Annotated in this window: 54 protein-coding genes, 1 tRNA gene, 3 pseudogenes and 1 other annotated feature (2 of these 59 cut by a window edge); of the genes and pseudogenes, 42 read left to right on the top strand and 16 right to left on the bottom strand. The window is 45.0% G+C overall.

Annotated features, from left to right (window positions below):
* Nucleotides 1-966, bottom strand: the 5' portion of a protein-coding gene (locus C400_RS0102045) for a GGDEF domain-containing protein (RefSeq protein ID WP_016819750.1). Its footprint begins 216 nt before the window's first position; only the first 966 of its 1,182 coding nucleotides appear in the window; its start codon is at nt 964-966; the stop codon falls past the left edge of the window.
* Between the two features lie 205 nt (nt 967-1,171).
* Between C400_RS0102045 and C400_RS0102040 the strand changes: the two genes are divergently transcribed.
* Nucleotides 1,172-2,296 carry a glycosyltransferase family 4 protein gene (locus C400_RS0102040; protein WP_016819751.1) on the top strand — a complete coding sequence of 375 codons (1,125 nt, stop codon included), beginning with the start codon at nt 1,172-1,174 and terminating at the stop codon, nt 2,294-2,296.
* Here C400_RS0102040 and C400_RS0102035 read toward each other — a convergent pair.
* Nucleotides 2,293-3,399, bottom strand: a complete 1,107-nt coding sequence (locus C400_RS0102035; protein ID WP_016819752.1) for a YkvI family membrane protein — start codon at nt 3,397-3,399, stop codon at nt 2,293-2,295. The two genes, C400_RS0102040 and C400_RS0102035, sit on opposite strands and share 4 nt — an antisense overlap.
* A 141-nt stretch (nt 3,400-3,540) precedes the next feature.
* Between C400_RS0102035 and C400_RS0102030 the strand changes: the two genes are divergently transcribed.
* From C400_RS0102030 to C400_RS0102010, 5 genes are all read left to right on the top strand, one after another.
* Entirely contained in the window at nt 3,541-4,245 is a 705-nt protein-coding gene (locus tag C400_RS0102030; protein WP_017425828.1) for a DedA family protein, read from the top strand.
* Complete coding sequence (locus tag C400_RS0102025; protein WP_016819754.1) at nt 4,233-4,805, top strand: xanthine phosphoribosyltransferase; 573 nt, start codon at nt 4,233-4,235, stop codon at nt 4,803-4,805. The genes C400_RS0102030 and C400_RS0102025 overlap by 13 nt, the downstream gene beginning before the upstream one ends.
* A gap of 101 nt (nt 4,806-4,906) precedes the next feature.
* The gene (locus C400_RS0102020; RefSeq protein ID WP_013370520.1) at nt 4,907-5,251 is read left to right on the top strand and encodes a hypothetical protein; all 345 of its coding nucleotides are present in this window, start codon (nt 4,907-4,909) and stop codon (nt 5,249-5,251) included.
* Between the two features lie 140 nt (nt 5,252-5,391).
* Nucleotides 5,392-5,613, top strand: a complete 222-nt coding sequence (locus C400_RS0102015) for a hypothetical protein (RefSeq protein ID WP_016819755.1) — start codon at nt 5,392-5,394, stop codon at nt 5,611-5,613.
* 116 nt (nt 5,614-5,729) lie between these two features.
* Complete coding sequence (locus tag C400_RS0102010; RefSeq protein WP_016819756.1) at nt 5,730-6,059, top strand: carboxymuconolactone decarboxylase family protein; 330 nt, start codon at nt 5,730-5,732, stop codon at nt 6,057-6,059.
* A 135-nt stretch (nt 6,060-6,194) separates the two neighbouring features.
* Here C400_RS0102010 and C400_RS0102005 read toward each other — a convergent pair whose 3' ends face one another.
* The gene (locus C400_RS0102005; protein ID WP_017425827.1) at nt 6,195-6,731 is read right to left on the bottom strand and encodes a hypothetical protein; all 537 of its coding nucleotides are present in this window, start codon (nt 6,729-6,731) and stop codon (nt 6,195-6,197) included.
* 222 nt (nt 6,732-6,953) lie between these two features.
* On the opposite strand from C400_RS0102005, the gene C400_RS0102000 reads away from it, so the two are divergent.
* The 3 genes from C400_RS0102000 to C400_RS0101990 all read left to right on the top strand — a co-directional run bounded on the left by C400_RS0102000 (nt 6,954) and on the right by C400_RS0101990 (nt 8,831).
* A tRNA-Leu gene (locus C400_RS0102000) sits at nt 6,954-7,038 on the top strand.
* 216 nt (nt 7,039-7,254) lie between these two features.
* Nucleotides 7,255-7,767: a peptide-methionine (S)-S-oxide reductase MsrA gene (gene msrA, locus C400_RS0101995; protein ID WP_016819146.1), complete on the top strand. Its 513-nt coding sequence runs from the start codon at nt 7,255-7,257 to the stop codon at nt 7,765-7,767.
* Between the two features lie 128 nt (nt 7,768-7,895).
* Nucleotides 7,896-8,831, top strand: coding sequence for a divergent polysaccharide deacetylase family protein (locus C400_RS0101990; protein WP_017425825.1), 936 nt, complete (start codon nt 7,896-7,898; stop codon nt 8,829-8,831).
* Here the strand turns inward: C400_RS0101990 and C400_RS0101985 are convergent.
* On the bottom strand, nt 8,806-9,561 hold the full coding sequence (locus C400_RS0101985; protein WP_017425824.1) for an N-acetylmuramoyl-L-alanine amidase: 756 nt from the start codon (nt 9,559-9,561) through the stop codon (nt 8,806-8,808). The genes C400_RS0101990 and C400_RS0101985 overlap by 26 nt on opposite strands.
* A 285-nt stretch (nt 9,562-9,846) precedes the next feature.
* Between C400_RS0101985 and C400_RS0101980 the strand changes: the two genes are divergently transcribed.
* A complete protein-coding gene (locus tag C400_RS0101980; RefSeq protein WP_016819149.1) occupies nt 9,847-10,038 on the top strand; it encodes a YqzE family protein in 192 nt (63 codons plus the stop codon).
* A 102-nt stretch (nt 10,039-10,140) separates the two neighbouring features.
* Here the strand turns inward: C400_RS0101980 and C400_RS0101975 are convergent, their stop codons facing one another.
* The 4 genes from C400_RS0101975 to C400_RS0101960 all read right to left on the bottom strand — a co-directional run bounded on the left by C400_RS0101975 (nt 10,141) and on the right by C400_RS0101960 (nt 15,281).
* Nucleotides 10,141-11,202 (bottom strand): hypothetical protein, encoded by a 1,062-nt coding sequence (locus C400_RS0101975; RefSeq protein WP_017425823.1) that lies wholly within the window; start codon nt 11,200-11,202, stop codon nt 10,141-10,143.
* A gap of 258 nt (nt 11,203-11,460) precedes the next feature.
* Nucleotides 11,461-12,411 (bottom strand): YqhG family protein, encoded by a 951-nt coding sequence (locus tag C400_RS0101970; RefSeq protein WP_017425822.1) that lies wholly within the window; start codon nt 12,409-12,411, stop codon nt 11,461-11,463.
* 2 nt (nt 12,412-12,413) lie between these two features.
* Entirely contained in the window at nt 12,414-14,306 is a 1,893-nt protein-coding gene (locus tag C400_RS0101965) for a DEAD/DEAH box helicase (RefSeq protein WP_017425821.1), read from the bottom strand.
* 135 nt (nt 14,307-14,441) lie between these two features.
* The gene (locus C400_RS0101960) at nt 14,442-15,281 is read right to left on the bottom strand and encodes a helix-turn-helix transcriptional regulator (RefSeq protein WP_016819153.1); all 840 of its coding nucleotides are present in this window, start codon (nt 15,279-15,281) and stop codon (nt 14,442-14,444) included.
* Between the two features lie 164 nt (nt 15,282-15,445).
* On the opposite strand from C400_RS0101960, the gene fabF reads away from it, so the two are divergent.
* From fabF to C400_RS0101940, 5 genes are all read left to right on the top strand, one after another.
* On the top strand, nt 15,446-16,684 hold the full coding sequence (fabF, locus tag C400_RS0101955; protein ID WP_017425820.1) for a beta-ketoacyl-ACP synthase II: 1,239 nt from the start codon (nt 15,446-15,448) through the stop codon (nt 16,682-16,684).
* Between the two features lie 138 nt (nt 16,685-16,822).
* Nucleotides 16,823-17,158 carry a GNAT family N-acetyltransferase gene (locus C400_RS0101950; protein WP_226888674.1) on the top strand — a complete coding sequence of 112 codons (336 nt, stop codon included), beginning with the start codon at nt 16,823-16,825 and terminating at the stop codon, nt 17,156-17,158.
* A gap of 9 nt (nt 17,159-17,167) precedes the next feature.
* Nucleotides 17,168-17,329, top strand: coding sequence for a GNAT family N-acetyltransferase (locus C400_RS27280; protein ID WP_017425818.1), 162 nt, complete (start codon nt 17,168-17,170; stop codon nt 17,327-17,329).
* A gap of 21 nt (nt 17,330-17,350) precedes the next feature.
* Entirely contained in the window at nt 17,351-18,304 is a 954-nt protein-coding gene (locus C400_RS0101945; protein ID WP_193190392.1) for a helix-turn-helix transcriptional regulator, read from the top strand.
* Nucleotides 18,305-18,411: 107 nt separating this feature from the next.
* On the top strand, nt 18,412-19,152 hold the full coding sequence (locus C400_RS0101940; protein ID WP_017425816.1) for a zinc ribbon domain-containing protein: 741 nt from the start codon (nt 18,412-18,414) through the stop codon (nt 19,150-19,152).
* An 85-nt stretch (nt 19,153-19,237) separates the two neighbouring features.
* On the opposite strand, the gene C400_RS0101935 is transcribed toward C400_RS0101940, so the two are convergent.
* On the bottom strand, nt 19,238-20,473 hold the full coding sequence (locus C400_RS0101935) for an MFS transporter (RefSeq protein ID WP_026065343.1): 1,236 nt from the start codon (nt 20,471-20,473) through the stop codon (nt 19,238-19,240).
* Nucleotides 20,474-20,668: 195 nt separating this feature from the next.
* Here C400_RS0101935 and C400_RS0101930 point away from each other — a divergent pair, with 195 nt between their 5' ends.
* The 4 genes from C400_RS0101930 (at nt 20,669) to C400_RS0101915 (ending at nt 22,818) form a co-directional block, all read left to right on the top strand.
* Entirely contained in the window at nt 20,669-21,256 is a 588-nt protein-coding gene (locus C400_RS0101930) for a TetR/AcrR family transcriptional regulator (RefSeq protein ID WP_017425814.1), read from the top strand.
* Between the two features lie 22 nt (nt 21,257-21,278).
* Complete coding sequence (locus C400_RS0101925; protein ID WP_017425813.1) at nt 21,279-21,671, top strand: hypothetical protein; 393 nt, start codon at nt 21,279-21,281, stop codon at nt 21,669-21,671.
* 37 nt (nt 21,672-21,708) lie between these two features.
* Complete coding sequence (locus C400_RS0101920; protein ID WP_017425812.1) at nt 21,709-22,260, top strand: O-acetyl-ADP-ribose deacetylase; 552 nt, start codon at nt 21,709-21,711, stop codon at nt 22,258-22,260.
* Between the two features lie 84 nt (nt 22,261-22,344).
* Nucleotides 22,345-22,818, top strand: coding sequence for an NUDIX hydrolase (locus C400_RS0101915; protein WP_016819162.1), 474 nt, complete (start codon nt 22,345-22,347; stop codon nt 22,816-22,818).
* Nucleotides 22,819-22,864: 46 nt separating this feature from the next.
* On the opposite strand, the gene C400_RS0101910 is transcribed toward C400_RS0101915, so the two are convergent.
* Nucleotides 22,865-24,049 carry an aminotransferase class I/II-fold pyridoxal phosphate-dependent enzyme gene (locus tag C400_RS0101910; protein WP_017425811.1) on the bottom strand — a complete coding sequence of 395 codons (1,185 nt, stop codon included), beginning with the start codon at nt 24,047-24,049 and terminating at the stop codon, nt 22,865-22,867.
* Between the two features lie 42 nt (nt 24,050-24,091).
* Nucleotides 24,092-24,330: a binding site (T-box leader), on the bottom strand.
* A gap of 191 nt (nt 24,331-24,521) precedes the next feature.
* On the opposite strand from C400_RS0101910, the gene C400_RS0101905 reads away from it, so the two are divergent.
* Complete coding sequence (locus C400_RS0101905; RefSeq protein WP_017425810.1) at nt 24,522-25,130, top strand: DUF1349 domain-containing protein; 609 nt, start codon at nt 24,522-24,524, stop codon at nt 25,128-25,130.
* A gap of 90 nt (nt 25,131-25,220) precedes the next feature.
* On the top strand, nt 25,221-25,922 hold the full coding sequence (locus C400_RS0101900; protein WP_017425809.1) for a DUF1361 domain-containing protein: 702 nt from the start codon (nt 25,221-25,223) through the stop codon (nt 25,920-25,922).
* Nucleotides 25,923-25,982: 60 nt separating this feature from the next.
* On the opposite strand, the gene C400_RS0101895 is transcribed toward C400_RS0101900, so the two are convergent.
* A complete protein-coding gene (locus C400_RS0101895; RefSeq protein WP_017425808.1) occupies nt 25,983-26,912 on the bottom strand; it encodes an ArsR/SmtB family transcription factor in 930 nt (309 codons plus the stop codon).
* Between the two features lie 510 nt (nt 26,913-27,422).
* Here C400_RS0101895 and C400_RS0101890 point away from each other — a divergent pair.
* The 11 genes and pseudogenes from C400_RS0101890 to C400_RS0101840 all read left to right on the top strand — a co-directional run bounded on the left by C400_RS0101890 (nt 27,423) and on the right by C400_RS0101840 (nt 39,457).
* Nucleotides 27,423-28,766, top strand: a complete 1,344-nt coding sequence (locus tag C400_RS0101890) for an ABC transporter substrate-binding protein (RefSeq protein WP_017425807.1) — start codon at nt 27,423-27,425, stop codon at nt 28,764-28,766.
* A gap of 92 nt (nt 28,767-28,858) precedes the next feature.
* Nucleotides 28,859-29,749, top strand: coding sequence for a carbohydrate ABC transporter permease (locus C400_RS0101885; RefSeq protein ID WP_016819168.1), 891 nt, complete (start codon nt 28,859-28,861; stop codon nt 29,747-29,749).
* A gap of 27 nt (nt 29,750-29,776) precedes the next feature.
* Nucleotides 29,777-30,618, top strand: a pseudogene (locus tag C400_RS0101880) (carbohydrate ABC transporter permease).
* 85 nt (nt 30,619-30,703) lie between these two features.
* Nucleotides 30,704-32,089: an arabinan endo-1,5-alpha-L-arabinosidase gene (locus C400_RS0101875; protein ID WP_017425806.1), complete on the top strand. Its 1,386-nt coding sequence runs from the start codon at nt 30,704-30,706 to the stop codon at nt 32,087-32,089.
* A gap of 40 nt (nt 32,090-32,129) precedes the next feature.
* The gene (locus C400_RS0101870) at nt 32,130-33,098 is read left to right on the top strand and encodes a glycoside hydrolase family 43 protein (RefSeq protein WP_017425805.1); all 969 of its coding nucleotides are present in this window, start codon (nt 32,130-32,132) and stop codon (nt 33,096-33,098) included.
* 341 nt (nt 33,099-33,439) lie between these two features.
* Nucleotides 33,440-35,548, top strand: coding sequence for a class I SAM-dependent methyltransferase (locus C400_RS0101865; RefSeq protein WP_017425804.1), 2,109 nt, complete (start codon nt 33,440-33,442; stop codon nt 35,546-35,548).
* 87 nt (nt 35,549-35,635) lie between these two features.
* A pseudogene (locus tag C400_RS0101860) lies at nt 35,636-36,167 on the top strand (GrpB family protein).
* 33 nt (nt 36,168-36,200) lie between these two features.
* Nucleotides 36,201-36,851: a hypothetical protein gene (locus C400_RS0101855; protein WP_017425802.1), complete on the top strand. Its 651-nt coding sequence runs from the start codon at nt 36,201-36,203 to the stop codon at nt 36,849-36,851.
* A gap of 92 nt (nt 36,852-36,943) precedes the next feature.
* Nucleotides 36,944-37,369, top strand: a complete 426-nt coding sequence (locus tag C400_RS0101850; protein WP_016819177.1) for a VOC family protein — start codon at nt 36,944-36,946, stop codon at nt 37,367-37,369.
* Between the two features lie 224 nt (nt 37,370-37,593).
* Nucleotides 37,594-38,067, top strand: coding sequence for a MarR family transcriptional regulator (locus C400_RS0101845; RefSeq protein ID WP_017425801.1), 474 nt, complete (start codon nt 37,594-37,596; stop codon nt 38,065-38,067).
* A 154-nt stretch (nt 38,068-38,221) separates the two neighbouring features.
* Entirely contained in the window at nt 38,222-39,457 is a 1,236-nt protein-coding gene (locus tag C400_RS0101840; RefSeq protein WP_017425800.1) for an MFS transporter, read from the top strand.
* A gap of 141 nt (nt 39,458-39,598) precedes the next feature.
* On the opposite strand, the gene nrdF is transcribed toward C400_RS0101840, so the two are convergent.
* From nrdF to nrdI, 3 genes are all read right to left on the bottom strand, one after another.
* Complete coding sequence (nrdF, locus tag C400_RS0101835) at nt 39,599-40,564, bottom strand: class 1b ribonucleoside-diphosphate reductase subunit beta (RefSeq protein ID WP_013370558.1); 966 nt, start codon at nt 40,562-40,564, stop codon at nt 39,599-39,601.
* A gap of 217 nt (nt 40,565-40,781) precedes the next feature.
* Nucleotides 40,782-42,866: a class 1b ribonucleoside-diphosphate reductase subunit alpha gene (gene nrdE / locus C400_RS0101830; protein WP_017425799.1), complete on the bottom strand. Its 2,085-nt coding sequence runs from the start codon at nt 42,864-42,866 to the stop codon at nt 40,782-40,784.
* Nucleotides 42,853-43,212, bottom strand: a complete 360-nt coding sequence (gene nrdI / locus C400_RS0101825) for a class Ib ribonucleoside-diphosphate reductase assembly flavoprotein NrdI (protein WP_016819181.1) — start codon at nt 43,210-43,212, stop codon at nt 42,853-42,855. The genes nrdE and nrdI overlap by 14 nt, the downstream gene beginning before the upstream one ends.
* 116 nt (nt 43,213-43,328) lie before the next feature.
* Here nrdI and C400_RS28620 point away from each other — a divergent pair.
* The 3 genes and pseudogenes from C400_RS28620 (at nt 43,329) to C400_RS0101810 (ending at nt 45,831) form a co-directional block, all read left to right on the top strand.
* A pseudogene (locus C400_RS28620) lies at nt 43,329-43,984 on the top strand (DUF2500 domain-containing protein).
* A 60-nt stretch (nt 43,985-44,044) separates the two neighbouring features.
* Nucleotides 44,045-44,605, top strand: a complete 561-nt coding sequence (locus C400_RS0101815) for a GNAT family N-acetyltransferase (RefSeq protein WP_017425798.1) — start codon at nt 44,045-44,047, stop codon at nt 44,603-44,605.
* Nucleotides 44,606-44,607: 2 nt separating this feature from the next.
* Complete coding sequence (locus tag C400_RS0101810) at nt 44,608-45,831, top strand: MFS transporter (protein WP_017425797.1); 1,224 nt, start codon at nt 44,608-44,610, stop codon at nt 45,829-45,831.
* A gap of 62 nt (nt 45,832-45,893) precedes the next feature.
* Here the strand turns inward: C400_RS0101810 and C400_RS0101805 are convergent, their stop codons facing one another.
* Nucleotides 45,894-47,585, bottom strand: a complete 1,692-nt coding sequence (locus C400_RS0101805; RefSeq protein WP_017425796.1) for an ABC transporter substrate-binding protein — start codon at nt 47,583-47,585, stop codon at nt 45,894-45,896.
* A 278-nt stretch (nt 47,586-47,863) separates the two neighbouring features.
* Between C400_RS0101805 and C400_RS0101800 the strand changes: the two genes are divergently transcribed.
* The 5 genes from C400_RS0101800 to C400_RS0101780 all read left to right on the top strand — a co-directional run bounded on the left by C400_RS0101800 (nt 47,864) and on the right by C400_RS0101780 (nt 53,579).
* Nucleotides 47,864-48,931: a LacI family DNA-binding transcriptional regulator gene (locus C400_RS0101800; protein WP_017425795.1), complete on the top strand. Its 1,068-nt coding sequence runs from the start codon at nt 47,864-47,866 to the stop codon at nt 48,929-48,931.
* A gap of 208 nt (nt 48,932-49,139) precedes the next feature.
* Nucleotides 49,140-51,692, top strand: coding sequence for a beta-mannosidase (locus C400_RS0101795; RefSeq protein ID WP_017425794.1), 2,553 nt, complete (start codon nt 49,140-49,142; stop codon nt 51,690-51,692).
* 214 nt (nt 51,693-51,906) lie between these two features.
* Complete coding sequence (locus C400_RS0101790) at nt 51,907-52,647, top strand: DUF1361 domain-containing protein (RefSeq protein WP_017425793.1); 741 nt, start codon at nt 51,907-51,909, stop codon at nt 52,645-52,647.
* A gap of 69 nt (nt 52,648-52,716) precedes the next feature.
* Complete coding sequence (locus tag C400_RS0101785) at nt 52,717-52,920, top strand: YwbE family protein (protein WP_016819189.1); 204 nt, start codon at nt 52,717-52,719, stop codon at nt 52,918-52,920.
* A 26-nt stretch (nt 52,921-52,946) separates the two neighbouring features.
* Complete coding sequence (locus C400_RS0101780; RefSeq protein ID WP_017425792.1) at nt 52,947-53,579, top strand: DUF2238 domain-containing protein; 633 nt, start codon at nt 52,947-52,949, stop codon at nt 53,577-53,579.
* Between the two features lie 33 nt (nt 53,580-53,612).
* On the opposite strand, the gene C400_RS0101775 is transcribed toward C400_RS0101780, so the two are convergent.
* The gene (locus C400_RS0101775; protein WP_017425791.1) at nt 53,613-54,782 is read right to left on the bottom strand and encodes a glycosyltransferase family 4 protein; all 1,170 of its coding nucleotides are present in this window, start codon (nt 54,780-54,782) and stop codon (nt 53,613-53,615) included.
* 355 nt (nt 54,783-55,137) lie between these two features.
* Between C400_RS0101775 and C400_RS0101770 the strand changes: the two genes are divergently transcribed.
* The gene (locus C400_RS0101770) at nt 55,138-56,169 is read left to right on the top strand and encodes an FUSC family protein (RefSeq protein ID WP_031463284.1); all 1,032 of its coding nucleotides are present in this window, start codon (nt 55,138-55,140) and stop codon (nt 56,167-56,169) included.
* A gap of 360 nt (nt 56,170-56,529) precedes the next feature.
* On the top strand, nt 56,530-57,671 hold the 5' end (the start) of the coding sequence (helD, locus tag C400_RS0101765; protein ID WP_017425790.1) for an RNA polymerase recycling motor HelD. It continues 1,219 nt past the right edge of the window; 1,142 of the gene's 2,361 nt are visible here — the first part of the coding sequence; the start codon lies at nt 56,530-56,532; the stop codon falls past the right edge of the window.

The following is a 57,671-nucleotide window of genomic DNA, read 5'->3' as shown; positions in this document are numbered from 1 at the left end:
CACCTTGGCCCGACGATCCACAACCATTGCGACCAGTTCCTCGCCACCGTATCGTCCGGTCAGCCCGATTTCATCCAGTTCGTCCTCCATAATCTGTGCCACCTGCTTGAGAACTTCATCCGCACGAGCATGGCCCTGCGTATCATTCAGCTTTTTGAAATTGTCAATATCGCAAAAAATGACCGACACGCGGATTCCCTGGTCCATATATCGTCGTAGTCGCCCCGAAAAATATTTACGGTTATACAGTCCTGTCAGGCCATCGGTAATGGAAGAACGATAAATCCTTTGGAGTAGCTCCACAATCCGTTCAAACAGGATGACAAATAACGTAGTGTAGTACAGCAATGGTAAAAATGACATCCACAGGATTGTGTTTGATCCGTCTGCTTCTTCAGGGATGTCATTTCGCAGCCAGAGAAAACCAAGCCAGAGCAGATAAGTGAATAGGCCTGCCATAAATTTCTTTGGCTGTCCGATTCGCGGGGTGATGAACAGAAGGCTTAATATAAGCACTAACACTCGATAAAACAAAGTGAATCCAACCAACTTCACTGGGCTAATCCAAGTGGGCAGCAAACCTAAAGTCCAAGCCATTACCGGCAGTATTAATAACGCAGCCAGCAACAGCAAGACCCATTTTTCCATAAGCTTTAGCTTTCGGTAAAGCTGAAATACAGCGGCATTGATGAGCACGAAGGCAAACGCCTCCAAAGCATTTTTCCACACGATTCCCTGCAGTTGCATTTGGCCGCCGCCTGCCGAATAGAGATTCATCGCTTCATATGTCATAATAAAAATAGCGGCAGCCGAAAAAAGGATATAGGCTTTTTTTCGTTGTCTGCTATATATGATCACGCACATTAGCGCCATCATGAGTATAATATACAAACCGCAGGCTGCACTTATGGCCCCGGCCAGAGATGGGGAGCCCAAGGTTCCCAATAAGGACAACAATGTCAACATCACCGACTCCATTTGTAAAATTAATCTATCTATTGAACGGACGATATCGTTCCGATACAATAGACAGGATTTATTCCAGTTAAAATGTTATAATTTTCTTTTGTGCCTAACATTTATTCTCAATATATCATCTTTCAGAAAATCCGGAAACCTATACATATATCCTGTGTTCCGGGCAGTTTAATGCTTGAAAGGGGAAGCACTCATGAAATTGCTACAAGCTCTCTTTTTCCCACCCGAGCAACCGGGAGGCGTTTCATCCATGATTCCATATTTGCAAGAGCGATTTACGTCCCCCCGTTGGGAAATGGAGTTATTTTCAATCCCTAAACGGATTCGTAACAAGGGTAGGGACGAAGTAATCTTTGATACCTTCGACTGGACGAGATATGAGCAATATCCTATCGTTCAAAAATATATTCAGACGTACCGTGATTATTTGTGGTGGACTCGGCTTCGTATTCAGAAGCCCTTTGACCTTATTCATGCTCATCATCCGATTGCCGGGCTAGCTATGAAAAACGTATTTCCTGATACCCCGCTCGTACAGACGATTCACTCTTCCTATGAGAAGGAGTTAATTCTGAACGGGAAAATAGAGGAGAACGGGCCTGAACACCAATTCTTAGTGTCACTGTACCGAGAAATGGAACAGAAGGCGGATCGCCTGATAGCAGTATCGCAATCTTTTCAGCATTACTTAACACCTTATGTACAGTATCCGCAAGATGTTGTGGTTATTCCAAATGGATATGATGAGAAGCGATTTAAGCCCATTCCTCACGAAAATGAAGTGACACAGCTTATAACCGTTTGCCGACTTGTTCCCGCCAAAGGACTTGATATTCTATTACAGGCTTGCGCTGAGCTGAAAAAAAGAAATCAGGAATTTGTACTTCATATCATTGGTGATGGTCCGATTCGGCCTGAGATGGAAGAGATGGCGCGACAGCTAGATATATACCATGAGACGATTTTTTATGGATATACTCTTCACCCGGAAGAGTTTATGCCTTTCTTTGATGTATTTGTATTGCCTTCGCGGGCGGAGGCCTTTGGCTCCGTATTTGCAGAAGCGGCATTGAGCTGTCTGGCATTGGTAGGTACAGAAGTAGGGGGAATACCGGAGCAGATTGAAAATGGGGTAAATGGTCTGCTAGTGCCACCCGATAATCCGAAGGCACTGGCAGACGCATTAGAAAAGGTCATCGCTGACCCTGCCTATCGTTATGAACTGGCTAGATCCGCCTGCGACAAGGCTAAATCAAGCTATTCATTAAGTCGTGCTGTTAACGAACTGAAGAAAATGTATTTGAAATTTCCGCACTAACCATGACGGGTATCACCTGGTTTGGAATCAGAATGCCGAAAGCTGGAGCGAGGACGTGAGGAGCGGAAAGGTCTTCCGCGTCCTGCTAAGATCAGTTTACTGACCCACATCAGACTGAGCATTCCAAAAATAGGATAAAGCACAGATAACAGTGAGCTGAAGCCGAACTGACTGATTAAAAAACAGGTGAGCATAATGAATAATGTAATGAGCTTGGGCGAAATTTGGACATGCTGACGAATTTGTAGACTGACTCCATAAATGTCGGCCACAAAGGTACTGAAGATCTCCATGAAAATGAGTAGAATGTATATGATTTCAACAAGGGCGCCTAGACGGTAAGCAATGCTTCCCATAGGGATTTCAAATTGCTGAATGCCTGGCATTTGCGCTGACATGACAAAATGTGCAGCCATCAGCATAAAGCCAACACCAATTCCGCCCAAAACACCGCCCCAGCGGATCGTTTTACGGGAGAAAGTTTGGCTGCCTAGAGGGACAAGCACGGCCTGAGCCATAGCCAGATTGAAGGACGTGTACAGGAGCGGAGATATCCATGTGCGTAGCACACTGTGGTCTGTCGTATTCGTAATAAAGCTTTGCGGATTGGGCATGGAAAGGGTACTGTGAACGAGCAAAAGAGATATAGTGATCATCAGCGGGACAACAATGGTGTTCATATGCAAAATCGCTTTAATACCTTTATTCAGCAGCAAGTAAGTTCCGATTAGTGTAATGAGCAGTCCAGTCTGGTAGTGCAGGTGAAGGTGCTCCACAAAAACAGAGCCGGCTCCTGCCAGCATGACGCTGTTCACGCCAATCAGCACAATAAGTGTGAATATGCTGATCCATTTTCCGGCATTGGCACCAAAAAGGTGCTTGTTCAAATCCTCGTAGGAGCGGGCTGAAATATCATGAGCGATCAGCATCATTTTCGTACCCAACCATACAAATATGAGTGTGGACAGCATAATCGTGATTGTAGCCCAACGTCCATATTGCGTAAAGAATTGCAATATTTCTTGTCCGGTAGCGAAGCCGGCACCGACGATTGTACCAATGTATGTAAAAGCAATCTGAAAAACATGAATATTACGTTTCATTCCCAGTCCCCCCTTGCCTGCTTGAATAACGCTGCAGCGAGCATATAATACAAACTATGTTCAACTGAAATAGGACATGACTGGATGAGACTGAAAATAATTATACTGCATTTAATGAATAGCTTGACGGGAGCGTAATTTATGGGTCAAATCCTTGCATGGATACTGGAATACGGATATTTGGCAATGTTCGGCTTGCTTGCCCTTGGAGTAGCTGGTATGCCGATACCCGACGAAGTGCTAATGATCGCCTTTGGCGGGCTCGTGTCTCAAGGACACTACAACTTTATTGCTGCGCTGGCAGTCACATTTTTCGGTAGTATGACAGGCATGATGCTTAGCTACACATTGGGTCGTCTGCTGGGCAAACCACTATTGCACCGATACGGTAAATGGGTGAGGCTTACGCCCTCCAGGATTGCTTCTTCCGAAAATTGGTTCGGGCGCTATGGTACCTGGGGAATTTTGTTCGGATATTTTGTCCCCGGCTTGAGACATGTGTCATCCTATCTGGCAGGTACAACCCGTCTAGGTGTTTTTCGCTATATCGGCTATGCGTCAGCAGGAGCGTTGCTGTGGTGTGGTACATTTTTGGGGATCGGGCATGCGGTGGGCATGCACTGGGAACAGGTGGCTAAGCTGATGGAGAAGGTGACTCATCGGGTGGGCCTTATCGTTATTCTTTTAATCGTTTTGGGAGGAATCACCGCATGGTTCTGGAACAAACGTAAAAAAAAATATCACATGAATGCATGGAAAACAGGCTATAGCTTGAAAGCGACGGGTGAAGTATGGTACTTTTACCGCATAGGAATGCCGTGGGAGGTCATGGAATGGAAGTACTAAAGAAACGAATTTTAAATGAAGGTGTGATTGCGTCAGATCAGGTACTAAAGCTGGATGGATTGCTTAATCACCAGGTTGATCCAGAGCTGACAATGGAAATGGGACGAGAGTTCGCAGCCCGTTTCCGGGAAGAGAAGATCACCAGAGTAGTGACCGTGGAATCCTCAGGCATTGCCATCGGGTTTGCGACAGCGTTGGAGTTGGGTGTACCGTTGGTATTTGCTCGTCGTAAAAAGACTTTATTAGCTGATCCAGATGCGCTGTGTGAGCGTGTACCTTCGTTTACAAAAGGGATTGTCACAGATATTATGTTGTCTCGTCAATTTATTCATGAGCATGATCGTGTCTTGTTCATTGATGATATTATCGCTAATGGCGATGCGGCACGAGGCATGGTTAAAATTATTCAACGCTCCGGAGCGGAGTTGGTTGGATTCGGAGTTGCGGTTGAAAAAATGTTTCAGGCCGGAGCGAGAACCATTCGTGAGCAGGGCATTCGTGTAGAATCATTGGTTAAAATTTCGTCATTGGCTGACGGTAAGATAGAGTTTGCTGAATAGTAACAATTCGAAGCTTCGGGTCCTTATTTCTAATAATAACCTTTGCATGAGCATCAATTTCGCTTATAATATATATAAGGTTTGGGAGAGGAGGCAGCAACATGGGGAATGAACAATTGACCGAACAGTTTTTTCTGGAAAAACTGGCAGCGGCTAAAGTGCATTTTGAACGCGCCTTGGATTGTAAGCATACGGAATTCGACGATTTGTATCCCTATATGATTGAACATCCTCAGTTTTTTTGGTATAAACGCTATGTGGCCTGGTCTGAGTTGCTGACATTGGTTAACCTATGCGAAGAATTGTCTTTCTCTTGGAAAGAAGAATTTACTGCTCACCAAGTGGAGTATGTAGAACAGCGAGTGTTGTCTGCACAAGTGCTGGACTTCTGGTACGAGAAGAACGATACAAAAGAACATGATCACAGTGTAAATCAGTCGGGATAATTTGTTGCTCTGTTGGCAATCCATATAAGTAGTAAGCGGAAAGAGACCTAAATGATTCGTTTAGGTCTCTTTTTAAACTTTTTCATGCATATAAAATTATGGCCGTTGTGTTGAAAAAAATGGATAAGGAGGGGACATGAATGATAATGGACGAAGAATTGGATGCTTATCGACTTTCTGGTGAAAAGGTACGCGTCGTACGCGATGGATTGGAGTCCAACGATGTGGTTGGCATTGTACTGGCATGGGATGATGAACAGGTGCTTATTCGCCGCCAGAATCGACGTGTAGTCAAGTTGGATCGCAGCTATACATATCAGCCGTTCAGCGAGCCGCGTCACAATCCGATAGATCTGGATTAAGAAACGAGTTCCCAATGGGGATTGGCTAAAAAACGGTGTGTTTCATTAGGCATACAGAAACTCTAAATCGGACACAGTAATGAAGGAAAACTCAACAGAGAGGGCGTGCTGTGTCAATGACGGTTATGGACGAAAAAGTACATGCATACAAGGATCAAATCAGCCATTTGGAAGATAAGTTGCCCGAGGTAGTTCATGCCTATCATCGCTTTACCGGAGAATGCTTTCAAGCCGGCAGTTTAGATGAAAAAACCAAGCAACTGATTGCGCTAGGTATTGGCTTATTTGCCAACAATGAGGTGTGTACGTTTTATCATGTGAATGAGGCGCGCTCCAAAGGAGCCAGTGATCAGGAGATTATGGAGACCGTTGCTGTAGCTGCTGCAGTTGGTGGAGGACATGCTCTAAGTCAAGGGGTTACCCGTGTACAGAAGGCGTTACATTAAAGCGAATCATTCATACAGATAACTTATAATCGTAATAGCGGACATAGATTGATCTCAACAAATGATGGTTATGAAAAGAAGCTTCCGAGCACAGTTAGTGCCTGCGGAAGCTTCTTTTTGCGTGTAGTGCGGGGATTATGCTCTTTTACTTGCAGCAAAAGCAGCAGGGCGAGGGGATTTATGCTTGTAGGCAGAAGAGGATGCAACCCAACTTCGCCCAACAACGCGTAGGGGTTTGGGGGTTGAGTTATTGGGTAATTCGGGGTGATATTTCTCTGGTAAAGGTAGAGCTGCCGTATGAGGCAAAGAGGTAGGGAGCCCCAAATAAGCTCGCATTCGTTCATACATTTCTTTGCGGAATGCGGACATAGGCATACGGAACTGTTCTTTGACGCCTTTATATATATAGGTGGCGTGAGCGCCGGAGTGGTTTTGTTGGATGTCTAGAACACGAATGTGATACTTCTTAAATTCATGTTTGATTTCAGATAGCAGGATTCCGGTACGATCTATTCCTGCGTTAACCATTTCGACATAAAGATCAGGGGTTTTCAGCACGCCGCTTTCCTCAAGAATTAGGCTGTCACGCTCAAATACTTTTTGTATAAAGGTAAGGAGTAGATAACTTTTCACAAGAGAGCATGGATGCTGAGTAGTATCTGAAGAGATCATTACCATTCACCGCCTTAGGGAAATGTGATGATAATTCATAGTCATCGAAGTGAAAGAACATAAGTTCGTAGGAACTCATATTCTTATATTATCGTATTATTCCTTTTTTATCAAGAATAAATAAAGAAAAATAAAAGGTTTGACAACTTTATTTGAGCATGGTATGATCTATCTTGTCGCTAAGAAAGATTGATTCTTTTGAAATAGACGACAAATATATATGCGGTCGTGGCGGAATTGGCAGACGCGCACGGTTCAGGTCCGTGTGGGCTAACCCCCCGTGGAGGTTCGAGTCCTCTCGACCGCATCCATTTAGAAAAGGTTTATAGAATTGCTCTCGTAGCAGTTTTATAAACCTTTTCTATGTTTCGGAGTTATTGCAGATTTCCTAGGAACAGGAAGGACAATATAAGGACTTGAATTTTATTCAAGTCCTTGAGCAATTCTTTTATAAGTTCAATTTTTAAGATATGATAGAAAGTAACACGTTTTATGATGAAGCTATTGAAAGGTTGGATGGAAGATGGAGAAAGCAACTTTTGCAGGTGGGTGCTTCTGGTGTATGGTGACTCCGTTTGAGGAGCAGCCGGGGATTCATAGTATTGTCTCAGGCTATACTGGAGGGGCGATTTCCGATCCGACCTACGAACAGGTTAAAACAGGAACAACAGGGCACTATGAGGTGGTGCAGATTACGTTTGATCCTGAGCTGTTTCCTTATGAAAAGCTACTTGAATTGTATTGGCCGCAAACAGATCCTACCGACGGAGAAGGTCAATTTCAGGACCGAGGCACACAATATAAACCTGCCATTTTTTATCATACGGAGCAGCAACGTGAGCTTGCACAGCAATCCAAGGAACAGTTGGTACAAAGCGGACGCTTTGATAAGCCAATTGTAACGGAGATTCTTCCGGCTTCGATTTTTTATCCGGCAGAGGATTATCATCAGGATTATCACAAGAAGAATGTGAAACATTATAAGGAAGATCGAGCCCAATCCGGTCGTGATGAATTTATCGACAAAAACTGGTAAGCAGCTTTAATATACGTCATTATGCGCACTTCAAGGCAGATCAGAGATTATATCTCAGATCTGCCTTGTACATATTTAAACGGTTTTACTCACACAATGAAGGGACAGAGAAGGAGGCTGACCCGCAAATGAGTACACGACGGAAACTGCACATGAGAAATATAATAAAAAAGGCTTTAAAAGCATCACGCAGCCGGAAGGATTCGTCTTATGCGCTTGCACACCATGCAAGATCTAGAATGCAAATAATTGTAGTGCTTTGTATTTCAGTCTGTATGTTATTTATGATCTGTAAAACTGCTGTTGCCGAAGCAATAGACCAGCAGAACCAGCAGCAAAAAAGGGTTGCTGTCATTATTGATGATTTAGGGAACAATATGAAAGGTACCGAGGAGATTCTAAATTTACCCGTAAAAATCACCGTTGCTGTCATGCCCTTCCTGCCAACAACCAAACAGGACGCTATGGAAGCGCATAAGCGTGGTCATGATGTTATCGTCCATCTTCCAATGGAGCCCAAGCAGGGCAAGCCTGAGTGGCTTGGACCGGGAGCAATCAAGGCTAATATGACGGATGAAGAAGTACGCGCCAAGGTGACAGCAGCAATTAAGGATGTTCCTTATGCCATAGGAATGAACAACCATATGGGCTCCAAGGTCACCTCAGACAAGCGCATTATGTCCGTCGTTCTTGATGTTTGTAAGGAATATGGACTATTTTTTGTTGATAGCCGTACTAATTATTGGTCAGTGGTGCCTGAACTTGCCGCTAAAAAGGGAATGCCACCGGTGCGAAATGATGTTTTTTTGGATGATGTTCATACACTCGCTCATGTGAATCGGCAACTTAGTAAAGTGGTCGAATGGTTGGCAGAGCACGATACCTGTGTAACGATTGGACATGTCGGCGTGTCCGGCATGTATACCTCCTCAGGGCTTCATTCATCGGTCCCTAAATTAAAGGAGCATGCACAATTTGTCGGTATTAGCGATCTGGTGCGTGATGTATGGGGATGGACAGGAGACCCAGCCACGAATACTACCATGCCGTCAGATGCGCAATAATGCCTTCGGCAATAGCTTCAGCAATCCTTTTTTGACCGTGATCCCCGGAAAGCATGGCTCTGTCCTGCTCGTTGCTGATAAATCCGGTTTCCACTATTACAGCGGGATGTTGGATTTTATTCAGAAGATAAAAGGGTTTTCCATATATGGTTTGTCTATTCATGCAAAATAAGCGGTTTAATGAATGCTGAATCCGTTCAGCTAACAGATAGCTGCTGCCTTCATCCTGATACAGCACAATGGGTCCGCGTTTTTCGGCACGTTTGGTCCAATTGACATGCAGACTGACAACCAAAGAAGTAGGCAGTTGCTCTGTCAGGCTTTTACGTTGGGCGAGATCTTTAAGATGCCGCGATTTGGACTGCAACCAACGGTTATCATCACTCAGTGCGTAGTCCTTGTCCCGATTCAGGACAGCAGGGTAACCCTGGGAACGTAAGATCAAGTATAGTTTTTGAGCAATAGCAAGATTGATATCTTTTTCCAGAAGTCCTTTGTGACTTGTTCCACCATCCACACCACCATGACCTACATCTATCAGGACCACGGGTTTGGCAAAAGCGTGATAGGACCGGTTGAACGGGGGTTCTGCATGCTTGTTTATTTCGGTGCTTTTCTCGTCAGGCTGAGTAGTTGCATAAGCAAACGGGGTAAATACAGCACTACAAAGGAGGTAAAAACTTAACCCCAGCCCGGCCAGGCACATCTTCTTTAACTTTTTATTCAACACGTTCTATTCCTCCAATGGACGAATTGATTGTTTACTGAAAACCATGCATAACAGACGTCAAACCTAAAGTAGCGTAGCTGTCTTCAAATATAACAATAAGCCTTGAGGGAACTGTTATATTGAAGATAGTATGTTCCATTTAAGGGAAACCATGCATAGTTATCCCGCAAGGGTTAGAGCTGCTGAAAACTGTGCAAGCTAGTGGTATCTGAACCTAACGTGTAATTTGGTATACCAAGATACGGTGATCGGAAATGTTAGGTCAGATGAAGGAGGTCATGGAGGATGGCGAAGAGTGACGAACTGGTGACGTACATTACAGAGCGGATTGTGCGTTATATGGAAACGCCGCGCGATGTTCGACGCAGCCAAAAACAAGCCAAGGAGCCGTGGGTAAGCAAATGGTTTGGAATGTTGCCTCTCGCTCTGAAAATGTGGATAAAATCCACACGCAGAGAGCGAAGAGAGCAACGTTAAACACGCCAAAGAGACCACAAGAGGCATGGGGTATGCCATTTGAGGTCTCTTTTTATGTTGTTTAGGGATAATTTCGAATTATTTTTAATGGTCCTAAAACTACTAAGATTCCAAACGGTAAAATTGACCATGAGGCAACAGTTGTTTTAGGGGCACAAATCGGGAAAGACCATCGTGGTAGGTTAATGCATATAAAATGGGTTCGGACGGATGATCTGTAGATACCCAAGTTTGAAACCCGCTAATGGATAAGGGTCCCCCAAAGGCAAAATTGATGCTTGTGGCTGAAAAAATCATACGTGGTGAATTACTTAGCACGTCCATAAATTGGTCTGTGTCATGAATGGAAAGTTTTTGCTTAGGTTGAAGCCAGCCCAGATCCTCATAGGGATCGAAAGGATCAGACGAGACAGTAACTGCTTGGGCCTGAGTTTTCAAAAAGGGTATAGATGAAGAAATCGCGTTGTTCTGAAGCTTATGTTTCCAGCTCCCATCTGTTACTTCTGCAGGTAGCGGATCGCCAGTAACAGCATCAATACATATTTGGCTACCCATAGAGGAACGTACCTGCCAGTAGGCTAATAGAGGTTCCTCATACATAGGTGTAATTTGTAGCTTGTCGATAGAAGAAAATTCGGTTTCTGTGAGCGACTTCAGGGATTGGCGAAGTATATCCATACTATAAGGTCCGCCTGGCCCATTCCCGTATTCGTTGAGTTGATAAGCGCCGTTTGAGTCTGATCCGATAATCAGGTAGCCAATGTATTCTCCTGCATGGTTCACTTGAACAAGCCAGCTATGGGTTCCAGGTCCGAGCGGATGGTAGCTGAGCTCGGCGTCTTTCCACGAAGCAAAAGGGGCTTGCGACGATAGAGATTGTACGGTATCACTCGCTGTCCGTTTCACGTCCTCAGGCACCCCTTGCTGCTGAGTAGGAGGCTTTGATGAAACGTCACCCGGGGATGTGGAAGAAGTAGAAGGGCTCCTGGATTCCATTGGAGGAACATGGGAGCTTTCGTTGTAGTTGGGTGCTGAGCTTACATTGCTTTCTTGAACGGCTGAGGGAGCCGCATGAATGGAAGCGAACGGACAGACTGCGGACAGGCCGATCAGCACAGCTGCGATCATACCTACGCTATAATGCCCGGAATGATTTTTTTTCAATGGAATCCACCTTTCTGTCGGATGGCTTGCCGACGGAGGCATTCTTTTTTAATTAGCATACAGCCTGTCCGATGAAAAGACTGCTGTACCCTGTCGGCGCAAATGTCGTATCCAGGTTCGCTTTTTGCTGTCGATACATAGGGGACAAGCTTGACCACGCTTGTGGTTCCAGCAGCGGAAACTGATGTAGGCTGAAGCAAGATGTTACAACTTGACGACATGTCTGCAACTAACCTGCGAAGGAGCGTGAGATATCAGTTACCGCAGATGAAATATGCCGCAGTTAATGGCGGATACGAGTACCTTTGGCTCATATTGCCATACCATTTCTTTACGACGGGCTTGATGCTGCTCTAATACGGATTCTTTTTTATCCTCTTCTTCTTTCTGTTCCTTGATTAGATCTTCGTAGTAGTGGTCAATAACCTCTAGTTCCTCGCGCAGTCGTTCCTTCGCCTGCTCAGCCCAATCATAATCTTGCTGTCGGAGCTGTTCGGTGAGATAGCTTTCAAGCGAGGTGGAAGCCTCAGGGACAGATAGCTGCGCTGGCTGTACATGCATATTGCCTGCCAGCAGCGGGCTGAGCTGCCGGGTTTCGAGCATAGCGCCAAAATTGGCTACAATAGTGCCACTTTTGAGTGAAATACCTAGCCACTGAAGTTCCTCACGCTTCAAATCGCAGGCAAACTCAATCTTGTAGCAGACGCTGAGCCAAGCTTCATAGACTACAGGAGAACGGGCAGACAACTGACGGGCATCCGGCTGCTCGAACAAATAAACATATTTTCCTCCATCCCGAGCAGCTTCAAAAATTTGATGCAGCCGACGGCTTCCGTATCGGAGCTCCTCCTGCATAATGCGACCAGGCCCTAATTGCGGTAACGTCGGTACATGACCGAAGTAACGCCCCATGACCTGATCTTGTGCTGCGTTGCCAGCTACAGGAGCTGGTGGCGTCTGATCCGCTAAACGTTCCTGTTCTGTCCGATAGGCTTCCCCATCAAAGATGAATGTGAAGGACATGGTTTGCGCTGGAACGCCAGTACGCTCTACGTATCCCCAATAGTAGGGGCGATTTGTCAAGGCTTTATCTGCCTCTGGAGACAGCTTGACAGTTACATGGTGGGGAGACCTCTCAATGATGCTGCACCCAGTAGATTCCAGATAAGTGTGGACAAAACGCTGGACTTGCTGTGCATTCATAGTCAAGGCTAGCGACCCCCTTTCACACTGCGTCGAGCTTTGGTTGGAGGAACTGCATCACCTGCTAAGCCTAACAAATCCTCGGTAACACTTGAGCTTACTCCTGTTAGCCGTCCTTTAAGCTGTTTTGTTCCAGGTGACTTATCGGTTACTACATTTGGAGAGACTGACGGGTCTGTGCGTATTTGTGCTATTTCTTTTTTGATGGAATCCAGCGAGTGGCCCAACTTTTGCATTTTTCTACGAATTTCATCATCACTACTGGACTCAAGCATGATTTTATATAAACTCTTTTCAATGGATTCTTTTTTCTCAAACTTTTCCAGAATAACGTCCAATCCGCCAATGACCATCTCAAACATATTAATCTTTTCATGCAGAAGGTGCAGGATATGCTCTTCAATCGTTCCGGTAGTGGATAGGTTGAAGATATTTACGTCATGCTTCTGTCCAAGTCGATGCACCCGTCCAATCCGCTGTTCCACGCGCATGGGATTCCACGGCAAATCGAAGTTAATCATGTGGTGACAAAATTGCAGATTAATGCCTTCACCGCCTGCTTCTGTAGCAATCATGACCTGAATGCGACCACGGAACAGATCCATCATCCAATCTTTGCGGCCCCGGTTCATACCGCCTCGGTAAGGAACGGCAGACAGTCCGCGATCCCGGAAATAGTTTAGTAAATACTCCTGTGTGGCCCGATATTCTGTAAAAATAATCACTTTTTCGTTCATCTTCCGGATGAGCTCCAGTGCTTTTTCTGCTTTGGAATTGGCCTTGATCGCTTTAATGTGTGCGACCAAGTCCCAAACACGATCACGTAGGGGAGAGTCAGGAGCCATCTTTTTGGACAAATTGACCAGCGTGACAAACACAGCGTCCCGGCTACTGCACACCTCCCGTTGAAGGGTAACGAGAGACAGCATGCTGCTTAAATTTCCGCCATTCGCCTGATATTGTTCTTTGACAAAAGAGGTCACCCCATCGTACAGCGCTTGCTCTTCTGGCGAGAGTTCCAAGTGAATGTTGGAAACATTTCGTTTAGTGAATTGAACCGGACCTTCTCCACGACGATTGCGGATCATGACTTTAGACAGCTCATCCTTGAGCTGGTCTTCATTTTTGGGCAGACGTTTATCTACAACAAAGTTGGCTGAAAAATCGCCTTGTCTTCCCAATTGACCGGGCTTGAGTAACGTGATCAGATTAAACAGCTCAGATAGATCGTTTTGTACAGGTGTGGCTGTCAGAAGCAAACAATATTTTTTACGCAACTTCATAATGAATTGGTAGTTGGATGTTTTTTTATTCTTCAGCTTATGAGCCTCGTCAATAATGAGCAGGTCATAATCGGTATCTAGCAGGATGTTACTATGTGGCTCCCGTTTGGCCGTATCCATAGAGGCCACGACGACCTCGGAAGACCAAGAATACGCTTTTTTCTGGGCGACTGCGGGAATGCCGAATTTGCTATTCAGCTCACGCACCCATTGCAGGACCAGAGAAGCGGGTACAAGAATAAGCACTTTGGAAGCCAGCCCGCGAACCAGATATTCCTTAAGGATCATTCCGGCTTCAATCGTTTTGCCTAGACCGACCTCATCGGCAAGAATGGCACGTCCAGACATCTCAAACAGTACCTTTCGAGCGGTATCGAGTTGATGGGGCAGTGGAGTGAGGTCTTGCAAATGCTGAAGACATTGAAGCTCATCAAAGCTCGGCACCAGCTTGGCCTTTTCCGCCTCGATTGCCAGCTGATACAGATCCCAATCTCCCCAAGGACCTCCCTTGTGCAGGCGTTGGTCCAGCTCGTCCTGCCAGCTGCGGTCAAATTGTATCGGAACAGGCAATGGTGCTTGGCTTTGTGTGTGCTGGGAACTTGTCGGTTTGGCTTTCATGGTGATTCCCTCCCTCCTAGTAGTAGCACCGTTGAAGCTCTTGGCTCTGTCACATATATGACATCTATTTTGCACAGATCGTAGATGTAGTATGGACGGAAAAAGATATCTTCATAACAGGAGGGATAAAATCCTTTAGCTGCCTTCCATTAACTTTTGGAGTTTACTTTCCGTAGAAGTTTGCGCATTGGGGGTGTATATGCTGCAACGCAGATCGACACTGCCTTGTACCTGAAGGGAAGTCAGGTCAAATAACATTTTGCCAGCCTTAGCATGACGAAATTCAATGAGCACTTCTGGAGCGGAGCTTACCTCACTCTGATTCCAAAGCTCGTTAAACTCTGGGTAGGCCTGACTCATGTTTTGTATAAATTGAGCATACCAGGGGTCTGTTACGTATTGCCCGTAATAAGCGCGGAATATAGCAAGAAACCCCTTTACAAAGTGTTCCCAATTCACAGCCAGACTTTTAAACTCCTTTTTGGTAAATAGCAGTTCGATCATATTGCGCTGCTCATGTGGTAGTTCGGCAAAATCCATAAAAACATGAGCAGCAGCTTCGTTCCAGCCGACAATATGGCAGCGCCGATCTGAAATAATAGCAGGACAGTAGTGCAACTCTTGTACGATCTTTTGCAAAGATGGAGAAATGATCGCTTGTTCTTCAGGAGCAGGAAGGTTATGAGACCCGGCTTCCAGCGCTAAATCGTACAAATATTTACGCTCATCCGTGTTCAACTGCAAGGCAGCAGCAATAGCATCCAGCACGGAGGCAGAGACCTTAATATCCCGACCCTGCTCCAGCCAGGTATACCAGGTTGTACTGACACCTGCTAGCTGAGCGACTTCTTCTCTGCGTAAACCTGGTGTTCTGCGACGTGATCCAGGGGGAAGACCAACCATATGCGGATGGAGGCGGGCCCTTTTTGTTTTCAGAAAAACAGATAGTGCTTCCAGACGTGCTTCCGTTTTCATTAGATATTTTCTCTCCATTCGATGAGTGTATCTGAAGTAATTAATTCAGGCGCTTACTATAGTAGTGTTCATTATACCAGGATAAACAAACACTTGTAATAGGATAAGACGAGGGTAAAATGAGGATTATAAGTAAGCCATCGAGCAGGAGGAATGAATAGCTTATGCAAAGAGTAGTGATAACAGGTATGGGTGTCGTTTCGCCATTGGGCAATGAAGTAGGCACGCTGTGGAACAATTTGCTGGAAGGCAATTCAGGTATACGTAAAATAGATTCATTTGATGTGTCCGATTTAAAAGCACAAATTGCTGGACTGGTACAGGATTTTGATGCAGAAAAGCAGTGGGGCCGTAAGGATGCCAGACGAATGGATCGATTTACCCAGTTTGCATTATATGCGGCAGAGCAAGCGCTCAAGGATTCTGGTCTGGAACTGGATCACACTGATCTGGAGCGTGTTGGTGTCTATGTGGGGTCAGGAGTCGGCGGTTTGGATTCGTTGGTAGATAATGTGGACGTGCTGTTACATCGTGGTCCGGGTAGAGTTAGCCCAACGCTGGTACCTATGATGATCTCGAATATGGCTGCTGCACAAATAAGTATCGCGTTCGGAGCGATGGGTCCTACGCTTTCACCTGTAACGGCTTGTTCTATTGGGAACACTGCAATTGGAGAGGCGTTTCGGACCATTCGTACAGGAGATGCGGATGTCATTTTTGCCGGCGGAGCTGAAGCCGCAGTGTCCCGATTGGCCTTGGCAAGCTTCGCTAATGCAACTGCCTTGTCAACACGTAACGAGGAGCCTTCGACAGCAAGCCGACCGTTCGACAAGGATCGTGACGGCTTTGTCATGAGTGAAGGAGCGGGTATCCTGGTACTGGAGTCGCTGGAGCACGCTACCCGGCGTGGGGCGGAAATCTATGGTGAGGTCATCGGTTATGGAGCGAGTTCGGATGCCTATCATATGGTTGCACCGCATCCCGAAGGAACCGGAGCTTACCTAGCAATGAAAGCGGCCCTTCATTCGGCTCGCATCTCCCCTGAAGAAGTGGATGTGATCAGTGCCCATGCAACGAGTACGGCTGTAGGGGATATTGCGGAGACTTTGGCGATCCACAAGCTGTTTGGTGAATATGCCTATCAGATTCCGGTTACCGCGAATAAGTCCATGCTAGGTCATATGCTAGGAGCCGCAGGCGGTGTCGAAGCGATTGCGCTTGTTCAAAGCCTTCGAGAAGGTATCATTCCGCCAACGATGCATCTGGACAATCCAGACCCTGTTTGTGATCTGGATTATGTGCCTCACGAAGCGCGTAAGGCTTCGCTAAATATTGGGTTATCTAATTCTTTCGGCTTTGGGGGTCATAATGCGGTCATTGTGCTGAAACGCTATGAGTCATAATACGTAATGAGTTTGAACCTCAGGTGCTCTATCCGACTGGATCTAGCATCTGAGGTTATTTTAATCTAGGCATGATAGATTCAATTTAAATAAGAGATAGAGTAAGATGGAGGAAAACATTTGGAGGGACGGGAAGCCATGATCATAATCAGGAACATAGAGCCAGCAGACGCTGAAGTATATTGGAATTTAAGACTGGAAGCCTTAAAAATGAACCCCGAAGCTTTTGGAACCTCCTACGAGGAAGCTGTACAAGTTTCGTTATCTGATGTAGTGAAGCAAATACAAAATAAGAGAGACCATTACATACTTGGTGCATTTACAAAGGATCATCAGCTGGCTGGTATGACCGGATTTAGAAGAGAAAACAAAATAAAGACACAGCATAAAGGTGCGATTTGGGGAGTGTATGTACCACCGATTTACCGAGGTCAGGGGATCGCTAAGAAACTTTTATTGGAAGTTATCAGTTGAGGTAGAAAAGTGGAAGGATTAAAACAAATCAATCTGAGTGTGGTGGCTGCCAATCAAGCAGCTGTCGAGCTTTATAAGAAATTGGAGTTTAAAACCTATGGTATTGAAAAGAACGCTTTGGAATATCAAGGTCAGGGATATGATGAGGAACTCATGGCTTATTTTTATTAAGGGTGAAAGGTTTTGAAAAACATGAAAATTGATCGATTGCTTTCTATCGTCATTTTGCTGCTGAAAAGAAATAGAATACAAGCAAAGGAACTCGCTGATTTGTATGAGGTTTCGATTCGGACGATTTATAGAGATATTGAAGCGATTAGTCTGGCTGGTATCCCAGTAGTAACTTTTCAGGGAGCAGGTGGAGGAATCGGCCTGATGGAAGGATATCGCCTGGATCGAAGTATGCTGACGGATCATGATATCAAGGACATTGTGATGGGCTTGCAGAGTTTGTCCTCGTCGTTGGGCGGTCCCAACGTATCCCGGTTACTTCATAAATTTGAAAGCATTATACCAGAGTCTGAAAAAGAGCAATTTAGTGTCCGTACCACACAGTTTATCGTCGATCATTCGGGATGGGGAAATCAGTCTGTCCAGGAAGCTAAATTAATCAAGATAAAAGAGGCAATGAGTCAAGCCCGTACGGTTGCTTTTACCTATCGAAATGCGGAAGGAGCCCGAACAGAACGGGATGTGGAACCGCATACGCTTGTGCTGAAAGGGCAACAATGGTTTGTGTATGCGTATTGTCCTGACAGGGGGCAGTTTCGGTTGTTCAAGCTTTCCCGTATGAATGAGCCTGTGGTTACAGAGACGGCTTTCACTCGCAGGGATCTTTCTAATGAAGTGCTTCCGTGGAATGAAGGGCGGATGACGGCATCCAGCGCTGTACAACCATTTACGCTACAATTTAACCGCACCTCAAGACATCTGGCGGAGGATTGGTTTGGTGTGGAAGCATTGAACGAGCAGGAGGAAGGGATTTACACGGTTTCAGTCCCGTTTCCCGAGGATGCGTGGGTGTACGGATTTATTTTAAGCCTCGGACCGGATGTGATTGTCAAAGAACCAGCCCATTTGCGAGACAAGATTTATAAGATGGCGTTGCGTATTGCGTCTAATTATGAAGAAGAACAGGAATTATAGAATAATTATTAGACTAAAGTAAAACGAACCTGACCCATAGTTGTCAGGTTTGTTTCATTATACTGGTGGCATACCAGATACGAATTGGCGAAAGGGGATTTACGAGAATGGATAAAGCTTGTCAAAGTTGCGGGATGCCACTGGAGCATGAGGGTCAATATGGGACGGATGCACAACATCATAATACAGATGAGTATTGCAAGTATTGTTACAAGGAAGGTGCATTTGTACAGCCTGACTTGACAATGGAGGGAATGATCCAGCAGTGTGTGCCGATCCTGGTAGAAGAGGGAATGCAGGCAGAAGAAGCGACTTCGATGCTGCGTAATTACCTACCAAATTTGAAAAGATGGCGGTCTGTGGAGGATACAGAGCTTCAATTTGATGGCCCCATTCGGGAAGAGTACCGAGGTGAAATCCATTTAATTGGGCTAAAAACACGCACAAATAATCAGAAGGAACAAACGTCCCACGGGATCATTCCAAATATGTGGGAACGTTTTGTAGGTGAGGATGTGGCAGGCCGGATCAGAGGTCCTCAAGGACTTGCTTCCATCTATGGTTGCTATACTGACTATGAAAATGGAGCTTTGGGCGAGTATACATTTTTTATCGGAAAGGAAGCGGCTGAGGATTTCCAAGCTCCTGACGATCTTGAAGAACTTGTAATTCCGGCTGCACGCTACGCTATTTTTCAGGCAACCCATGAACCTTCTTCTGTCTTCCGTGTATGGCAGACAATTTGGGCATGGGCCGCCACGGGACAAGGGGAGCGGACCTACACAGGTGATTTTGAAGTGTATGGAAATCCAGATGAACCTGTTTTGATTTATATTGCAATCAAGTGATGATTTACAGTGATAGAAGAGAACCGTCTAGGCCGTTGTTGAGGCCCGGGCGGTTTTTGTTTGTTCAATCCATATGGATTTACCATCAAGTTGAACGTCGAGTCATCGCCCAAAAAATGAGAGCCAGAGCACTGACACCCGCCCCCAATAGGCAAACTCCGTTCCACCCAGCATAGGTATACATGTGAGTGGAGGTAATGGCTCCAGTGGCGCTACCGATGGAATAAAAGATCATGTAGCCTGCGGTAAGTCGGCTCCGTGCTTCAGGGCGAACGTTGAAAATCAAGCTCTGGTTAGTGACATGTACAGCCTGTACGGCCAAATCCAAAAGAATGACACCAAGAGTTAAAGCGAATAGAGAATGCTCGGTGTAGCGTATAGGTAGCCAGGACAGCAGCAATACAACTAGTGCGATACCTGTCGTTCGTTGTCCCAAGCCTTGATCAGCAAGTCGCCCTGCTTGGGCTGCTGCTAATGCTCCGGCGACTCCAGCCAGGCCGAAGGCCCCAATTGCAGTGTGTGAAAGAGACAATGGGGGAGCACTAAGAGGTAATACAAGCGAAGTCCATAATATGCTAAACGCTGTGAAAATGAGCAGCGCAAGGACAGCACGAATACGCAGAATTCGTTCTTGGACGAACAGTGCGATAACCGAGCGAAGCAACTGCCCATAGGAAAGTGTGGCGCTTGTGGGTTCGTTCTTTGGGAGTACTCGCAATAGAGCCACAGCCATAAACAGCGTAAGTATAGCAGAAATAAGGTAAACTGAACGCCAGCCTGCCAGATCAGTTAATACACCGGCAACGGTTCGTGCGAGTAAAATGCCGATAACGACTCCGCTGGTTACCAGTCCTACGACCTGCCCGCGTTCAGTCGGATGAGCCAAGGTCGAGGCGAATGCCACGAGTGTTTGAGTCACTACAGCCAGCAGCCCAACCATTGCCATGCCCATAAGCAGTATTGTACGGGTAGGGGCAGAGCTAACCAGGATTAATGCCAGCACAGACAGCAGCATCTGTCCTGTAATCAAGCGCCGCCTGTTCAAGAGATCGCCAAGCGGGACGAGTAGCAGCAGTCCTAACGCATAAAAAATTTGCGTGACGGTAATAACGATACCGACCGATGAGTGTGTAATGCCAAACTCGTGCGCCAGCGCATTCAGTAATGGCTGTGCATAGTAAATGTTAGCGACAGCCAGCCCGCAGGCTATGGCAAACAAGAGCGCCACAGACCGGGATAGGACCGGAATGGGAGCTATTTCGGCAGTGCTGGCTACCGTTTGATGGGGGAGCAGTATCGCTTTTTCTTCTGACGTCTTCATTTTCACATACCACGTCGCTTTCTGTAATTTACATACCAATCAGTATAATATACTGATTGGTATGTAATAATTTTAGGTCAATATAACTCTCGTCAATAAGATTTGTCAAGAGTTTAACCCGTACATATTTGACAGCCGCTTCTGAAGATCATACAATCTTAATATACTGAACGATACAAAAAGAAGGGGTTAAATATGGTTCGACCACGAGAATTTGATGAAGATCAAGCGTTGGATGCAGCGATGCAAGTTTTTTGGGAAAAGGGATTCGAGGCCACATCTTTAAGTGATTTGACCTCCCGTATGGGAATACAACGCCCCAGCATATATGCTGCCTTTGGGGATAAAAAGCAATTATTCGAAGCTGCGCTGCGTAAATATACGCAATCTCATGCAGCTTGTGTAAGGGCTAAACTGCAAAATAGTTCATCTGTAAAAGAAGCATTTTACAATTTTTTTGGGGGAGTGGTGGCGGAAGAGTACGAGAAGGAGTCTAACAAGGGATGTTTTTGCATCAATACAATGGTAGAGTTAGCCCCTCATGATGAGAGGTTTGAGATTTTAACTAGAGAACATCAGATGTATCTTTCTGCTGTCTTTCAGGCGACCCTCGAACGTGGTATTCAATCTGGGGAGCTTGAGGTGACTATGGATGCACGAGCTTTGGCGCACACATTAGTCTCTTTGTTAATCGGGATAACTGTGATGATGAAGTCACGCCCAGCGCGTTCTTTTGTGGATCATGCGGTTGCGACCGCACTTATGTTGCTGGATGGAAAATAATTTAGGACAGGAGAACACTTGGATGCCACACATAAAAGCTATTCAAACACCGCTTGGTGAATTGCATGGACGGGATGCAGTCTATTTGGATCAGATTCATATGAATTATGCGAAAAAAGAGCTGGTTTTGAAGGGAGAGATTAATGGGGGTTTAGCGCCAGAAGCAGTAGACGATTTTGTATCCTATGAGCTTATATTTACAGGAGTCTACTACTTTAATATGATTGAACTGGATGTGGCTCTAGACATGTCTGAGCAGAAGTATGCGCAAGGTAGCAGTTTTGACGAGCTTACAGATACGCCATTATTAGCGACAATAGCTAGTGCACGGGGGAAAAATCTAAGACACTTTCTGTTGAAAACCTATGACGATATATTAGAAATCGCTTGTAGAGACTATAAGATGACTATATAACAAAGCTGGTTTTTAGAAGAGAAGGAGGATCGGATCAATGGATACCCAAATTGAACGATTTAACGTGATCATACGTGTGGTGCAAGGGGATATTACCCGTTGTAAGGCGGATATTATCGTCAATGCAGCAAATACAAGCTTGCTGGGTGGCGGTGGTGTAGATGGTGCGATTCATAGAGCTGGTGGTCCGGCTATATTGGAGGATTGTGTCCGTATCAGAAACAAACAAGGGGGATGTCCGGTAGGAGGTGCGGTTTATACGACGGCTGGCAAGCTGGATGCCCAATATGTTGTTCATACGGTCGGCCCAGTCTGGAATGGTGGCGACCATCAGGAAGAAGAACTATTGGCGACATGCTACCGTCATACACTGCAATTGGCTCTAGAACTGAATGCACGCAGCATTGCTTTTCCCAATATCAGCACAGGCATCTACCAATTCCCAAAAGAAAAGGCGGCCGAGATTGCTATACAGGAAGTGACACGTTTTGTACAGGAACATGCTGGGTTGAATGAGATTATTTTTGTTTGTTTTGATGCGGAAAATGCTCAGTTATATAGCCGTAAGCTACAGTCACCTAAAGATTAATTTTTTAGTATACATACTTAAGCTCCTCATTTACCTTAATCCAACGAATGAGTTGATGTAAGAGTGCTCAACTGGAGGTGTGTTATGCTGGCTAAGCTGGTAAATAAGATTCCGCGGGATTGGCTTGTATTCATGTATAAGCATACGCCGTTTACTCGATTGAAAAATGCTTTGGTGTACCGGGCACAACATAAATTTTTAATTGCTGTGCTGGGCATTTTCACGAATGAGGCCGGGGAAGTGCTGCTATTAAAGCACGTATACCGGAAGCAGCCGTGGGGGATTCCCGGCGGCTGGATGGAGCTAGAGCAGCCGGAAATTGCCCTGCGGCGCGAAGTCCGGGAAGAAACCGGGCTGGAGGTAGAGATCACCTCATTGGCGCAAGCCCAGTTTGGCCAGTTGCCGAACCGTGTGGATCTTATTTTTACAGGCCGGGTGATCCCGGGTACCTTTCGACCAAGCGCTGAAATCTCCGACATTTGTTATTGCCGCGTAGGGGAATGGCCGGAAGGTTTGCCAACACACCAGAAAAAGCTTATTCAGAAGTTGCTGAAGTAAATGTTCACCCCATGCTCATGTTCAGTCCATGCGATGGAAAATCGGTTTACAGGCGTTTCAGGAATACGCTGATGCGTTCCAGAGCCGTTTCCAGCTGTTCACGTGATGACGCATACGAGCAGCGGATAAAACCTTCGCCGCCTGGGCCGAATGCGGAACCCGGGACCGTTATAACTCCTTGTTCTTCCAACAGTCGTTTGGCAAACTGTTCTGAGCTTAACCCTGTGTGCATAATGGAGGGAAAAGCATAGAAGGCACCATTTGGTTCATGACATGGAAGCCCTGTCTGACAGAGGGCAGCAACGAACCATTTTCTACGTTGATTGTAGGACTCCATCATACGATCTTTTTCCTCCAGCCCGTTGCGCAGGGATTCAATAGCGGCAATTTGCCCGATAATAGGCGCGCACATGGCTGTATATTGATGGATTTTCAGCATGGCTGAAATCAACTCTTTCGGACCGCATACATAGCCGACCCTCCAGCCTGTCATGGCAAATGCTTTGGAAAAGCCGCTGATGAGCAGGGTGCGTTCTTTCATTCCTGGCAGAGAAGCGAAACTTACATGCTGCTGTCCATAGGTCAATTCAGCATAAATTTCGTCCGATATGACGATCAGATTATGCTCCTCAACCAGACGGGCAATGGGTAGCCAATCCTCATAGGTCATCACCCCGCCAGTCGGGTTGTTCGGATAACAGAGAATAAGCACTTTGGATCGTGGAGTCAGCTTGGATTTGAGCGCCTCAGCTGTCAGCTTAAACTGCTGGTCAGCAGACGTTTCAACCGTTACGGTATGTCCTCCGTTCAAAAACGTAATAGGCGAATACGAAATATAACAGGGAGCTGGTATGAGTATTTCATCGTGTGTTGTGATGAGGGCGCGTAGCGCCAAATCCAACGCTTCACTACTGCCAACAGTGACCATGATTTCATCTGCCGGGTTATAGGATGTGCTGAAGCTGCTCTCCAGATATCCGGCAATTTCCTCACGAAGCTCAGGGAGACCTGCATTGGGTGTGTATGAGGTTTTACCATTTTCCAGTGCTGTGATACAGGCCTTTCTCACATGTTGAGGGGTTATAAAATCCGGTTCACCAACACCAAGCGATACGATATCTTTTCTGCCTGCACTATATTCAAAAAACCGACGGATACCTGAAGGCGGCATTTCCCGTACAGCCGGAGTCAAAAAATCAGTTATAGATACTGCTGTCGATACATTTGTCATGTTGATTCCTCCTTATTGAAAAACAAAAAAACCCGCCCCTGTAAAAGGGACGAGTTTATACCCGTGTTACCACCCTAGTTTCATTCCATAGGAAATGACACTCTGTTCACGTATCCATCAATACGTGTTCCGGTTAACGCTGGAAAGGCGGCAGAGCTTACTTCAGGTTCAGCCCGCTTCTCAGAGATGGCGTTCAGCTACCCTCGGAATGTTGGCTTTCACCTGCCCCAACTCTCTGCAAATCCGCTGTATAGCTTACTCGTTCTCGTCATTGAAATTTGTTACCGTATCAATTTAGGTGTAATTATAAGCACAACATTTCAGAATAGCAAGTCTTTTTTTTATAATTCTGGAAGACAGAAGCATCATCATTGACGACTGGAAGATTACGTATATAGTGGTATCATGGGGAATTCTGCCCCAAAATTTCACTGTGTTAAGACTATATTGGCTAGAGAGGGATGGTGTCCATATGAATGTATTTGAAGGCTTTAACGAAAAGGTTTTGCCTCAAGGATGGAGGTGGATCAACGAACCAACTGTATGGAGCTTCGATGAATCCAAGGCTTTACAAGTCTCTGCACCTTCACAGGCAGATTTTTTTAGAGATCCGTCCGGCGCAGTTATCAAATCGTCCGCTCCTTTTTTGCATACCACCCTACATGGAGATTTTACAATCTGGACGAGGGTTCGTGTCGATATGAAGCAGCCCTATGATTCAGGATGCTTGATGGTGATGGCGGATGATACTCATTGGGCTAAGGTATGCTTTGAATACTTTGAGAATACCCCCTCGATCCTTAGTGTGGTCACACGGGATACATCCGATGATTGTATATCGGGGGCGATGGATGCTTCTAATCCATATTTGCGAGTAACACGAGCTGGAAATTGCTTTGCCTTTCATTATTCCTCGGATGGTCAACATTGGAAACTGGCCAGATATTTTGGCATGAATGTTCCCAGCCAGCTAAAAGTTGGGGTTGTCGCACAATCTCCGGTAGGGGCGGGGTGTAATGTTACCTTTGATACTTTGACGATAACAGATCATGTGTTCGAGGATATACGAAACGTGGAATAAATAAAAGCCCTCTTTCTAAATGTGAAAGCGCTATAAGAGAGAACTGAAGAGACGTAAATACGCGTTATTAGGCAGGAGGTAGATGGAAGTTTGCTGTTAAGAAGGAAGGGTTACAAGCTGCCCGGTTTGTTGGGGGTGATGCTTGTAGCTACGTTGGGCTGTTTCGGACTCATTATGTATCTACAGTCCACAAGCGGGACGAGAATATATCAATTTCTGTACTGGGATATATTCCTGGCATGGGTTCCGGTGTTTATTTCATTGTTCATGGTGGCGTTATTCAGATTGCGAAATGCAAAAGTAAGAAATATTCTTTTATTTTTCGCCGCATGGGTATGGTTGTTTTTTCTGCCGAATGCTCTTTATTTAGTGACGGAACTACTACATGCATTCCGTTTGTACGATGTGAATCCTGGTACGCGTTTTTGGTTGAATACTCAATTTTGGCTAATCTTATTTACGTCCTTTTCGGCCGCTGGAATTGGTCTTTTTCTTACATCCCTTTGTGTATTGATGATCCATCGTATGTTGAGGAAGATTTGTTCAGGTTGGCTTGCATGGGCTGTAGTTTTTGTGATGTTATGGCTGGCCAGCATAGGTGTGTATATAGGCAGATTTGCCCGCTGGAATAGCTGGGATGTGTTGCTGCAACCGCTGGTGCTTTTTGCGGATCTTTGGAGATGGGCAGTACATGCAGGGGAGAAGCTTCATTTGCTGTCCTTTAGCTGGCTGGTGTTTGGGATGGCAATCATCTTTTATCTATTTATTTATATCTCTTTAAGTGAAGATTAGGATTTAGGCCGAGGACATGTATTCAATGAATACAGACTTCGGCCTTTTATCTGTGGCGAATTAGGAGTTGGAGTTATCTTCTTCGTGTACATCGTAAAGCACGCGCACAAGCAAATCTTGGCCGAAATTTCCGAATCTTTTACCAAAAATAGTGAGTCCTCCTTTGTTTTGCGATTGATCAGATACGGATAAACGCAGTGTAATATCGCTTTTGTAATCAAGTCCAATATCGTCTATGGTGACTTCTGATATACGGCACCCGTCAATGAAGCTTCCATGCTGGTTGATGCGAATTAACTTCAGCATGCCGTATTGATTCAAGTGTGGGGGCCACCAATCAGGATTGAGAACCCCGGGAACAGCTCCAAAATCGCCTGGGCTCGTCCAGTGACCGATGGCAATACCATTTATATGAAAACAAATATCAGACGGATAGTCCTCACAATAACACGGTGCTTCTGATCCCAGCTCTGCGGAAAATTGAATTTCGGTAAAGGATTGATTCGCTTTCAAGTAGTTAGGAATGCGGTATTCCAGAAAGCCTTCTGCCATCCAGATCATTTCAGAGTCCAGTCGCGCGGGATCTGCAAAATAGCGTGGATCATCAAAATCGCCGATAATGCTGTCTTTGGTCACTAATCCACAAGTAGGAACCGCCTGGTAGTTACTATAATGACCGATACGAATTTCTACCTCATACACATTTTTTTGTTCTCTGCTGCGCAGATCTACCATTAGCTTTTCCTTATTTAAATAGCACATTTTTCGGGTCCCGTGTTTACCGCTTACCGTATTGATTTCCACAAGCCCGCATTCTTCCAGTTTGCGAATATGCATCGTAATGGTGCCGTTGCTCAAATTTAGCTTGCTCGCAATATCATTCATACTTTGTCCTTGAACAGCAAGTAACTCAAGAATTTGAATGCGAATTTCCGAGCCCAGTGCTTTGAAAATATCTAACCCCGACATTAAGTCCTTAATATAAATCATAGCTATAGCCCATCCTTATCTATAAAAAATGTAATGTAAGCGCTTATATTTTTACTTTGATTTATGTTAAAATAAAATCATAAAGAAGTAAACTGCTTTTCTGTAAATATTTTTTACTAAAAGAAGAAGAGAGGAAATGACGTTCTAAAATAAGGTGTTTTTTATAATATAAATCGTATTTAAGTATTTTATTTAGTATTCATTGCGAAAATATACTTAAATGCGATTTGATTTTGCTTTTTAAGTTACTCCAATCTATGTTTTATAATTATTTAAAAAGATTGAAAAATGCATTGACGAACCGTAGAATGGCGTGCTATATTTTATTTGTAAACGAATTCATTATTGATAAAGGTAAATGTTAATTATATGGTACATGAGAGGGATGATAATCACAGCGGCAATCAACAACGGGTTGTGTACCGCACAGTTAAAGATTAGGCCGAGTGGTATGAAGTTATTTTAACACTTAATGTATGCGGTTTCATTTTAATTTTAGGAGGGGTCGCGTTGACAAAGAAAAAAGGTTTTGCACTAACAATGGTTGTTCTGTTGTTGATGGTTGCTGCACTGGCAGGCTGTAGTGGAGGAAGTTCCAGTAGCGATGGAAGCAAGGAATTGACTTTCATGTTCCGTGGAGGAACGGATGAGCAGAAGGCTTATAAGGATGTTATCAAGAAATTTGAAGAAGAACATCCTGGTGTAAAGGTTAAAATGGTCGTGACGGCAGCAGACCAATATGCTACAAAGCTTAGAGCTGCAATTACAGGTAACAATCTTCCAGATATCTTTTATTTTGCCCCTGGGGATTTGAAAGCTTATGTTAACAGTGGTGTGTTGAAGGATCTGACACCTTATATTGAGAAGAGCAAGGATATAAATCTGGATAACATCTGGAAATACGGTGTGGATTTGTATCGCTATGACGGTAAAATGGCCGGTCAAGGAAATATTTACGGTATGCCGAAGGACTTGGGTCCATTCGCTTTGGGTTATAACAAAACCATGTTTGAAAAAGCAGGTGTTCCATTGCCTGACAAAGACAAACCTTATACATGGGATGAGTTCATTAAGGTTAACCAAGAGCTGACCAAAGATACTAACGGTGATGGCAAACCAGATCAATACGGAACAGGCTTTAACGTTCAGTGGGCATTGCAAGCCTTTGTATGGAGTAATGGCGCTGATTGGCTGGATGAGAGCAAAACTAAAGTAGCGATTGATGATCCAAAATTTGCGGAAGCGCTTCAGTTCTTTGCTGATATGCAAAACAAATATAAAATTACACCTGGCATTGAACAATCACAAACATTGGACACATATCAACGCTGGATGAAAGGCGAAATGGCGTTCTTCCCAGTAGGGCCTTGGGATATGAGTACATTTGAAAAACTGCCATTCGAATATGATTTGTTGCCTTTCCCAACTGGATCGACTGGCAAACCGGCAACATGGATTGGTTCTCTGGGTATCGGTGTTTCCTCTAAAACAAAATATCCGGATGAAGCTGTAGAATTGGTTAACTATCTGACCACTTCCAAAGAAGGCATGAAGCAGCTCGTAGATGCTAAGGTACAGATTCCGAATCTGCTGGATATGGCTGATGAATGGGCCAAGGATACAAAAACCAAGCCTAACAACAAACAGGAATTTATTGATATCGTAAATGACTATGGACGTTCATTACCAGGTAACTATACGTATAACGCAGAATGGTACGATATTTTCTTCACAGATATCCAACCTGTGCTGGATGGCAAAATTACGGCAGCAGATTATGTGAAGCAAGAACAACCGAAGATGCAGAAACTGCTGGATAAAGCGGTGGAGCAAGAGAAAAAATCACAGAAATAATGCGTAAATAGAGGAAAAAGGATGATGTTAGTGGCTGAATATCATGCTGCTAACATCATCTTCATTCCAAATCAGAAACAGAGGTGAGCCCTGTGATAACCAAATCTAATCTCTACCGCAAAGAGAAGATATATGGATACTTATTTATTCTTCCACCTATTCTCGGTCTGCTAATCTTTACGTTGTTCCCGTTTGTCTATTCGTTATACGGCTCTTTTACAGACTGGGACGGATTAGGACAAATGAACTTTATTGGGTTGGATAATTTTAAGGATTTATTTAGCGACGAACTCTTTTACAAATCGATGTACAATACTCTTTTCTTAATGTTGGGTATTCCAATCGGCCTTGTACTAGCTTTACTGCTGGCACTGGGACTGAATCGCAAGATTCCAGGTACGACAACATTTCGTGTGATCTATTATATTCCGGTCATTTCTTCGTTGGCTGCCGTTTCTATTATGTGGAACTGGGCCTACAACGGAGATTATGGTTTGGTGAACCAATTCCTTGAATTGTTCGGTATTAAAGGACCTAACTGGCTGATGGATAAGGATACAGTCAAACCGGCCCTGATTCTCATGACCGTATGGAAAGGTCTCGGATATACAATGTTGCTGTATCTGGCCGCACTGCAAAGTGTATCTCGCTCTTATTATGAAGCAGCAGAGCTGGACGGAGCTAGCGGATTCCAAATGTTCCGCAATATTACATGGCCAATGGTAAAACCAGTAACCTTCTTCCTGGTCGTTACCAACATTATTGGTGGTTCGCAAATCTTTACTGAAATGAACATTATGACACCTACAGGGGGTCCAGAATATTCATCGGCCTCAATTGTCTTCTATATTTGGGATAAGGCATTCAAAAACCTACAAATGGGATATGCCTCCGCGATGGCTATGATTCTCGGCATCTTCATTTTTATCGTAACTTTGATTCAATTTAAAATGAATGAAAAATCATCCTTTGATGGGGATTGATTTTCGCGGAAAGGAGTGAAGCTGGTTATGTCCCATAGTCAAAAAACGAAAGTTACCAATATCATTATCTTTATTGTACTGGCGATTGGAGCGATTGCGATGATCGCACCGTTGCTTTGGATGTTGTCCACTTCGGTAAAAGAAAAGCAGGATGTCTTTGCACTTCCACCAGTATGGATACCAGAGGTGTTTCAGTTTGGTAAGTACAAGGAAATTTGGGAGGCAGGTCCTCTGTTAAGTGGGATCAAGAACAGCGTAATTGTGGCTGTAAGTGTCACGGTTGTGGGTACTTTCACATCTAGTGTGGCCGCTTTTGCATTCGCAAAGCTGAGATTCCCTCATAAAAACAAGCTGTTTTTGGCACTCATCGCATCCATGATGATTCCTTACCCAACAGTTATGATTCCACAATTTATGATGTTCTCCAAACTTGGCTGGTAGATACGCTGTTGCCTCTGATCGTTCCCGGCTTGTTCGGTAATGTAGTCATGATCTTTTTCTTGCGGCAGTATTTGCTCAGTGTACCGGATGCTATTATCGAAGCTGCTAAAATTGACGGAAGCTCTTATTTCCGACTTTATTCATCGATTACGTTTCCGCTCATTAAGCCGGCAGTTGCGGCACAGCTAATTTTATGGTTTATGGGAATTTGGAACGATTACTTGGCACCGATTATTTACTTGAATTCACCAGAAACGCAGACATTGCAGCTGGTTATCGCGAATTTTAATGCGACTTACGCCATTCAGACGGACTATCCACTTATTATGGCGGCTTCCATTATAGCCTTGTTACCTGTGTTGATTATATTCCTAATCTTCCAGAAACAAATTATTGAGTCGGTTGCCATTTCTGGTGTCAAGGGTTAATTGACACTTGCACTTGGACGATTCGGATAATGATGTAACGCAGTCACCCTATGTACTGAGTAAAGGAAGGAGGAGAATAACAGTTATGGTTATGCTGCTAATGCTGGGTCTATCCGGCTGTGGGGATAACACTCCGGACCCTGTATATCCGCAGGCTCCGCCTCCTGATCACTTGTATGATCAAAGTACGATAGACGATGAACAGCGCTGGACTATTAACAATGCTCATGACCCAGCGATTATCAAAACTGATCAGGGATATTATGTCTATTCGACGGATGTAAAGACAGGTGGAGAATTGAGGCCGGGTGTTATGGTGCGCAAATCGACCGACCTGATTCACTGGAGCTGGGTTCAATATGCTTTACCCGGTATTCCAAAGGAAGCGGGGGCATGGTCATCAGCAACGAATCTGTGGGCCCCGGACATTATAAAGATGGGTGATACCTATCGAATGTATTATTCTGCTTCCACATTTGGCAGCACACGATCAGCTATTGGGTTGCAGACATCCAACTCCCCGGAAGGTCCTTGGAAGGATGAGGGGCTGGTTATTAAAACGGATGAGCATGATAAGCTGAATGCAATTGATGCTAATCCAGTATTGGATGCGGATGGAAATCCATGGATGGTATACGGATCCTTTTTCGGCGGCATTTATGTCACACCGCTTGATCCGCAGACTGGGAAGCTCAAGCAATCTGGCTATGGTAAAAATATCGCTGCCAGAGATCGGGCAACCGAGGACGGAGCTGTGGAAGGACCGTACATTGTGTACAATCCTGTGTTCCGTAAATACTACTTGTTCGTCTCGTATGATTCTTTATTCGAGGACTACAATGTTCGCGTAGCCCGCTCGGATTCTATTACAGGTCCGTACGTGGATATAAATGGACATGATATGGCGGATACCAGTTATTTGCCTCAATATGAGATTGGGAACAAGGTGCTGGGTGGTTATCGTTTCAGCGAAGGAGAAGGCTGGGTTGCGCCAGGTCATAATTCCGTGCTGAAGGACGGAGACGATTACTACATTGTTCATCATGCGCGGGGAGAAACGGATAAGAGCTGGCCTTACTTGCATGTGCGCAAAATATTATGGACGGCTGATGGTTGGCCTGTCGTATCGCCGGAGCGGTATGCGGGCGAAAAGGAGCAGGATATACCCAAAAGGTTATTATCCGGCAACTGGGAGCGCATCGTGATAAGGCAAGAAGTAGACGGTCAGGTGGAAGCTGAACCGCTTCGTCTGGAAGCTGGAGGGCGGGCAACCAGTGGTTCTCTGGAAGGTCACTGGAGTTTTGATGGTATACGTACGCTAACAATGGATTGGAGCAATGCGTCCGAAGGGTCAAAAGAGGAATTGCTATTGCTTCCTTCATGGGACTGGGAGCTCGGTCGTCATACTCTAATTTTCACGGGTATGAATGAAAAAGGAATTTCCATCTGGGGAAAACGTATCACCGATTAATCATATGAACTACATATTACACATAGAGGAGAGAAAAACCATGAATCAACCTGTATCTTTTAATAATCCGGTCATTGAGCAACGTGCAGACCCTTGGATTTACAAGCATAGTGATGGGTATTATTATTTTACCGGATCTGTGCCAGAGTATGACCGCATTGAGGTTCGGCGGGCACGTACTATTCAAGGCTTGAATACAGCAGAACCAGTGGCAGTGTGGCATAAATATGAAACGGGTCCGTTAAGCGCGAACATTTGGGCACCGGAAATTCATTATCTTAACGACAAATGGTACATTTATTTTGCAGCAGCTCGTACTACAGAAACGAAGGAAGGTCTGTTCGACCATCGGATGTTTGTGCTGGAAAATACTTCGGCTAATCCGCTGGAAGGTGAATGGGTGGAAAAGGGACAGATCAAAACTCGCTGGGAGACGTTTGCTCTCGATGCGACAACCTTCCAGCATAATGGCGTTCTATATTATGTATGGGCTCAGAAAGACCCGGACATCGTAGGTAATTCCAATTTGTATATATCAGAAATGAGCAATCCGTGGACGCTACGTGGTGAGCAGGTCATGATCTCAACACCAGAATATGACTGGGAAGTTATCGGTTTTAAGGTAAATGAAGGAGCAGCCGTTCTGAAACGGAATGGAAGGATTTTTATCAGCTATTCAGCTAGTGCTACAGATCACAATTATTGCATGGGTCTGCTAACGGCAGACGAGAATGCCAACTTACTTGACCCGAAATCGTGGGCAAAGTCTCCTGCGCCAGTATTCTGCACGAATGAGGAGACAGGTCAATTCGGACCTGGTCACAACAGCTTTACTGTTGCTGAGGATGGTAGTGACGTTATCGTATATCACGCTCGTAATTACAAGGAAATTACAGGTGACCCGCTGTATGATCCGAATCGTCATACACGTGTTCAGCGTTTGAACTGGAATGAGGATGGAACACCTGACTTTGGTATCCCGGTACCAGATGGCGTTTCTGTTGGTTAATCCAGTCGAAATATATGCTAGATGATTGACGTTTCACACAGCGGCACTATAATTTTATAAACAACGTAGGAAAATAATTTTGCTGCGTATAACAATGGTAATAAGATACCTTCGACCTTAGGGTTGGAAGGTATCTTTTTGCTTTTGGGAGACGAAGCGAAGTTACGGGTACTTTAAATCATGGGATGCGATACACAGAACATGTCAAGCGAATAATTGATACAAATGTTTAATATTTTCCACGAGATGGAAGCTACAAATGTATGGTAAAGTGTAGGGTATACAAGATATTTTCAAAAGTCTCCTGTGCATACCGAATCGAATCACACGAGGTGAGAAAAATGTTACAATCGTTAAAAGCCATTGCTAATTACAGGAAAGAAAGTGATCTGGCCTGGGATACACCGACCTGGCTAAAGCTGCTTGTTTCGGCTGAGGAGCGTATTGTAAATTTGGAGCGCATTCGATCCATAGGTGAGTTAAAGGATGCTAATCCTGTACTGGATTATGTGGAGCGCACATTGCTTATTTTGGACGGACTTCCATTGTCATTCTGGGTTAAAGAGCTACTGGAGGATGTATTGGTATGGTCTGAGACCGCCAAAGGAGGCACAGTCCGCGAACGGCTACGCTGGCAGCATGAGGGCATTAATTTATTTGTACATAATATTGGCTCCTCTCAGCTGTATGTCAGACAGGCTCAAGCAGAGTCCCCTGCATACCCGCGTAACAGCATGACCCGGATTCTGATTGAGACGCATGGATTGATCGGACAGTATATACGGGGAGAAATACCTTTTGCAGAAAATCGACTGCTGCTTGAAATTACTCGTAAAGGCTGGCTGAGCTCGGAGGAATTGGAGCTTGTGTTACGAGCACTGAACGAATGCATTATCGCCGGTGTAGATCCTGCATTATGGGAGCAAGTACGCGGTGAAGTGGAGCAACTCATCGGCTGGATTGCCTGGGATAACGCCCCTGTAGTCTGGAGTGTAAAGGAGCGACTGGAGAGATTGCGGTCGGTTTCGATTCATGAAGGTGAGCCGTTTGAGCAGGCTTACGCCGAGCTGGAGCGGGAGCTGAATGTAGAGAAGGCGCTGGCTCCGCTGGAGAATCGGACACTTTGGTATGTAGAATCAGCTTTGCAGGATTTTTCACTTCAAGAATTGGTTAAGGTATTTTTACTCACGTTGAGGGATGGCACAGGGCAGGAACAGCCTGCAACGGTACGGCATATTAGTTTTGAATCACTTATGAATACGATGTATTATGACTATCGTGGTGTTAAGAAAATTAACGTATACAAAAAAAGAATGATAGAAAAATATTTAAGCGCATTGTCCTGGCAGGATATCACAAAAGGGAAACGGGAGCATAATCCTCATTTGAGTGTAGTCGTAGAGCATAAGGAGGAGTTGCCAAGTACCGTATTTTTTAATTTTGTATTTTCATCAGCTGCAGAAAAATTGATCGACTTTTGTATTGAGGCAGAAAAGACGCCTCTGTATGACAAAGCAGTCCTGCTGCTGTTTGATCTGTTCGGATTACGGCGCGATGCTTATGATCGCTTTCACAATGAGGAGACGTACCTTACAGATATGAACCAGACCGCAGATTTCAAAAGGGTCATTCTGGATTACGTAACTGGAACCCGTATACTGGATATCGGACCTGGCGGGGGTGTACTGCTGGACCTGATCGAGCAGGAAAGACCGGACTCGAAGCCGTTGGGTCTTGATATTTCTGTGAATGTTATTGAGGCTCTTAAACGCAAAAAGCAATTGGAGCACCGTCGTTGGGATGTCATCAAAGGTGATGCGCTTCAATTAGAAGAGTATGTGGAAACGGAGAGCATGGATACGGTTATTTTTTCTTCGATTCTTCACGAGCTGTATTCCTACATTGAACGAGATGGAAAAAGGTTCAATTCACAAACAGTGGAGGCTGCTTTGCAGAGCGCCTACCGTGTACTTGCACCCGGCGGGCGCATTATCATTCGTGACGGTATTATGACCGAACCAGTAGAGCAGCGCAGACGCATTCGATTTTTGGAGCCGGACGGAATGGAATGGCTGCTGCGGTATGCGCAGGATTTTGCGGGTCGCCCCATTGAAATAGAGCGCATAGGTGAGCATGAGGCTGTTTTGCCGGTAAATGATGCAATGGAATTCTTGTATACCTATACATGGGGGGCGGAAGCCTATGTGCATGAGGTACAGGAGCAGTTTGGTTATTTTACTCCGTCACAGTATGAAGAGTGTATTCGTAACACACTTGGACCACAGGCGATTATCCGGTTGAGCCGCCACTATTTGCAGGAGGGCTATGCCGAAGCGCTGTCCAGTCGTGTTGAGTTCATGGATGAGCAAGGTCAGCCGGTTCCTTTGCCAGACAGTACCTGTCTGATCGTAATTGAGAAGCCAAATAACAGGGATGAAGCAACTAAATGATTTTTAATTTAAACAAGAGAATGCCTTCTGAGTTGTGCCAAGCGCACTGGGAAGGCATTTTTTTGGAAAACGAATGGAGGTGCCTTCATGTCCGCGCAGGTAGTGATATCCGAATATAATCCGCAGTGGGTAGCAGAGTACATACAGGAACGAGCCAAATTGATAGAGGCTCTCGGAGACGTGTGTGTCGGCGTAGAGCATATCGGTAGTACATCCGTTCCTGGTTTGGGAGCCAAGGCTATTATCGACATTATGGTTGGAGTAGAAGATTTGGCGATGATTCAATCCGAACAGCGAGAGCGTTTGCTAGGTATTCAATATGAATATGTACATAAGCCTGATTTTCCAGAGCGAGCTTTCTTTCGCCGTGGAGAATGGGGAGCTGGGACCCATCATTTGCATATTTACAAGTATAAAGGAGAGCATTGGGAAAATCATCTATTATTCAGAGATTACTTGAAAGCGCATCCTGAGAGCCTGGGAGCGTATGAGACTTTAAAAAAAAGATTTGGCTCACCAATTCAATCATGACCGTGCAGCGTATACCGAAGCCAAGGGACCTTTCATTCGGCAGGTGGTTGAGCAAGCGAAGCTTGAAAGACAAAGTAGAGACAAATGAAATTTTAGTACGCGTGGACAAGGTGGAGGAATGATGAAGAATAGGATGCTTGATGCACAGGTAACACCGAATGGTTTAAAAGACAGAATGCTGCTGCTGTCAGCACTGGATATTATATTGTCTCCAGAAGATTGGTTGCGCACGTATCGTATGCAGTCTGAATGGTCTGGTGATGTGTGCCTAGTTGAGGTGAACAACGGCGCTGGAGATACGATTCATATGCTATGGACGCGTGGAGGTGTGCTATTAAAAGGTTTTGACCACGAATCCCCTGTAAGTCCTCATGCAAGAGACGAATATGAGATCTGGCCGGGCATGTACGACGGTGTACCTGATGATATGATGGGGCTTTTAGAAGATGAAGCGCTGGAGAAGGAGGACGTTACCTTTTGTATGTGGAGGGAAGCGGGAGATAAGGAGTGGCGTACGGGCAACGTGAACATTCCTGAGGAATATGACGATGGCTCATCCTTTTTGCTGGGGAAAATTATAGTTACACCGGAGGAATATCAGGATTGGGCTGAAAGTTACTATGAGCTGTCGATTTCTCTAGGGGTGGTAAGCCAGATTTTCAACGGCGTTCCGATCACTGCACAGATGATCTCTGCGCTTCATCCACAGCGTAACGTTAGGGAAGCGATAAAGGAGCTAAAACAGCTTGGCATTCAGGTGCATGAAAGCTAAGAATACAGATTTGTTTTTCTTGACAAGTTTTGTATATAATACAGGAGAAATGGCTGGGCTAATTACCTCGAATTAAAGGAGCTGTGTTGAAGATGTCCAAACGTTTGATTCCTTACATCACGATGGATGGAAATGCAAAAGAAGCAATCGAATTTTATGAAAAGGCATTGGATGCTCAACTGCTTTTTATTCAAACTTTTGGGGAAATGCCGGAAAACCCCGATTTTCCCATTCCCGCAGAGGTCAAGGAACGTGTGGGACATGCCACCCTTAAAGTGGGCGAGACAGAGCTCATGTTTTCGGATACCTTTCCCGGATCGCCGTTTAGCAGCGGGAATCAGGTGAGTATCTGTATTACAACCGATAGTGTGGAGCAAGCTCAAAAAATGTTTGATGCTTTACAGCAAGGAGGGCAGGTGGGAATGCCTTTGCAGGAAACCCATTTTAGTCCAGCTTATGGGAATGTAACAGACAAGTTTGGTGTCACCTTTCAAATGTTCACAGAGGCTCGGTCTTAAGAAATGGAAAACGGCTCGGTCCGCTACTTTAGCGATCTGGCCGTTTTTTTGCGTGCATGTCCTCGTCTGAAAAATAAATATACATACATAAAACATGGGGAGTGTTCGGATCTCTTTTTTATGTATCGCTCAATTCCTAAAATAATTGTTTTAATATTGTTGAAATGGAAACCAAAATATATTATATTAAATTGTTAATGCACCAACGGGTGGGAGGACAGTCCATGAACAAAAAAGAACAGGTCATAATGGGTTTCAGGGACTTATATAACAAGATGGTTTGGCTTAATAAGGACAAGATGGAAGACAGTCTTAAGGGTTATAAGCCTTCTGAAGTACATTGCATGGAATACATTGAAAAAAATGTAGATTCCAACGTGACAACACTTGCGGAGTCCCTTTATATGACTAGCGGTGCCATAAGTAAAATAACTAAGAAGCTCATAAAAAAAGGCCTTATCGAAAGCTACCAGAAGCCGGATAACAAGAAAGAAATTTATTTTAGGCTTACTGAGCAAGGGAAAGTAGTCTATAAAATCCATGAGGAACTGCACAAGGAGTTTCAAGAGCGGGATAAAGCCGTATTTGAGCAGGTAACCGAGGAGCAATTTGACAGTATGCTTAGCTTCTTGGAAAAGTATAGCAGGCATTTGGATGCAGAAATAAAGAAAAAGGATATAGATATCAAGTCGAAATAAATTTGAATAATGAAAATCAAACCACAGGTAGCCGGGCTCTATTGAGAACGGGCTGCCTTTTTTATTATTATTTTGTTTCCAGGGAAGAAAAAATGTGATACGATAATTTTGTTTCCTAGGAAGTAAAATCGCAACTTTTGAGGGGAGAATTTAAGTGTTCAAATTTAGATCACACCATAAACAGACCACAGAACAAACCGTAGATAAACACGCTTTAATATTCGGCCTTATCTCTGTGTTTCTTTGCGGAATAAGCTTCAGTATTATAATACCTGTCGTCCCATTCTTAGTGCAGCCTTATACAAGCAATCCGGGAGAACAAGCTATAGTTGTTACGCTGCTGACCTCTGTTTATGCATTCTGCGTGTTTTTTGCGGCTCCCGTACTTGGAGCTTTGAGCGACAAATATGGCCGTCGACCCTTACTCTTAGTCTGCCTTTTGGGTTCCGCAATCGGGTACTTAGTTTTTGGTATAGGAGGAGCTGTATGGGTACTATTTGCTGGGCGTATCATAGAAGGTATAACAGGTGGGAGCATAAGCACGATCTTCGCCTATTTTGCAGACATCATTCCTCCAGAACAGAGAACTAAATACTTTGGATGGTTGAGTGCAGTTGTAGGTGTCGGCACTGTCATTGGTCCAACTCTAGGTGGATTACTTTCCAAGTTTGGTTATTCTGTACCTATGTATTTTGGAGCAATAATCACTTTATTGAATGTTGTTTATGGATTCTTTTTTATGCCTGAGAGCCTTGACAAGAAACATAGACTGAAAGAGATTACCTTTGTAAGACTGAATCCATTTACACAGCTTGCAAACGTACTTTCCATGAAAAACGTGAAAAGGCTACTTGTCTCAGCGTTCTTACTTTGGATACCCAACGGATCTTTACAGGCAGTTTTCTCTCAATTTACAATGGATACCTTCAGTTGGAAGCCTGCACTAATCGGACTTATGTTTTCAATTATGGGTTTCCAAGACATCATTTCACAAGGTTTCATCATGCCAAAGCTTTTAAAAAAACTTAGTGATAAACAGATAGCCATTCTTGGAATGTTCTCCGAGATTATAGGCTACAGTCTTATTGCGCTATCTGCTTTGTTCTCATTCTATCCTCTTATTATCGCCGGAATGTTTATATTTGGTTTTGGTGATTCGATCTTTGGGCCCTCATTTAATGGGATGCTCTCTAAGTCTGTCGATTCTAGTGAACAAGGAAGGATTCAAGGCGGTAGTCAATCTATTCAGGCTTTGGCAAGAATGATTGGGCCTATCATTGGAGGTCAAATCTATGTATCACTTGGTCATGCCACACCCGCTTTTATGGGGATGATTCTTATAGCAGTGGCAATACCCGTTTTATATAAGAGAACGGATGTGAATATGTAAACTACCGCTCGAAGCTTTCCGTAATCACCTGCATAGCAGGTAGTTTTAAGAAAATAATAGGGTTTCAGAACTTAGGAACAAGTTCTGAAACCCTATTATTTTACAGTAACGCCTTGCTAAATTAATTTTACGTATGTGTACTTAAACGCCAAAGTTAAAATCATCATCTGTCAGCGGCTCTACATTCATTGCCCGTACATAGCCGTTTCCCTTTTTAGAAAAGAAATCGTGCTGCTTGGTGTGGGTGCTGATGCCGTTGAATACAATGGGATTGACTTCTTCTTCTTCAAAAAGTGGGTCAAAGCCCAGGTTCATCATGGCCTTGTTGGCGTTGTAGCGCAAGAAGACTTTAACATCGTCTACAAGTCCAATAGGGGCATAAATTTGCTCGGTATATTGTTCTTCGTTATTGTGCAAGTAGCGCAGCAAGCCTACCAGCGTCTGGTAGAGGTCACGTTGTTCTTCCTCGTCCAGTTCTGCATAAATCTCCTGTGCCAGTACACCTACATAGACACCGTGAATACTTTCGTCACGCAGGATCAGGTCGATAATTTCCCCGCTGCATGTCAGCTTGCCTTGACCTGCCAGATAGAGAGGGTAGAAGAAGCCGCTATAAAACAAATAGCTTTCTAACAGTACCGACGCAGCCATCGCGAGATACAGGTCTTTCGGTGTATGGATGTTCATATAATACTGACGAATGGTTTCTGCTTTGGTCTGAAGATGCGGATTTTCTTCCACCCAGCGGAATACACCGTCAATTTCTTCCGTGGAAGCCAGGGTGGTAAAGATGCTGCTGTACGACTTGGCATGAATTTGCTCCATCATCGCCATAAAGCTTAATACCGCTTTGCGTTGCAGTCCGTCTACATGCTCCATAATTTGCGGCATCCCCACACCGCCTTGAATGGTGTCTAGCAGAGTCAAGCCGCCCAGCACCTTCATGTAGGCTTCTTTTTCGATATCACTGAGGGTTACCCAGGACATTTTATCGTCAGACAGCGGAATTTCATCATCCGTCCAAAATTGCATAATATTCTGATTCCAGAACATCAGTGTGAAATCATCGTCCGAGCGGTTCCAGTTTACGGCTTGTATACCTGTCATTGTTAGCATTCTCCCTTCAGCTTGCGAGATTCCCTAGAAACACACGTGAGATGTTATCGGAGAGTCATCGTATGCTTGACATACGGAAGCTGTATCCGTGAGGGCTTTGTCCAATCCTGTAAAGGTCTGAACCACGCGCTGGATACAGCTTCTAATGCCAAGCATTCATATCTATTCAAAATCTAATTTAATTTTATAGCTTGTTACCATATATGCATTAGATGGAGCAAGTGAGGCACTCTTCCACAGACAGTTTTTTGGTACGTGTGTAGTATAACGATTTAAGTCCTTTATGTGCGGCATACAGATAGCAACGTGCTAACTGACGCGTAGTCACGTCACTGTTCACGTGAAGTACAGTCGAAATTCCTTGGTCCACGTGAGGCTGGATTTCGGCAATCAGATCAAGCACTTTGAATTGGTCCATTTGATAAGCGGATTTGTAAAAGAATACATTATCCTTTTGCAAATACGGCATCGGATAGTAAGTCGTCGAATTCGCATAGGTACGAGTCTCGATTTGCTCAACAATTGGCATAACGCTGGACGTTGCATTTTGAATGTACGAAATGCTGGCAGTAGGAGCAATCGCCATACGATAAGCGTGATACAGACCGTTCTTCTTGACGTCTGCTTTTAGTTTGTCCCAATCCGCTTGAGTTGGAATATAAATGTCCTTGAACAATTCTTGCACACGTGCCGTTGTTGGACGATAATCCGTGTTCAGATATCGGTCAAAATATAGACCTGTCGCATAATCGGACTCCTCAAATCCATAGAAGCTTTGTCCGGCTGCTTTTGCGATTTCCATACTCTTTTCAATAGAATGATAGTTCATCGTCATGAAGAAGGTACGGACAAAATCCTTCGCTTCATTGCTTTCATATGCAATTTTATTCTTGGCAAGGTAGCCGTGCAGATTCATTACACCCAGACCAACGGAATGCATTTCACGGTTCGCTTTTGCAACACCTGGGGCATTAGCTACTTGGGTCATATCGCTGACCGAGGTAAGAGCAATCATACCCTCATGAACGGACTCACGGATTTTGCCGTGTTCCATCACATTTACAATGTTCAGGGAAGCCAGGTTACAGCTTACATCCCGGCGAATGATATCCTGTTGTCCATAATCTGTAATCTCGGAAGTCTCCTGCAACTGGAAGATTTCCGTACATAGGTTCGACATCTTGACTTGGCCCACGTTTTTAAGAGCATGCGCCTGATTTGCGTTACTTTTGTTCATAATATATGGATAGCCAGACTCCAACTGAATCATGGCAATTTTCGTCAGCATATCACGTGCGCTCATCGCTATTTTTTTCTTCACTCGATCGTCAGCGAGCAGCGTATCGTACATTTCATCAAGATCCATGTCGTCCAAATGTGTTCCATAAGCCTTGAACACACTATAAGGTGCAAATACATGCAGCGGTTCATTATCCTGTGCCAGCTTGTAAAAGCGGTTCGGCACCAGCAATCCGATCGAAAGTGTCTTGAGACGTACTCTTTCATCAGCATTGATTTTTTTACTATCCAGGAACTCCAGCACGTCCCATCCGAAAATGTTGTAATAGGCTGCACCAGAGCCTTTACGTTGACCCATTTGATCCGCGTAGGAGAAACCATCTTCCATCAGCTTCAGCACAGGCATAATGCCTTTTGCTGCGCCTTCTACACCTTTAATTGCCTCGCCGCGTGACCGCAGCTTCGACAGGTTAACCGCAACACCGCCGCCAATTTTGGACAATTGCATGCAAGTGTTCAATACATAGTTGATTGAGTTCAGAGAGTCATCCATTTCGAGCAAGAAGCAGGACACCAATTCCCCACGGCGGCTTTTGCCAGCGTTCAGGAAGGTTGGTGTAGCTGGCTGAAGACGTTGCTCCATCATCGAGCGGGACAACAGGCGCGCCGTATCGGCGTTGCCGCGTCCCAAATGCAGGGCGACAGCAGCCACCCGGTCAGGGTAGTGTTCCAGATAGACTTTACGGTCGTTACTCTTCATTGCATAATCAGTATAAAACTTGGATGCTGCCATATAGGAAGGGAATTTAAAATTATAGCTATGAGTGATATGGAAAATATCATTAATTTCATCAGCTGTATAGCTGTTATAGAAATTTTCGTAATAATCATTCTCAATCATATACAGCACTTGAGCAGCTGTGTCAGCAAACTTCAAACTTCGTTCTTGAACTTCCTTCATAAATTCTGCTACAGCCTCTTGGTCCTTTTCCAATTGGAAAAAGCCGTCTGTATCGCGTTTCATCAACATGTTGTTCAATTCAATATGCCGCAACTCGGCTCACCTCCTGTTTAAAACGCTCCACATCTCCGAACGTTCCAGATAATTCAAATTTGCTAATCACGGGGACATTATAATGGTCGGCAATCAAATCCGCACTTTTGGCAAATTTCTCACCCCAGTTACGGTTGCCGCTTGCAGCTACACCAACAAGGTTTTGTGCATTTTTTTTCAAAAATGAAGATACCCTCTCAGGTATCTGCCCAAACCCGGTTGTATATGTAATGAGTACGTAAGGTTCTTCTATAGTCATTTGCTCCTCAATCTGAACCGCCGGAAGCTTGAGCTTGTTTATAAATCTTTTTACATTGCCGGTCTTGGAATCATAAGCAATCAGCATGGTGTGCAACCTCCTTAACAATTAACGAAAAAAAGAAAACGGCATTGCCAAGAGACCCATCATAGCTGTAATCCCTTGCTGGCTGCGCCATTTAAGATTTTTGACTCTATATTTACATGTATTTTCATACCTTTATCTTCAAGATATCGGGCATAAATACGTTTTTTACACTATATTTAGAGTACATTTTCTATTTTATATCTATATATAGTTTTGTCAATCGGTCTAGAGAGGCTCAGAGGACCCAGATCGGGTGTAAGTCCAAGCAGGGTGCGGAAAAGAGCGAAAGAACTTTTTTTTTTCGTAAGTATGTTAAAAAAGTATTGGAGTTTTTTAAGCTGAGGATGTACGATTTGTCAATGGGCAATAGAATGGAAAATTTACATTTTACTGTAGAAAGGATGAGGCAAATGGGAAGTGGTTTTATGGCATTTCAACCGTTTAGTATTATCTTTTTTGTCGTGTTTGGACTCATTGCTTTTGTAATCATTATGGGAATTGTCAAATCGATAAGTGCAGGTCTTTCCAATCAAGCAGCCGAACAGGTCCAACGTTCTTGCAAGGTTGTGGATAAGCGAACGAGAGTGCGTGGGGGATCAGGCAATTTTTCAGCTTCGACCGATTACTATATCACCTTTGAATTTGACAGGGGGAGCGTAAGGAGCTGGAGGTGAAGGATACGGACTTCGGAATGATTGTAATCGGGGATCGCGGGGAGGTTCATTATAAAGGTACACGTTTTCTGGAGTTTGTGAGATTAATGGGAGCGTAAAAGGGGGACAGGGTGATAGAGTATTACCAGAACCAATACATAATAGGGAGGAAGCTGACGATGCCACATATCATTGGAGCACGAATTGTATTAAGAGAGTACCGTCAGGAGGATATACCTGATATCCGAAGATGGGTTAATGACCCGGCAATCACACATGGATTAAGCGACGTATTTATCTATCCGCATTCACAGGCTAATAGTGAATCTTTTGTACAGATGATGATTGACGGCAACTCTGAGATCAAGGGCTTTGTCATTGCACATAAAGATACACTGGACTATATTGGACAACTCGATTTATTCAAAATCAACTGGGTAAATCGGCACGCCACCCTTGGTATTGTAATCGGGCGCGACGGTGATCTGGGCAAAGGATATGGGCGGGAAGCGATACGATTGATACAAAAATTTGCATTTCATTCACTGAATCTGCATCGGCTGGAGCTGGAGGTCTATGCGTTCAATGAACGTGCATATCGTTGCTATCTGGCATGTGGCTTTAAGGAGGAAGGCCGACTACGAGAAAAGCTATTCAGGGAAGGACAGTACTATGACATCATTCAGATGGGGATGTTGCGAAATGAATATGAGGCTGTAGAGCAAGCGAAGGAGCCCTGAAAGTGAGGCCACATAAGCTATTTTACTCCGTCAGCTTTCTTCAATTTTTTATGAGTGAAATCACGGGAGCTACGCTCATCTTATTTCTGTTAGCTAAAGGACTTTCTCTGCAAAGTGCGAACTTCTTGCTGGTTGTATTCTTTGTAAGTATTTTTCTGTTTGAAATACCAACTGGAGCTATTGCAGACAAATATGGAAGAAAAATTTCTGTTGTTTTGGGGCTTTGTTGTTTTCTAGTCTACAGTGTATTGTTCGTTTGGACAGATCGCATGTGGCTGCTTGTGTTCGCACAAGTTTTTGGGGGGCTGTCAATATGCTTGCAATCAGGCTCGTTGGAATCCTGGGTTGTGGAAAACAGTGATAAGCCCATGGAAGTTCTTTTTACAACCTCAAACAGTATACAGTACATTTCGGGATTTATTTGTGGTCTGTTGGGGGCCTTCCTTGCAACATTTAACTATTCACTTCCCTGGGCAGCCAGCATTGTCTCTATTATCTTATGTATTATTCTATGCTGCTTTTATATGAAAGAGAAGAATATTACCCATCGAGAAACATCTGCTACTCGCATTACAACGATTATCGGGGAAAGTGTCCGTATCGGTTTTGAAAATAAGTCGATCTGGATTGTGTTTGTTATTGGTTTATTTATCAGCTTTTCGAATTCGGCGGGGAATACATTTCAACAGCCACGTCTGGTCGGTCTTTCTGAACAAGGAATTTGGATTATGGGATTGATCAAGGCGGGTTATTCACTATGTATGACTTTGGGAAGCTATTTGGTTCGAAAGCTAGGCGCACGTTATAGTGATGTACATATACTCATGTATGCTTGCGGGATGATTGGGATATGGCTCATTTTAGCCGGTGCTTTCAACACGTTTTATCCTGTACTGCTTACCTTTTTAATCTATGAAATTGGGCGAGGGATGTACCCGGTTGCCAAACAAATTTTTCTGAACAAAAGAATCTCTAATGAATATCGTTCAACACTGCTATCTCTGGATTCTGCCATTTCCCAACTAGGTATGTGTATAGGTTTAATCGTGACAGGAGTCGTAAGCCGTAATTTTACCAATCTTGCTTCAGATCAAACACCTATTCAGATATCTTGGGTGCTGTGTGGCGGGATTGCATTGATTCCAATCTTTTTGTTGCTTTATGTCCACCGGGTGTCCAGGAAAAATAATAGCTGGAAAGAAAAAGTAACAAAACAGAATGTTTAGTGTAAAAAGGGGCTGACAGGTCTTGACTGTCAGCCCTTATATACTTTAGTAGCAATCAATCTCTACTTCTCCCCATACCATAGCTTCAGACGATTTTGAATCAGGCCAGTGAAGATTTCTTCAGCCTTTGGTACACCCGCCTGATCCAGCTCTCGGAGCATGCGGTCATACACGGCATCGAATTGATCTGGCTTGGCGAGTACAGCCTCAGGAATCCGTTTGCGTACAATGTCCTGCGACTTCTGATAAATAACATTGTAATTTGTATTGGTCGGAACAGGCATGTTGTAGGCAGCACCCCACTCTTTTACCGGAAAATCCTTTTCGTTCGGGAACAGGTCTTTCCATGTCCGAGCTTTATATGCCTGAAGGGATTCTTTTTCCGCTTGGCTATAATTTTCGGTAATCATCTCCGGATAATTGGTTGTGTAATAGTTGCCAGTAGGGTCCTTCACGCTATCGCCGTAATGTGGTCCCCATATCCAATACAAACCGATACCTGATTCTCTGCTAAAAGAAGCGTTATCTTTGTTTTTGCGTTCTTGCACAGCTGCAGGAATGACTCGTTTGCCGTTCTCTACATTGTAATGCTGGCCTTCGATTCCCCAATTACGTAAAATTTGCCCTTCATCGGAGGCCAGGAAGTCCAGAAACTTGATCGCTCGCACCGGATTTTTGCATGAAGTTGTAATGCCAATCCCAGACGCAGTATCGAAACCAATGGGCTGGAGGGAATGATCCTCGTATTGCTCATTTAAAGTGACCGGAAAGTGGGAATAGGTGTATTCATCCTTACCTGCTGCCTTGAGCGCATTTTCGGCATCCTGGTAGTTCCATTCCTGATCAATCAGTCCGATGACACGACCTGCGGCGATTTTGGATTTGTATTGATCACTTTTTTGTACAAAAGTATCCCTATCCAACAGACCTTCATTGTACATATGGTTTAACCAACGAAAATACTCTCGCTCCTCCGGGCGTTTGTAGTGAAGAATGGCTTTGTGTGTTTTAGGATCAATATAATATTCTCCATCGTCTGGTCCACCTGTAGCTGTAACTGCCGGGTTTGTCACAGTAATCTGCATTTTCCAGTCCTCGGCATCGAGTGATAAAGGGATGGTAGGCTGGCCATTGGTAGTAGGGTATTTGGCGACATAATCTTTAAGTGCTTTTTCAAAATCTTGAACGGTGCGAATTTTGGGGTATCCGAGTTTCTTAAGGGCTTGATGCTGGATTTCGAAGCCTGCTTGTGCATCAAACGCGATGTGATCTACGCCCAAATTGGTTGGGATGGTGTAAATGGCGGGATCTTCACTACTGTATTTAATACGATTAAAATAATCTCCATACACTTTCTTAATGTTAGGACCGTATTTATCAATCAGGTCGGTTAAGTCAATGAGTGCTCCGGCATCGACCAGCTTTCCAATGTCTCCTTTGGGGTACACGAGATCAGGGTACTCTCCGCTAGCAGCCATTAAGGCAAACTTTTCCTCACCTCGACCGTTAACAGCATGTTCGGCATTTAGTGTAACACCCGTTTTCTTGATAATTTCCTGCCCGACAGCGTCCTTCATGTTATTCCAGTTGGAGCTTGAGTCACCGCCAAAGAACGTTAATGTAATGGGACTGGTGTCATCGGGGTCTTCCTTTTCTGCCGTACCGCCTTTGCTATTCGCGCAGCCCGTTGTAACGAGCAGCAGCAAAGCCAGAAGCAGGATGGAGCATTGTTGTACCGACCTGTTCGTGAACATCTGCAAATCCCCCTTAATAAGTATGATTTACACAATGTAAGTGCTTTCATTAGTAAATTGTAGGAAATAAAGAACCTTACGTCAAGTTATTTATGTTTATTTGTTATGTGTTTTGTTTTTTATTAAGCAAACATATTTAATAAAAGGTGTGGATTTGTGCAAATCCATCGTTTGATGATCTAAAACAAAGTATGCTACGATGGTACCAGTTTATAGGCATACCTGTATATTTAGAAGACTAAGGTAGAAAAAGATTTCGAATAGGGTTGGGTGAGGAGATGCGTGGAAAAGTAACATTGCAGGAAATTGCGGATGCGGCGGGTGTTTCAAAGTTCGCTGTTTCACGTGCACTGTCAGGCAAACCCGGTGTAAGTGAAGAGACGAGGGCGCTGCTGGTTAAGCTTGCTGCCCAGATGGGTTATTTTCGCAGTCATCCCAAAATGACCGGGGTAGAGCCTCGGGACACAGATGCCAGAGAATGGTCGGGTACCGTGCTGGTGTTATTTCCGAATATTCGACACCAGAATCGGGAGTCCAGGTACTGGGGACCTGTATTTGAAGGGATTTCCGAGCGTCTGAACCGCAAGGGATTGGATATGATCACGTTAACGGAGCCTTCAACTGATGATATGTTTTCTTTGCTGAACCCGGAGGCCATTAAAGGGATTATCACAGTAGGAACAATTTCAACTACGTTGTTGCTGAACATTTATCGAATGGGTATTCCAGTCGTCATGGTGGATCATTGGGACTCTGCATTTTTAAGTGATGCGGTGTTTACGGATAATCGCACATGCATGAATGAATTAATGAAGGATTTGCTGTGTAGGGGTTATGCCCACTTTCAGTTTGTGGGTCATATTGACGACGCTCACAGTTTCTATGAACGTTGGGAAGCTTTTCGGTCCGCACTGGAAATGAGCGGAGTAGAATTACGGCAGAACAAAGCCCTTATTTTTGGGGGAGCGCAGGCACTTGCCGAGGAAATGGACAAGTTGCCCGAGGATGAGCTGCCAGAGGTTTTTGTTTGCGCTAATGACGTGACTGCTTCGCAAGTCGTGGAAGTGCTGAAAGGAAAGGGGATTGACGTTCCGAGGCGGTGCGGGGTGACCGGGTTTGACGATACGAATGATCAAATGCCGATCTATGCCACGGTGAGAGTGGATAAGGAACTGTTGGGGATGCGAGCGGTGGACCAGTTATTATGGCGCATCATGAATCCAAGCTCGCCTGTGGAAAAAAAGCTGCTGCACGCTGATCTACTCATACGGGAAGTTCACGCGCCACGGATCAGCCGGGAAAATGATGATCGTGATCGTTCCTTTAGCACAATTAAATATAGTTGATGTCCGGATATGTGGGATGAATTCGATCCACAGTGAAGACGAGGGAAGTCGCTTTTAGCCTGTTTAGGGGTAGAGGGCGACTTTTATTTTGTGTTTTACCGGTTGTTCCAAAAAAACAATTGACTAACTTGTTAGCTTAATGTTATTTTTGTTATGTTGATGAGTGATCCAGATGTTCCCAATCATCCTTATAGGGAGGCTTGCGACGATGATTAATGTAATAGGATTGGATGGCTGGAGGTTTAGGGAAGCACAAACTGATGAGTGGCTCAGTGCGAAAGTGCCGGGTTGTGTGCATACCGATCTTTTGCAACATGGTAAAATTCCTGACCCTTTTATCGGTATGAACGAGATAGAGGTACAGTGGGTTGATAAGCAGGATTGGATATACGAAGCCTATTTTGAGATAGATGCAAATCAGCTTCAATGTCAATGTGTAGAGCTGGTGTTGGAAGGCCTGGACACATACGCAGATGTAAGAGTAAATGGTCAAGCTGTCTTATCGGCCAATAATATGTTTCGGGTATGGAGACAGGATGTGAAGGCATTTGTTCAGCAAGGGAAAAATCGGCTTGAAATCCATTTTCGCTCTCCGATTACGGAAGATGTGCCTAAGCTGCAAAGGTTGGGCTATGGACTTCCCGCACCGAATGATCAGTCCGAGATAGGTGGCTTGTCCGATAAAAAAGTAAGCGTTTTCGCTCGTAAGGCTCCCTATCACTATGGTTGGGATTGGGGACCAAGGCTGGTGACGAGCGGAATCTGGAGAGAGGTTCGGATAGAAGCTTGGTCTGGACTGATCGTGAGAGACTTATTTATTCGACAGGACGAAGTGAGTACGGAGAGGGCTGAACTCACGGCAGTGGTAGAGATTGAAAATGCAGATGAGATTAGAGATGTCGAGTTGTGTATTTCTGTTGACGGCGGGGTATGGTCCAAACCGGTTCGCCTGCGGAAGGGAAAGCAAACAGTGGAGCTGGGGCTGGTGATAAAGGAGCCGAAGCTGTGGTGGTGTCGTGGACTGGGAGAGCCGCATCAGTATACGTTTGTAGCCGAATTGAAGGAGCAAGCACAGGAAGCGGTGATTGCGGAAGAATCAGTGAAAACGGGACTGCGATCGATCCGTCTTATACGTGAGCGGGATACGGCAGGCGAAAGCTTCTATTTTGAACTGAATGGAATCCCCGTGTTTGCTAAAGGAGCCAACCATATTCCGAATGACAGCTTTGCTGCCGAAGTTACGTTGGAACGATATCGGCATGAAATTGCCAGTGCAGCCGCCTCCAATATGAATATGTTGCGGGTGTGGGGTGGCGGTATTTATGAAGAAGACGTATTTTATGACCTTTGTGATGAATACGGCTTGCTCGTGTGGCAAGATTTTATGTTCGCATGCAGCATGTATCCGGGGGATCAGGCTTTTTTGGACAATGTGACGCAGGAAGCCGAAGATAACATCAAGCGATTGCGCCATCATCCTTGCATTGCGTTATGGTGCGGCAATAATGAGATTGATTCTGCGTGGGCCCATTATGAAGAAAATGCGGGCTGGGGCTGGAAAAAGGCCTACACGCCTGAGCAACGGGAACGCCTATGGGATGATTATGAGACGCTCTTTCACCGGATTTTACCGGAGGCGGTAAATACCTGGGCTCCGCAGACGGCATATTGGCCCTCCTCACCGCTAATTGACCTGACCGGAGATCGAAACCAGCATGCTCATCCGTCCTCAACAGCAGGAGACATTCATTATTGGGGAGTATGGCATGCGTCTGAGCCGTTTGAGAATTATCACATACATGTGGGCCGTTTTATGAGTGAGTATGGTTTTCAGTCCTTTCCTGAATACAAGTCTGTTCGCACGTATGCGGAAGAGAAGGATTTGGAACTGGAATCTGCGGTGATGCTGGCACATCAAAAAAACGGTTCAGGCAATCGGTTGATTCAAGAATACATGGGACGGTACATGCGGCAGCCCAAGGATTTTACATGTTTTCTTCTCATGAGCCAAGTTTTACAGGCAGAGGCGATGAAAATGGCTATAGAGGCCCATCGTCGTCACAAGCCCTATTGCATGGGGACATTATACTGGCAGATGAATGACTGCTGGCCCGTTGCCTCTTGGTCGAGTATGGACTATTTTGGTCGTTGGAAGGCGCTTCAATATACAGCTAAACGCAGCTTTGCCGATGTGCTCTTGAGTGCAGTAGATACGGAACAGGGGAGTAAAGAACTGCATCTGGTTAACGATACGCTAGAGCCGATAGCAGGTACGCTGCGGCTGACGCTTTTGCATATCCGTGGCAGTCAGGCTATTCGTGATGAGAACGTTAAGGTAGAACAGCCGGCGGGCGGCGCAGGGATCGTACATATACTGCCTACCGACCAATGGCTGAATGGCCTGGATCGTACGGAGCATATGCTGGTCGCACGTCTGATACAAAACGGTGAACAGGTGGCCTCCAGCGAAATTTATTTTGCAGGCACGAAAGAGATGGATTTACCTCTGGCGAAAATTAAAGTGACAGAGATACAGGGAAGTGGGGGCAGTAGATTCATGCTCTGTTCGGATACACTTGCTAGAAATGTGTGGTTGACCGCAGAACAGGAGGGGATTTTCAGTGACAACCTCCTGGATCTGGCTCCCGGTATTCCCAAAACGGTGGAATTTCTGACCTTGCGTAACGGTGCCTCAGCATTTGAGGCAGCTGCGCCAGGTGCATTGACGGTACAATCATTGGTCAATTGGATACAAGGGTAGAGGACGGTAAAAGCTTATCCGCCTTGAATACAGTAAGCATCTGTCTCCCGGGGACATGAGGTCAACTTCGGGAGAACAGATGTTTTTTATCTTCATTTTATGCAGAGTGGAGCGCTTCCATTGAGCTTGAAGCCATTGTGGTGTACACTGTCCAGAACAGGTGTAAATTGGAACGTCAGGAAGGATGGACGGTTACAAGGAGGGAAAGTAACATATGTATGACCGTTTAAGATCGTTAAATTATCCAGTCAAACTTTATATTTTTATCGCACTGGCCTTATGCTCCGTAATCAGTACATTGTGGATCATTAACGTGCGATTGCCCTCAGGGGGCCGCCCTTATTTTTTTATTTGGTGGAATATGATGCTGGCCTGGATTCCTATGCTGCTGACGCTTTTGCTAGATGTCATTCATTGCTCGTGGAGACGGGTAACGAGGACATTTATGCTCTGGATCATAGGGGCTGGCTGGCTTTTCTTTTATCCCAATATACCCTATTTGATTACAGATTTGCTGCATGTATTCGCCAGATATCCTTTTCTCGGGGAGCAGCGTTTTTGGGGCAATCCGTACTTTTGGAATCATGTATTAGGGATGCTGCTGGTAGCTGTGCTTGGCCTCACCATGGGGGTTGTATCGCTTGAATCCGTACGACAATTGGTGCAGCGTGCTCGAGGCGGGCTTGTCAGCTGGTTGTTTATGCTGGCGGTACTTCTGCTAAGTAGCCTGGGGATTTATATTGGTCGTTTCTTTCGAGGAAACACATGGGATATTGTGTCTGCGCCGTCCCAGTTGTACACACAAATATCTTCCATATGGGCAGACTCTTTGCAACGCACGCATTTCGTGGAGTTTAGCGGGATGGTATTCGTGATTATGCTCGTTAGCTATGTATCCACGATGTGCGTGGTCTGGATGGGGAACAGCCGCCGGGACGAATGGCATCGCTGGTGATTACGATGGGGCTGAGTGGCTAATTATCATCATAAGATAAAATGTAAAGGCAAAGGAGGAATAGCTACAATGAACGGACAGAACCGATCTGATATCCGCGCTGGTCTTCAGGTGGATATTGTGCTTAAAAAGGATCAGCCCACGGGTAAGCTGACGCGAGGAACGGTGAAGGATATTTTGACCAATTCCCCGCGTCATCCGCATGGAATCAAAGTACGTTTGGCAGACGGGCAGGTTGGACGTGTCAAACATATTGTAATGAAAGAAGGATAGAGCTGTAGGCTTAGGAGGGATGATGTATGAATCAGGCAACGGCATGGTCTAAAAATGATCGTTACCCGCTTGTTTTACTTGTACTGCTGGTGCTTGCTCTCATTTGGTCCTTGGTTCGTCCGGCGGATTATTTTACATGGGTACTGGAAGTTCTCCCAGCCGTTTTGGGAGGTGTACTGCTGGCGGCTATTTACCGTCGATTTCAGTTTACCAATCTGGTATACACCCTCATCTGGCTACATGCATTGATCCTGATTGTCGGCGGGCACTATACCTATGCTGAAATGCCGCTATTCAACTGGATTCGGGATACGTTTGGGCTGGAGCGCAATTATTATGATCGACTTGGGCATTTTGCGCAAGGTTTTGTGCCTGCACTCATTGTAAGGGAAGTGCTGTTACGTAAGACGGCTTTGGGAAGCGGGAGCTGGCTCACTTTTCTAACGGTTAGTGTATGTCTTGCGATCAGTGCTGTGTACGAATTGATTGAGTTTGCCGTTGCCAAGGCAACCGGTACAGCGGTAGAGGCCTTTTTGGGAACACAGGGAGATATATGGGATACTCAATGGGATATGCTTCTTGCGTTCATCGGTGCCCTGACAGCGGTGATTTTGTTAAGCGGGGTACATAACAAGCTGCTCAAGCAGCTAAAGGTGTAGCAGGGTTTCTTGAAAGTCCAATATTTTTGAGGGTTATATTCGCGTCACAGGGTAACTGTCGAGATGTAGGGTCGCTGCATCCATGTAGCTGTCCAGCAGCCGCTCAAAAATACGGTCCCATGTCTGCTCCAGACTGTATGCTCTACCGGTTCTGGACAGAAAGTCGCGAAGTGGGGCATCCTCGTACAACAGGAGTACAGCTTTGGCAAAGGCAGCCGCGTCCCCAGCTGGACACAGTAGCCCTGTTTTCCCATCGATTATATTGTCTTTGACCCCGCCTTCATTCGCGCCAATCACGGGTGTGCCGCTGGCCATAGCCTCCAACACGACGTTACCGAAGGTTTCTGTAGTGGAGGGAAAGAGGAATACATCGGCTGCAGCATAGAGTTCAGCTAATTCCGGTCCTTTTACAAAACCAAGCCAGTGAACTGTGTGCTCTGGCACCCCGATATCTGCTGCAGTTTTGTACTTAAACAATGGGCCATCTCCTGCAATGACCAGTACTGAGGCTGCGCGGACGTCGTCGGGTAACTGGAGATAGGAATCCAGTAACGTGTCTATCCCCTTTTCCGGTGCAAGTCTGCCCACATATAAAATCACAAATGCGTCTGCACGAACACCCCATTTTTCCCATATCGCTTCGCGATTCACTGTGGGCTGGAAGCGGTCGGTGTCAATTCCTCTACCCCAGATTTCGAGCTGTCCCATTCCTTTATTGCGTAACAATTCCATGGTTGACCGAGAGGGGACATATACCCTTTCACAATGTCTGTGAAACCAGAGCATGTATTTCCATAATGCAGGTTCAAGCCAGCGAAGCTTGTAATATTCGAGGTATTTATCAAAGTGGGTGTGATAGGAGGCGACGAGTGGAATATGGTGTTTGGCAGCGTAGCTTGTTCCATACAAGCCAAGGTTAAACGGAGTAGCGACATGAATTAGATGCGGGGAAAAGGCTAACAGGCGCTCGTTGATTTGTTTGGCATTAGGGATCGCAAGTCTGCATTCCCGGTACAATAAAAAGGGAATACTTCGAAATCGCTCCACACCCGGCCCCGAGGACAGATGATGATCTGCCTCTGGTGCGAAGACAAGCGTAGATACCCCATGTGTCTCCAAATAGCCAATCCATCGTTCCAGTGTCAGAGCAGCGCCATTGACATCAGGCGTATACGTGTCTGTAAATAATGCGACTCGAAGCATGCCTTCATTCCTCCTCCGCCATTCTCATTTATCCTATGATGTTCCAGGGGAGTCCGCTTGGAGGCTCCGGCTTTTATTGTGTCATGATTTTGTTTACGGGCTTGCTGGGTTTTGTAAAAGTTGGCCTGCGGACAGGCGCCCTTCTCAGATTTTACTAATCCATAGCACGATAAGTTCCTCTTGTGAGGTTGATGCAAATAGGTTAATTCTGTTGATATGTATCCTAGTAGGAGCTGTACATTTCATAAATATTCCTGATCTCCGATGGTTTTGGGTAATAATAAAACATGGACTTTGTCTTGAAATTTCATTATAGTAATTCGGTATGAATAAATTTGAAGGGTAAGCAGGAGGGATGGCTGTGGCTTTTGGAGCACGGGTGTTAAAAACGGGAATCGCAGTGACGCTCGCCCTTTTTCTGAGCACGCTTTTGAACACCCATTCGCCTGTGGGGGCAGCGATAGCCGCTATTTTTGCCATGCAACCGTCGATATATAGGTCGTGGCGTTATTTTCTGGATCAACTCCAAACAAGCACATTAGGTGCAATCATGGCGTTGCTGGGCGGAATGGTATTTTCGAATGAGCCGATTGCGGTCGGACTGGTATGTGTATTGGTACTTATGATATGTCTGAAAATAAACATGGCTGATACGGTTGGATTGACACTTGTGACCGTTGTTTCTGTCATGGAAGCTTCAGGGGACTGGAAATTTGCGGTAACCCGCTTTGCGCTGACTCTGATCGGGATTGTGTCTGCTTTTGTCATCAACATTACCGTTTTTCCTCCCAAACCGAAAAGGCAGTTTATCAATCAGATTCAAAATGTATTTAACAGCATGTCCTTGCTGCTGCGAACTGCCATTTCCGATGAGATTAAGGAGTCTGTCTTTAGAGAGGAAAAAGGAAATTTGGAGGGAGCTATTAAATCACTCTCGGATAAATATCATTTGTTCGAAGAGGAGCAGAAAAAGCTCAAGCGCACCAAGTTCAGTCAGACGAGACAAATGGTCGTATACAAACAAATGCTCGAAAGTTTGCACAAAGGTTACGAGGTCTTGGATGCGGTGGAAAGGCACTACTTCCAATCTTTACGTCCAGAGGGAACAGATGCGTTTTTTGACGACCATCTGGAGCGGCTGATTCGTTTCCACGAGCACGCTCTGCTGAAATTCGAAAATAAACTGAAACCAAATGAGGATGAAAGTGAATTGTTCCAGCAGGCTAACGGTGATTTTATGAAGCATGCAATTACACGTTTTGACCATTGTCAGGAGGGAATGCTACGGCTTTCCATCGTAGCTGCGACGATGTACGACTATGGTCATCAACTGGAGCGATTGAGCAGACTGGCCGACCATATTCATCCTGTGGAAGAGAGCCGATAGGCGATTTCGGAAAAAAGAAAAGGCGACCGTATTCATCAATCAGATGGACGGTCGCTTTTTTATGTAATGAATTTAATAAAGTAGGAACAGGCTAATGGAAGGTTGCCAGAAAGCACAAAAAAAGCCCACTGGTTGCGAACAGGGACTGAACTTGCTACAATAGAGGATGCTATGTTTTACATAGTAAAACCGTATTGCATAGGTTGTTAACACACTACTTGTTACATTATAGCATGCTTCAAAGGAATAGTCAATTTTCCCGGATCAGGGGGATGCGATGAGTATGCCCGGGTCCATAATAGAGCATAGTTTGTACGCAAGGGAGCCCTGCGCGGAGCAGGAGGAAACGGAACAGGAGCGATGTCAGTGACTACTGAGCAGCAATGGAATGAGGAACAACGAAGAGTAGAAGATGTGACCGCAGTCATTAGCGGGCGTATTCGGAAGCTGGAGACAGAGGTTGGTTCTGTGCGAGGCGATGTCGTCGATATGCGTAAAGACTTCTGGGATGAGGTAACGATCAATTTCAGTGAGGCGGATGATGTGGGAGAGACGTCCACCAGTTTGCGTCAGCAGTCTGAGATTTTGTCTGAGCGGGAACGAAGACACAAGCATTCCACTGAGGCGTTAGGTCGTTTGAAAAAGTTGCTTGACTCACCTTATTTTGCACGTATTGATTTTGCTGAGGAAGGGCAGACTGCGGAGCGTATTTATCTGGGGATTGCCTCCCTGCTGGATAACCAGGATGAGGAATTTCTGATCTACGACTGGCGCGCGCCTATTTCGAATCTTTATTACGATAACATGCCAGGTCCCGCTTCTTATAAGACCCCAGCAGGAGAAATGGAAGGAGAACTGACGCTCAAACGCCAATTCTCGATCCGTGACGGACAGATCCGCTTTATGTTCGATACTGGCGTCACCATTGGAGACGAACTCCTTCAAGCCGTATTAAGCCGGAGCTCGGATGCTCAAATGAAAAGCATTGTCGCCACCATTCAAAAGGAGCAGAATCGCATCATTCGTGATGATCGAAGCCGGATGCTGATAGTTCAGGGAGCGGCAGGAAGCGGTAAAACCTCCGCTGCGCTTCAGAGAGTAGCATATTTGCTATACAAGTATCGGGATCACTTGCGAGCAGATCAGGTCGTGTTATTCTCGCCAAACCCCATGTTCAACAGTTATGTTTCGACAGTATTGCCTGAATTGGGTGAGGAAAATATGCTTCAGGCCACATTTCAGGAATATTTGGAACGGCGTTTGGGCCGGGAGTTTCAGCTAGAAGATCCTTTTGAGCAGCTGGAATATGTGCTATCAGCGTCGTCACAGCCTGGGTATGAGGCTAGGATGGAAGGTATCCGCTTTAAGTCATCCAAGACGTTCTTACATGTGATTACAGGCTACAAAGCGCACCTGGAACAAAAGGGAATGCGTTTTAAACCGGTTCGTTTTCAGGGACGTGAGGTGATTTCAGTAGAGCAATTGGCAAGCAAGTTTTATGG

The organism is Paenibacillus sp. ICGEB2008, assembly GCF_000307675.1.
Classification (GTDB): Bacteria; Bacillota; Bacilli; order Paenibacillales; family Paenibacillaceae; genus Paenibacillus; species Paenibacillus polymyxa.
This window is presented reverse-complemented; position numbering and strand designations above follow the sequence as displayed.

Excerpts from the sequence above, each read along its gene's own strand:
- C400_RS0102040 (WP_016819751.1), top strand. The coding sequence starts at position 1,172 with ATGAAATTGCTACAAGCTCTCTTTTTCCCACCCGAGCAACCGGGAGGC.
- C400_RS0102035 (WP_016819752.1), bottom strand. The coding sequence starts at position 3,399 with ATGAAACGTAATATTCATGTTTTTCAGATTGCTTTTACATACATTGGT.
- C400_RS0102030 (WP_017425828.1), top strand. The coding sequence starts at position 3,541 with ATGGGTCAAATCCTTGCATGGATACTGGAATACGGATATTTGGCAATG.
- C400_RS0102025 (WP_016819754.1), top strand. The coding sequence starts at position 4,233 with ATGGAAGTACTAAAGAAACGAATTTTAAATGAAGGTGTGATTGCGTCA.
- C400_RS0102020 (WP_013370520.1), top strand. The coding sequence starts at position 4,907 with ATGGGGAATGAACAATTGACCGAACAGTTTTTTCTGGAAAAACTGGCA.
- C400_RS0102015 (WP_016819755.1), top strand. The coding sequence starts at position 5,392 with ATGATAATGGACGAAGAATTGGATGCTTATCGACTTTCTGGTGAAAAG.
- C400_RS0102010 (WP_016819756.1), top strand. The coding sequence starts at position 5,730 with ATGACGGTTATGGACGAAAAAGTACATGCATACAAGGATCAAATCAGC.
- C400_RS0102005 (WP_017425827.1), bottom strand. The coding sequence starts at position 6,731 with ATGATCTCTTCAGATACTACTCAGCATCCATGCTCTCTTGTGAAAAGT.
- msrA (WP_016819146.1), top strand. The coding sequence starts at position 7,255 with ATGGAGAAAGCAACTTTTGCAGGTGGGTGCTTCTGGTGTATGGTGACT.
- C400_RS0101990 (WP_017425825.1), top strand. The coding sequence starts at position 7,896 with ATGAGTACACGACGGAAACTGCACATGAGAAATATAATAAAAAAGGCT.
- C400_RS0101980 (WP_016819149.1), top strand. The coding sequence starts at position 9,847 with ATGGCGAAGAGTGACGAACTGGTGACGTACATTACAGAGCGGATTGTG.
- C400_RS0101965 (WP_017425821.1), bottom strand. The coding sequence starts at position 14,306 with ATGAAAGCCAAACCGACAAGTTCCCAGCACACACAAAGCCAAGCACCA.
- C400_RS0101960 (WP_016819153.1), bottom strand. The coding sequence starts at position 15,281 with ATGAAAACGGAAGCACGTCTGGAAGCACTATCTGTTTTTCTGAAAACA.
- fabF (WP_017425820.1), top strand. The coding sequence starts at position 15,446 with ATGCAAAGAGTAGTGATAACAGGTATGGGTGTCGTTTCGCCATTGGGC.
- C400_RS0101950 (WP_226888674.1), top strand. The coding sequence starts at position 16,823 with ATGATCATAATCAGGAACATAGAGCCAGCAGACGCTGAAGTATATTGG.
- C400_RS0101945 (WP_193190392.1), top strand. The coding sequence starts at position 17,351 with ATGAAAATTGATCGATTGCTTTCTATCGTCATTTTGCTGCTGAAAAGA.
- C400_RS0101940 (WP_017425816.1), top strand. The coding sequence starts at position 18,412 with ATGGATAAAGCTTGTCAAAGTTGCGGGATGCCACTGGAGCATGAGGGT.
- C400_RS0101935 (WP_026065343.1), bottom strand. The coding sequence starts at position 20,473 with ATGAAGACGTCAGAAGAAAAAGCGATACTGCTCCCCCATCAAACGGTA.
- C400_RS0101930 (WP_017425814.1), top strand. The coding sequence starts at position 20,669 with ATGGTTCGACCACGAGAATTTGATGAAGATCAAGCGTTGGATGCAGCG.
- C400_RS0101925 (WP_017425813.1), top strand. The coding sequence starts at position 21,279 with ATGCCACACATAAAAGCTATTCAAACACCGCTTGGTGAATTGCATGGA.
- C400_RS0101920 (WP_017425812.1), top strand. The coding sequence starts at position 21,709 with ATGGATACCCAAATTGAACGATTTAACGTGATCATACGTGTGGTGCAA.
- C400_RS0101915 (WP_016819162.1), top strand. The coding sequence starts at position 22,345 with ATGCTGGCTAAGCTGGTAAATAAGATTCCGCGGGATTGGCTTGTATTC.
- C400_RS0101910 (WP_017425811.1), bottom strand. The coding sequence starts at position 24,049 with ATGACAAATGTATCGACAGCAGTATCTATAACTGATTTTTTGACTCCG.
- C400_RS0101905 (WP_017425810.1), top strand. The coding sequence starts at position 24,522 with ATGAATGTATTTGAAGGCTTTAACGAAAAGGTTTTGCCTCAAGGATGG.
- C400_RS0101895 (WP_017425808.1), bottom strand. The coding sequence starts at position 26,912 with ATGATTTATATTAAGGACTTAATGTCGGGGTTAGATATTTTCAAAGCA.
- C400_RS0101875 (WP_017425806.1), top strand. The coding sequence starts at position 30,704 with ATGGTTATGCTGCTAATGCTGGGTCTATCCGGCTGTGGGGATAACACT.
- C400_RS0101870 (WP_017425805.1), top strand. The coding sequence starts at position 32,130 with ATGAATCAACCTGTATCTTTTAATAATCCGGTCATTGAGCAACGTGCA.
- C400_RS0101865 (WP_017425804.1), top strand. The coding sequence starts at position 33,440 with ATGTTACAATCGTTAAAAGCCATTGCTAATTACAGGAAAGAAAGTGAT.
- C400_RS0101855 (WP_017425802.1), top strand. The coding sequence starts at position 36,201 with ATGAAGAATAGGATGCTTGATGCACAGGTAACACCGAATGGTTTAAAA.
- C400_RS0101850 (WP_016819177.1), top strand. The coding sequence starts at position 36,944 with ATGTCCAAACGTTTGATTCCTTACATCACGATGGATGGAAATGCAAAA.
- C400_RS0101845 (WP_017425801.1), top strand. The coding sequence starts at position 37,594 with ATGAACAAAAAAGAACAGGTCATAATGGGTTTCAGGGACTTATATAAC.
- nrdF (WP_013370558.1), bottom strand. The coding sequence starts at position 40,564 with ATGACAGGTATACAAGCCGTAAACTGGAACCGCTCGGACGATGATTTC.
- nrdI (WP_016819181.1), bottom strand. The coding sequence starts at position 43,212 with ATGCTGATTGCTTATGATTCCAAGACCGGCAATGTAAAAAGATTTATA.
- C400_RS0101815 (WP_017425798.1), top strand. The coding sequence starts at position 44,045 with ATGCCACATATCATTGGAGCACGAATTGTATTAAGAGAGTACCGTCAG.
- C400_RS0101805 (WP_017425796.1), bottom strand. The coding sequence starts at position 47,585 with ATGTTCACGAACAGGTCGGTACAACAATGCTCCATCCTGCTTCTGGCT.
- C400_RS0101800 (WP_017425795.1), top strand. The coding sequence starts at position 47,864 with ATGCGTGGAAAAGTAACATTGCAGGAAATTGCGGATGCGGCGGGTGTT.
- C400_RS0101795 (WP_017425794.1), top strand. The coding sequence starts at position 49,140 with ATGATTAATGTAATAGGATTGGATGGCTGGAGGTTTAGGGAAGCACAA.
- C400_RS0101790 (WP_017425793.1), top strand. The coding sequence starts at position 51,907 with ATGTATGACCGTTTAAGATCGTTAAATTATCCAGTCAAACTTTATATT.
- C400_RS0101785 (WP_016819189.1), top strand. The coding sequence starts at position 52,717 with ATGAACGGACAGAACCGATCTGATATCCGCGCTGGTCTTCAGGTGGAT.
- C400_RS0101780 (WP_017425792.1), top strand. The coding sequence starts at position 52,947 with ATGAATCAGGCAACGGCATGGTCTAAAAATGATCGTTACCCGCTTGTT.
- C400_RS0101775 (WP_017425791.1), bottom strand. The coding sequence starts at position 54,782 with ATGCTTCGAGTCGCATTATTTACAGACACGTATACGCCTGATGTCAAT.
- C400_RS0101770 (WP_031463284.1), top strand. The coding sequence starts at position 55,138 with ATGGCTGTGGCTTTTGGAGCACGGGTGTTAAAAACGGGAATCGCAGTG.